Origin of the sequence: Pseudomonas sp. UMAB-08, assembly GCF_900095225.1 — a bacterium.
Taxonomy (GTDB): domain Bacteria; phylum Pseudomonadota; class Gammaproteobacteria; order Pseudomonadales; family Pseudomonadaceae; genus Aquipseudomonas.
In genome coordinates this window covers 45,540-101,605 of record NZ_LT607417.1, presented here as the reverse complement: position 1 = coordinate 101,605, position 56,066 = coordinate 45,540, and the positions used below count along the sequence as shown (strand labels likewise).

Below are 56,066 nucleotides of genomic sequence, written 5' to 3'. Positions count from 1 at the left end.
GTCAACATGGCGCTTCGAGGGAACGCGTTCGCGTTGATCGAGCGCAATGATGCCGGGGAATTCATCGGCTTCATTCCGCTGAGTGCCGATGCGGTGGAAGTAAACACTGACGACGAGCTTATTTACTGGGTGACCTTGAAAGGGCAGCGATTCCCTGTATCCCCAGAGTTCATGCTGCACTTCAAGATATTCAGCGCTGACGGTATCAACGGATTATCCCCGGTCGAGTTTCAAAAAGAGGCAATGGGGCTGGCCAAGGCTGCGCAGAGCTGGTCATCGCGCTTCATGCGCAAAGGCGGCTTTACCGGCGGCTACGTTATCTACGATCTAGGTCGTAGCGCAGCAGCTCTTGAATGTAGCTGTAGAGCTGGGGCACATCGTCCAGCGCTTCATCGGTCACCGGCATCCATACGGCGATCTTCTTGATCGTGTCGGTCACCTGTTCAAAGGTCACGTTGCTGGTTGGCTTGGCCCCGCCTTCTGGCACCATCCCAGCACCCAGGGTGTGCAGCAGTTCGCGGAAATAAGTGAACGCCTGGCCGGTCACCGGAGTGGTGGGGATCAAGTCGCGAATCAGCAGGTTCTGGCGCGGCGCGCCTTGGATCACCGGATCATACTGCGGCGCGACCAAGCCAGAACTGGTGACCTTGGTTTCGGCCATGCTGGCCATGTCGGACTTACTAACCTCGATCTCAGCCGAAGACTGATTTTTTTGGGTCAGCGCCTGGTACTTCTCGTTGCCCTTAACGAAGTCGATGAAACTTTTCTTCTCACCGCCAGCAGTTCGCAACTTGACACCTTTCTCTTCGAGCTTTTGCACCTGCTCGATGACGCGCTCGATCTCGCCCTTTTGGTTTTCGATCTGCGCCTTCATGGAAGCTGTGACGGTGTTGCCCTTCTGTAGCTCGTCAGCAACGGCGTCATACTTCAGTTGCAGCCCGCCGAAACCTTCCTTCAGCTTGGCTTCAAGGGAATCTTTTACTTCTTTAACTGGATCGGTCATGGCGACACTCCAAAAATTTGGTCAAAGGTGATTGATAGTTTTTTCAGCTCTTCCACGGTCGCCGTGGCCGCGTCACCACCATCACGGTGGAACGCTGGATAGCCGAGCGAGGCGACTGCGGCCGCCTCCTTCTGTGAAAGCCCCATGCGTTCACGCAGGGCATTCTCAAAAATTCTGATGTCCGACTTCACGTCGGTGACTTGCGCTTCGGGATTCATGCCGAACGGCACCAGCGAGGCTTCCCAGAGCTCAGCCTGCTTGATGATCCGCACGCTCCGGCCGGCCCGCTCTTCATAGGTGGCCACCAGCGTGTTGAAGCCAATGGACATGCTGTCGAGTGTGCCGTCCTTCATCAGCTCGTACGCATCGCGCGCATAGCTCACCGCGAGGTTGACCTTGCCCTTGATGAACAGGCCGTGATCGTCCTGGGAGAACTCAGCCGAACCGACCAGCCGGGTCAGATCGTGGAACAGTGCCAACTTCAAGCGGCCCGCCCGAGTGGTTTTCACCTTGGTGAACGCGCCCGGAAGGATCACGTCGTCACCCAGGTCGATGTTGTTGAACACTGCGGCATAGCCTTCAAAGTTACCGGCGTCATCGACGGCCTTAACTTCGAAGGGGACTTCAAGTTTGCTTAGCATTGGTCTGCATCTCCCACCGGGTGACCCGGTCGTATTCTTCGCCAGACAGCGGAGGAAGGTTTTCTTTGCGGCGAACCTCGTTGATGGTCATCCACCCAGAGCCGCCTGACCCGCCAAGGGCGCTGCCGTAGTAAGTGGCGCGGCCTGCGCTGTCGGCGCGCAAAATGCCCTCCACCACGAACTCGACGAACTGAGTCGTGCCGCCAAATAGCTTGTCGTTGATCTCGTCCTCAATCGCCTTGATGTACGGGCTGAGGCCGAAGGTTATGAACCCGCTGGTTTGCTGCTCCAGGTTCGAGCCCATGATCGAGGTCTTGCCAGCGCGGTTGGCCAGGTAGAGCGGTACGCCCCAGATACCCGCCAGCGCCTCCTCTTGGAACTGCTGTGATTCGATGAACTGGCTGTCTTTCTGCGTCATGCCAGCCGGGACAATCTTCGGCCCGCCCTGCAGCAGCCCCATCTTCCCGATGTCCTCAACGTCGCCGTCGCGGATCTTGGGGAATTTGTCCAGCACTTGAGCTTGTTGGGCCTCGGTGAGGAACTGAGCTGAAGCGCGAAGGTCAGCTGTTGAAGGGTGACGGCACCGGTAACAACCTGAACGGCATCATGACTCAGGCCACCGTGTTCGATGCGAACCTGACCAAGGCGAGCGACACGGCAATCGACACGATCCGTCGAGCGATCTACCAGGCGCGCAAGCAGTCCAAGCTGCCTGCTGATGCCATCGTCATGTCCGACCTCGACTGGATGAACATCGAGCTGCAGAAGGATGGCGAGAACCGCTACCTGTTCGCCAACCTGCAGGGTTTGGTCACTCCGGTTCTCTGGGGTCGTCCTGTCGTTGCATCCGACAGCATGGACGAAGGCGACGGTTCGACCACTGGCGGCGAATTCCTGACTGGTTCGTTCCAGCAGGGTGCGCGGATCTATGATCGCATGGGCTTCACCATCAAGGTCGGCATGATCAACGACGACTTCATCAAGAACCAACGCGCGATCCTGGTGGAAGAGCGTTTGGGTCTGGCGGTTCGTAAGAAGTACGCCTTCGTTAAAGGCCGCTTCGCGCTGGCCGAGTGATCCACTCGACCCGCTGAATGATCCATCCCTTGGGGCCTCATGGCCCCATTTTCATTTGGAGAGAACCATGGAACTGAAAGTGCTCTGGGGCTTTGAAGGCGATCCTGCAAAGCTCAAAACCGAAAGTGGCCGCATCCAGGCTGGCGCTATTCTCGATGTCGAGGATGAAGAGCTGGCACATGCCTTGATCGGCAAGGGGCTGGTAGAGGCAGTCAAGCCTGCGTCCAACAAGCAAGCCAAAGCGACCGAGACCAAATAAATGCTCGATCTTGACCGCGTAAAACTGCACCTACGGGTTGATGGTAGTGAAGAGGACGTGGTCATTTCGGGTTACGTCGAGGCCGCCAAGGCTCATGTGGCCATGCATTGCGACCGTACTCTCGTCGATACAGCACCGGTTGGACCTGAGGAGATGGGTCTGACTCCTGATGTTGAGCAGGCTGTCTTGCTGCTGGTGGGCCACTGGTACGCGAACCGAGAGGAGGTCGTGACCGGGGTATCCGCCAGTCAATTACCGATGGGGGTCGCCGCACTCCTCTGGACAAGGAAGCGTTTCTGATGAGAGCCGGACCACTGCGACACCGCTGCTCCGTCCAGCAGCAAGCGCGCATTCCAGACGGAATGGGCGGCTACAAGCAAGGCTGGGCTGAGCTGCGCAAGGTCTGGGCAGAAATCACCGTGCCCACCGGTAGAACGTCAGTCGTCGCGCAGCAGATCACCGCCTTGGTCACTGCCGAGATTCGGGTCCGGCCTGCTACGGATTTAGTAGCGGGGCTACGCATTGTCGATGGAACAACGCGCTACTTTATCGAAGCTGCGCTGCCCGATAACGCGCATTCCATGCTTCGGCTGCTGTGCTCTCTCGTTAAAGCTCAGGAGGCTTGATCATGGCGCGACGCTCCAGCATGCAAGGCAACTTCAAGTTACGCGGTCTGCTGCGCCGGATCGGCAATCAAATGGAAAGCGATTTGCGGCCAGCCATGGTCGAGGCTGCCAACCTGGTGCTGGCGACACAGAAGGAACTGATGCCGCGCGATACTGGTGACGCCGAGGAATCGCTTGAGGCCTTTGTCTCGAAAAGCGGACTCGATGCGCAGATCGGTATTCGCGGCAAGAAGGACAACCGGCATCTCTTCTACACCCGGTTTGTCGAATACGGCACCAAGCAGTATGTCCGGGGCGATAGCACGGTTGCTGCTCGCCCTGCGCACCCCTGGCTTCGTCCGTCAATCGACCTACACCGGGACGATATCCGACTGATCATCAGCAGGGCGATTGCCAGTACGCTGAAAAAGGCGGCGGAGGCTACATGAGCGACCCAAGCTTGGCATTACAGGCGGCGCTGTTTCAAAAACTCTCGGCCAGCCTGACGGTGCCGGTGTTTGATGCGGTGCCGATGGGTACGGCATATCCGTATGTCACTCTCGACTATGAGGTTTCGGATAACGCATCGCCGATCTCCGGCAAGAAACGCGAAAACCGTCTGTTTTACCTGTCGGTCTGGTCCGATTACCAAGGGCAAGCCGAAGTGAAGCGGATCAACAGTGAGATAGCGTCCGCCCTGGACGAGATCGCGCTGCCGTTGAGCGCCGGCCGAGCCGTCTCGGTTCGCGTCCTGCGCACCAGCACCAACCGCGAACCGGACGGCGTCACCTACATGGGCAGCGTCACGCTCCAGATCATCACTCAACACTAATTCCAACTGAGCCACCGCCGCGTTGCGGCTTTATCACCTGTCCTAAGGAGGACTACCCATGGGTATTAATACCGGCGCCAACACGCGAATCTCAATCGGCGTGCGCCTCGCCGCCAAGCTTCCCGCGACCTCTGCGGCGGCCATCACTCTGCTGTCTGCCCTGACCTATATCGAGATCGGGGAAATGGAAAGCATCGGAGATTACGGCGACACGATCAACGACGTGACCTTCTCCGCGCTGGCTTCGGGTCGTGCCACTCACTTGAAAGGCCTGGCCGATGCTGGCTCGGTCGAGCTGTCGATCGGCTTCGATGCGGGTGATGCTGGCCAGCTTGCACTGGTGGCGGCGTTTCAGGATCGCTCGCAATACGACTACCCGATCAAAGTCGAGTACGTCGACGGCCTGGTGGATTACTTCGCGGCCAAGGTCATGAGCAACAAGAAGACCGGCATCAGTGTCGAGGGCGTAGTCAAGCGCACCGTGACCCTTGGCATCAACTCCGAAATCTACGAAGTGCCCGTCGCTCCGTAACTTGCCCCAGTTCCACCGATACCGTAATTCTACGGTGTCGGCATAACCCCTATTTGATCAAGAGAGATACCCATGTCCAAGACTAATCACGGCGCCACCGACGTAACCGTAGGTGCTGAAATCTACTCCCTGGCTTTCACCCTCAAGGCCGTAAAACGCATCGAGCAGCGCTTCGGTGGTATCGCCCCCGCATTGCAAGAAGTGCAGAAGCTGCAACTGGGTGCAGCGGCTGCCGTCATTGCCGCTGGGGCCGGTCTGATGCTGAAACCCAAAGAGGTTGAGGCGCTGGAAGAGGAAATCTACGAAGCTGGTATTGGTGAAGTCACGCCGCCGCTGATTCAGTTCCTGATCGCGCTGCTGAACCCTGCCGCAAAAACTGCCGAAGACCTTGAAGCGGCTGCGGAAGAGACTGCGAAAAAGGGAAAAAAGTAACGCGACCCGGCAACGGCAGCTATGTCGACGAAGTGTTTGGCATAGCAACCGGTTGGCTAGGCTGGCCGCCTCGCGAAGCATGGGAGACCCCCGTGCCTGAAATTCTGATGGCTTGGGATGCCAAGGTGCATTTTCTCCAAATGACCAATCCGAACGGCTCACCCACTCCAACACCCTCGAAAGAGGCCGCCGCTAAAGAGGCACGAATGGGGTTCAGGGTGGCGGCGATGAGCAGGAAAATGGATTGAACGTCCTTTGAACGATATCCAAAGTAGGTCATGGGATGGAAATCCGGTCCTGCGTTGGGTTTTCCATTTAGGTCAATGAGCGAGCCCAGGCCTCTCTGCGCAATGAAGACATACATCATTGCGCACAATCTTTCCGCCGATCTCATGAAGGACGACAGAGATATCCTCGATTTCAAGATGAGTGCCTGGCGTACCTCGATAGTCGTCCGAGTCAAGGTCAAGGTGCACACCGATCTTCAAGTGCGGCAGCGGGCCGTCCGACTCAATGCTGGCGACCTGATGGTCTTCTCCAAGGATAAAAAGGTAGGTGTGCTTCATTCTGCTTCCATAGATAGTTTGCTTTGAGAGTCAAGCTACTATCACGGCCGGCCAGATGCCACTGTGCATTCGTACAGGCTCGGCTTTGTGGCACGAACACCACTAAATAGCTGACAAAATATTCGATAACGGCCGCCTTGAGCGGTTTTTTTACGCCTGGAGAAAAGCATATGGCAGGTCAAGACGTCCAGGGGATGCTGATCCGTATTGAGGCAACAACGGCACAGCTTCGCCAAGAAATGGACAAGGCCGATGCATCAGTCACCAAAGCTACCGGGCGAATTGATGACCAGTTGGGCAAGGTAGATTCTGCGTTTGACCGTGTCGGCAAGAGCGCTGAATCCGCTGCCAATATTTTAAAAGGCGCCTTGGCTACAGCAAGAAAGGCAGCTTCACCATGATGACCACGCTCGGCAGCTTTAACCGGATATATCGCACCCTGGCTGCGCTCAGGGCTACGCCATGCGTGTATATCGGGACCGAAGAGGCTGGCTATGAGCCGCTCCTGATTTATGGATTTTTTAGCAGCTTCCATATCGAAATCCCATACCTCACCTATCACCTTTGCTCGCTAGAAATCGAGGGCCTTATCTAATGTCAGTCACTCCATTGCCTGTGCTTGACCGCACGGCAGCTACGTTTAAAACCGACACCGATATGTTCTTCGGAACGCAGTTGCCGACGTTCTCGGTTGAGATGAACGCCGTTATCTCGTCGGTAGCTTCCAGCGCTGCGGCGGCAGATTCATCGAAGGTAGCCGCTGCTGCAAGCGAAGCCACTGCGACCACAAAAGCCGCAACAGCGACTACACAGGCCGGTACGGCGACGACCAAGGCGGCTGAGGCGGCGACCAGCGCGTCTACCGCAGCTACGCAAGCCACAAACGCCACGACTAAAGCAACCGCAGCAGCATCCAGTGCAACGACAGCCTCTACCCAGGCCACAAACGCCACGACCAAAGCGGCTGAAGCTGCGTCCAGTGCTGCTGCGGCAGCAGCTTCGGCCGCCTCTATCTCAAGTGGACCCGTGACCAGCGTTAACTCAAAGACCGGCGTCGTCGTTCTGAGCAAGGGCGATATCGGGCTGAGTAATGCGGACAACACCAGTGACGCAAACAAGCCAGTATCAATTGCACAAGCAACGGCGATGGCTGCTATCGGGCAGTCTGTCGGCGATACATTGGTAACGGTCAGAACGCCTGACGCCACGTATATTCCTGCGGATGGTTCAGCCTATTTACAGTCAGCGTGGCCTGAGTTGTTCGCAGTAATTGGTGTAGTTAAAACAGAACCTGTTACCAAGCTGGCATCTCCCGCAATCCAGCCGACAGGAGCTTGCCGGGGGACAGCTTTCAGTGCCGACGGCGTATACCTGGCGGTCGCGCAGACCGCATCACCGTTTATTCTCATCTATAAGCGCTCCGGCGATGTATTGACTAAGTTGGCTGACCCCTCAACTCTACCGACCGGAGCGGGCCGGGGAGTTGCTTTCAGCGCCGACGGCGTATACATGACTGTTGCGCACGACATTACCCCTTTCGTTACGATCTATAAGCGCTCAGGAGACGTGTTTACAAAACTTACTAACCCAACAACTCTACCGACAGGTATAGGAACTGGGGTTGCTTTTAGTACTGATGGTGTATACATGACTGTTGCGCACGACATTACCCCCTTCGTTACGATCTATAAGCGCTCAGGAGACGTGTTTACAAAGCTTACTAACCCAACAACTCTACCGACAGGTATAGGAGCTGGGGTTGCTTTTAGTACTGATGGAATTTATATGTCCGTTGTGCATATTGCTTCCCCATTCGTTACGATCTACAAACGGGCGGGCGATGTGTTTACAAAGCTTGCTAACCCTGCAAATCTACCAGGTGCAAGCAGCAGAGCATACGGTGTTGCTTTTAGTGCCGATGGCGCTTATATGACTGTTGTGTATGATAATACGCCATTTGTTACGACCTATAAGCGCTCAGGAGATGTGTTTACAAAGTTGACTGACCCTGTAACCTTGCCAAGCGGGGCAGGCTATAGCGTTGCTTTCAGTGCCGATGGAGTTTATATGGTAGTTGGGACGCTGACCGCTCCCGGCATTAATACCTATAAGCGTTCTGGCGACGTATTTTTAAAAATGTCAGACCCACTAACTCTGCCTGGCTCAGGTTTTGGGGTGGCTTTCTACCAAAGCGGGGTATCCTACATGGGGAATTTTATTGCACTCGTTTCTGATACCACCCCATTTGTAAATATTTACCGAGATGGATATCCGTTTGACCCCGTTACGCAATTTCAAGTCCCATTACCTGCGGCTGTTAACGGGAGTACACCGCAGGCTAATATCACCACGGCATACCCAATGGTACAACTTAAACCATATATCAAAGCGAAGGCGATCCTGTGAATATTTACCAGCTTGATGTGAATGGGTATTGGACGGGCGCAGTAGTTCCAATCGATGAAAATCAAGGCGCCCCAATCGGCTGGGTGCTTTCAGATCCCCCCGTTCTCGGCCTGGGTGAATTTGCACTGTGGACGGGGCGGTGGTCGGTGGTGCCAAAACCCGCGCCACACGCCCGAACTGCTGATGAAATCTCTAAGACCTACGAACTAGCCGTGCAGGCCAAGCTCGACGCCGCCGCAGTCGCAGCCCGTTACGACAGCATTGCCACAGCGGTGAGCTATGCCAACGAGCCAGCGGTGCCGAAGTTCCAGAAAGACGGCATTGCCTTCCGCGCGTGGCGTTCGCTGGTCTGGGCCTATGCCTATGAGCAGCTGGCCCTGGTACTGGCCGGTGGGCGTGAGCAGCCGACGGTAGAAGCGTTACTGAGTGAGCTTCCGGTATTAGAATTGCCAGTTTGATCTATAAGCAAAAACTTACTTAAGCTTGATTTATATACTCGGCCATCGCGATTTTATCAGCTTTGCGCCTACCCGCTTCTAGAAAGGAATAAAATTCAGGGCTGCGCCATAACTGATCAAGTTTCAACTGCATCTCATTCAGCGCCAGTCGAGGGATGTCGGTGCAGTCATGCTCTATCTGATAGGCGTGGTACATAACGGTAAGCATTTTTTCATGAAGTTTGTCCATGCCTTGGCCGCTGGACACGCGCCTGTAAGTAGAAAGAAAGAAAGTCTCACCACGACCACTTCCTGCGCTTGTGACATAAGCTACAGCGCACAACCCGATACCGCTTCTCTTTCGCCAGTGTATAGCTGCTCTGCTGCTCAGTGTCAGCACTTCGTCGCTAAGCTGGGCGTATCCGCTGTGTATAAGATGGATTATGGCCGCATCCAGTGCCCGTTGAGTGCCTTCAAATCGGTTATCTGTAAACCTGGCGTACACCACCAACCGCTTATCCTTTATGACACGGCTAATCCATGCGCGGCTTCTCGAGTCGCGAGCGATCCCGCGTGGAACCTTGTAGGTGACATCATCGACGGCCTTGTCGTAACACCTTAGAGCCGAAATATCAGCTACTGAAGGGGTATTCATTTTTATGATCGATTGGGATAGATGAGAGAATTAAGTTTATACCAAAATATTGGTGCCGATATGACCAGCAATACTAAAAAGCTTCTAAAACGGAAGCTCTGTGAGAAAACTGTAATAATTGGAACCGCAGTTTCCTTTTTGATTTTCTCGACAACTACAGAGTCGTTTATCTACGATCCGCCGCTTTGAGCGGTTTTTTTCGTATGGAGACTGAAAGGACGAAGCCCCGGCGGACTGTGATCGCCAGGGCTTCTGTTTTCTCTGATAGGGATTAGCTGAGAGAACGTGGCGCGAAGCCTAACAGGGGGAAGCTCAAAAGCAAAACCCCGACGGTTCGCAATCGTCAGGGCTTCTATTTTCCCCTGCATCCCTTAACGCATGGAGAACGTAGCCGAATCCTATCAGCGGAACCTCTGTCCGCCAACCTGACTTCTATCGACTACAAATTTCAGCTACCCCGGCCGCTTCGATCGGATTTTTTCGTCTGAAATTACACCAAAATCCCGATAAGTTCGGGGGTTCCTTCGTCTGAAAAAGGCAAGTGGAGCGGCTGGTTCCTGACTCAATATTGCTTCCGACGAACTGGGATATCCCCTTTCTGGTACTGCAGGTAGCCCGTGTATGGGAGGACGATGGTATCGGCAATGCCGGAGATAATAAGGTCCAGGCCGATTGTCGGTGCAGACCAGTGGGCCCCGGATCGCTGGGGGCTGTTCAAATTACAGAACTGGTAGGCCGCGCCGCTGTAAGCGTGGGGTATTGAATTACAGTTCGATTGCCAGCGCGCCAGATCATCGGCAGCGCCTCTCTCGTCATTCAAAGTTTTAACCGTGCCGCAACCCGAAAGTACTGCGATGGCACAGCCTGCAATCCATAGCTTCATACGTGTTTTCCTATAGTTGATCCCCGAATCATAACTCGCAATTCGAATAGCCCGCCAAGCGCGGGCTTTTTTTCGTCTGGAGAAAAGCATGACCGCACGCGGACTTCGCAACAACAACCCAGGAAACATAGATTACAACCCACGCAATGACTGGCAGGGCCAATTACCGTCAGATCCAGCCATAGAGAAGCGCTTCGCTCGTTTCGATTCGCCTGAGAACGGCATTCGCGCTCTGGCCAAGTTACTTATCAACTATCGCGGCAAGGACGGTATGCCCGGTATCGGCCTTAAGGGCATCGACACCGTGCGCGAGACGATCAATCGCTGGGCGCCCTCCGTGGAGAACGAGACCGAGGCGTACATCAAGGCCGTTTCCGTCGCGGCCGGTGTACTGTCAAACGAGCAGATCGATATTCGGGACAGGCGCATTTTGCTGGGTGTCGTGACGGCGATTATCAAGCATGAGAACGGCAGCATGCCTTACGCGCCGGCTGTTGTTGCTGAAGGCGTGCGGAGGGCACTGGCATGAAGCTAATCCTGATCGCCTGCCTGCTCACTCTATCCGGTTGCACCGTCGTGTCCGCCACCAGTTCAGCCGTGGATGCTTACTGCGCGATCCCTAACCCTGCGCGATATGCCAATCGCATTCTGGTCAATGCCACCATTGCGCCGAACTCGGTCGCCATTACCTGCGCCGACGAGGTGGTCGCTCATGACTAAAGGTCAATTCCTCGACCCGCTGATCTTACGCGCCTACGCCAAAGGGGAATGGGTACTGATGACCGACTTCCGGTATCAGTCCATCGACGGCACCATTTACACCGCACCCAAGTGGTTTGTGACTGATCTGGCATCGACTCCATGGATTGTCACGCCGCTGCTGATGGGCATCGAAGATCGGGCCTGCGGCGTCATTCACGACCTCCTGTATTGCCAGAATGAAGTACCCCGTGAAGTCTGCGATGCCTTGTTCTTCGAAATGCTGCTGGCCATGGATGCCGATAAGCGCCGCGCCGGCCTGATGTATGCCGGTCTGCGGGTTGGTGGTGGCAGTCGGTACAAGGCCTGCTCTGGAGGCATGAAGGTTGAGGATCTGGCCTTTGAGCTGATGCCAGATAACGACAGGGCCTATTGGACGGGGCGGCTTTCTGTGACGCATGAGGCGGTGGCGGTATAAAGGTGAGGGGGTTGTGTTCGGCCGGCAGGACGCCGGGGATTGGATTCTCTGCTGGAAAGTCTTCCCCAAAACGCAACCGTAAGTAATTGATTTTATTGAGCGAGAAAGACATCAAAAATGCCGGATTATAATCGGTCATTTCGTATCTAATTAACTGATTTATATGAAGAAACCATAGATTTCTTCCGTGTCCTCCATAAGGACATGTGCTACCACTGCCTCAGCGAGCTCAAGGCAGACCGGGAGTTTTTGATCGAGCAAGAGAACATATTCATTATTCGTGAGCCGGGTCGTTCCATCCTTTCGCATTTCGCTATTTTTCCCGAGATGCCCCTCAGTGCCATTGGGCATAAAGCCCTTTATGAAGTGTTCTGTGAGGTGACCAGACTCACCGGAAAAATCCCCTACGTTATCAATGCCGATGACTTGGCCCGCAACCCCGAGGCGACAGTGCGCCGGTTATGCGAGCACCTGAAGATCGAGTATTTGCCTCAGGCCCTTAACTGGAATAAGGCCTGCCCGCCGCAATGGCTACCGTGGAGGCGCTGGCATGAAGACGCGGAAAACAGCACGGGGATAACCGCAACCCTGGCCTCGGCCTTTGATGCTGACGCGCTAAAACGTATCCCTCGATTAATGGCTTATTACGACTATCACCGGCCCTTTTATGAACGCATGAATCAGTTCACCCACTGAGGTAATCCTGATGAAAAAGGTAGTGATCACCGGTGCCGCCAACGGCATTGGCAAAGCGACGGTCAAGGCATGCATTACCGAAGGGTTCTATGTGATTGCCGCAGACAAGGACCGCGTCGGGCTTGAATGCCTGGCCGCGGAAGTCGGGTGTGAACAGTTGGAGATTCAGTTCGCGGATTTTTCCGATTTTTCCACAATCAAGTCGTTCATTCCTGGGCTGTATGAGAAACACGACTCGCTGTACGCACTGGTCAATAACGCCGGTGTTTATCACGGCAAAAGTGTTTATCGCTATACCGATAAAGAAATCGACGAAATCTGGACCGTTAACCTTAAAGCCCTGGTGTACCTGTCCAAAGACTTTGCAGAAGGGGAAATGGAATCCAAAGCATTTCGCAGCATCGTCAATATCACCTCGGTGGCGGGAGAGGTCGGCAGTTGTGATGCGTTGTACGGCGCCACCAAAGCAGGGGTGATTGGCTTGACCAAAGCCAACGCCTGGAACTTCGCCCCTTACATCCGGGTGAATGCCGTCTCGCCGGCCCTGGTTCGCGAGACCGCAATTCACGCCATGATTCCCGATTACCGACGAGAAGAGTACGAGCGCCAAGAGGTGATTAAAGACCCGATCACTCCCGCTGGCGTGGCCGATGTGATCGTTTTTTTGCTATCGGAAAAGAGCAGGCACCTGACCGGGAAAATCGTTGCAGTGGATAACGGCGCCTACCCCCGATAGCGAATAGAAAAACAACAGGAGACGGCCATGCACAGGAAAAAATTACTCATCGTCGGGGGTGGCAATCTATGTCTGCAGATCCTGCAGATACTGGCCCCGCGTGACACGTTTCACTTTTACGTTGCTAGCCGAAACCTAGAGAAAACCACGGGGTTGTGCAACCTGATACGTCTCGGGGCATTGCAACTCGGCGTGGTCAGTTCGATTACCCCCATCGAGATGGAACTGAGCGATATCCCCAGAACGGCCGCATCCATCGCTCGGATCAGGCCCGATATCATCGTCAACTGCGCGACCTTGCAGTCCTGGCGAATCATCACCGAGCTGCCCACGCCTTTTTTTGTTGCTCTGGATCAAGCGCAGTTTGGCCCCTGGCTACCGATGCACCTCGTGCCCGCTTACGACCTGATGCGCGCAGTGAAGCAATCCGGTGTCAGGTCAGTGACCATCAATGCTGCGTTTCCCGATACCGTCAACGTCGTGCTGGACAAGGTCGGCATGGCACCTGATGTCGGTATCGGCAATGTAGCCAATCTTGTCCCGGCGATACGTTCAGCGATCGCCAAACTCGACGAGTGCACCCCGGATCAGGTCCAGGTCAAACTTATCGCACAACATTACTTCAGCCATTTCGTCCCCCGCGGCGGGTTACCGAGTGAGGCTAACTACAGGTTGTCCTACAGCATCAAGGGGGCCGATCAGACGGGAAAATTTCAGGATGCCGAAATTTTTCGGTGTGTCCGTACGGATTTTCGGCGCTTGGGAGGGGTGGCGGGACAGTTCCTGACCGCCGCGTCGGCAGTCACAGTGATTAGCAATATTCTCTCCCCGGAAGAAGTGGAAGCCCACGCCCCCGGCCCGCACGGTCTGCCGGGTGGGTATCCGGTAAAAATTGGCCAGGGTCGGGTGCTGCTTTCATTGCCCCGTGGCGTGTCGCGGGCTGATGCCATTGCCATCAACCAATGCTGTCAACGCCAGGACGGTATCCACTCGATAGACGCCGACGCCAGTGTGACGTTCGAGTCGGAGCAGATGGCCGTTATGGAGACGCTGTTGGGTTTTTCCATGCCCAAAATGAAACTTCACGATGCACGCCAGTGGTCCGTCGAACTGGCACACAAATACAAAGCCTACGCGGATAGCGCCTGGTAACCCCCCTCTTGAAAGGAATCAAGCCATGTCCACGTTTACCGTGACAGATGATGCTGCCGGCACTAACGCTGCCGAAGCCAAAGCAGGTTCCGGCGCCTATCCCGACGCCGATTATGCTCATCAATACGACGATGACTTTGTCAGTCGTTGGGACGAGTTGATCGATTGGCAAAAGCGATCCGAAGGCGAGGGCACTTTTTTCATCGATCTGCTGCGCAAGGCGGGCGCTTTCAAGGTGTTGGATGTCTCCACCGGCAGCGGTTTTCACGCAGTGCAGTTGCGCAAGGCGGGGTTTCATGTGGTGGCCTGTGACGGCAGCCCGACGATGGTCAAGCGCGCTGAAGTCAATTTTCGTCGGCATGGTTTGAGTATTCCCATCCGCCAATCCGATTGGCTGGAGCTGGACAGTCAGGCCCTGGGTAAATTCGATGCGGTGGTCTGTCTGGGGAGCTCGCTGTGTCACGTGTTCGATGAAAAGGCGCGACATCAGGTGCTCCAGCGTTTCAGAAGTCTATTGAATCCGGGTGGTTTGCTGATCATTGATCAGCGCAACTTTCAGGCGATACGGGCCGGTAAATTCAAGGCGTCCGGTCGGTATTACTACTGCGGTAAAACCGCTCATGTGAGCATCGGTGAGGTGAGCGACCATGTCTGCGAGTTTGTGTACACCTTCAGTGATAGCGCCACTTTCCGATTACGGGTGTACCCCATTCTTCCCCAACAACTAAGCGATGAAATAGAGCAGGCCACGTTCAGTCGTCCCCGATCCTACGGCGATTTCAAACCGATTTACGATGCCATGAACAGTGACTTCATTGTTCATACGGCCATCGCGCTGTAACAGGTATTCAATCGTCGGCAGAACATCAACGTCGAAAGGAAAGTTCAATGACAACTTACGCGATAGGTGCGCGGGCTCCGGGCGTTAATGGGGTTGTTCTGGCAATCGTGCTGACAGGTTTTGTCGCCAGCACCTATGGTTTTGGCGTGTACCTGTTCGCCAGCCTGGTGGTTGATATGCGCCGTGATCTGGGTTTCGGCTATACCGCCGTGGGCCTGATAACCGGGGGCGCGCAGTTAGGGTTTTTGAGCTTTTCGGTTCTGACCAGCTACCTCGGGAGATTTTTTCAGGGGTGGAAAATAAGCCTCTATTCGACCCTTGTCACAGCCCTGTCGCTATTGGGTTTGGCCGTTAGCAACAACATCTGGTTGTCGGGTGCATTGTTGATACTGCTCGGCGGCTGTTCAGCATCGGCCTATATCCCGCTGGCAGAGATCGTGACCAAAAGCTTCGCGGCGAACAAGCGCGCACGCGTCATGGGGTTGATTTCCAGTGGTACCAGTTACGGGGTGTTCATCAATGGTTTGTTGGTCAGCTCACTCACCTTGCTGGGTGGTTGGCGAAATATCTGGCTGACTGCCGGTCTGGTGTCCTTGGCATTATGCGTCCTGGCTTACTTTTTACTGCGCAACACGCCGTCACCGGCCATCCCGACGAGCGAGCAATCGGTTGTCGAGCAGGGCGATCAGAAATGGCTGAGCGGCCCCCTCTATATGATGTGGCTGGTGGCTTTTCTCAATGGCCTGACTCTGCTGCCCTTTCAAACCTACCTGGCCCCGTTCATGCGCGAGGAGCTCGGCCTCTCCGCCTCCACCGCAGGGCTGGTCTGGTCGACCATTGGAGCGGTGGGTATGGCGGCCGGCTTTCTGGTGGGCTGGATCGCTGATCGAGTCGGCGCTCGTCTGGCGTTGATCCTGTGTTTCACCAGCGCCTGTGTGGCGAGCCTGTGCGTCTATCACTTTGACAGTGAGGGCTATTTTTATGTTGCCGGCTTTCTTTTTGCCCTGGCGTTCTATCCGGTTTTCGGCCTGGTGCCGACGTATATCGGCCAGATCGTGGGTGTCGGTCGTCTGACCCAAGCGTTCGGTATCGCCAATGTGCTGATTGGACTAGGCGGGGTGTGCGGCAACTTTCTGGGGGGAGTTTGCAAAGATGTACTGGGCTCGTTCGCCCCCCTTTACATGTTCATTTCGATATTACTGCTGGTGCAACTGGTGGTGGTCGCCATGCTGCCTGACGTGCGCCAAAACGACTGATCCATTACGAATGATTGACCTCTAAACCAGGGACGGTGCGTCATGAAAACTCAGTGCGTGGGCTCAACTTCGACCTTTAACTTTTTTTCCTCCACCGTTAGCGAGCCGGACATTACCGACTTCAAACAGGCCTCCGTTGTCGTGTGGTTAACCGGCTTGTCGGCTTCAGGGAAATCGACTATTGCGGGTGCGTTGTACAGCGTGCTCCAGTCTGCCGGTTGTCCCTCTTGCGTTCTCGACGGTGACTCGCTCAGGACCGGTCTGTGCAAAGATTTGGGATTTACCCTGGATGACCGCTTTGAGAATATTCGTCGTGTTGCCGAAGTTGCGGCACTCATGGTCAATGCGGGATTACTGGTTATTGTGGCGCTGATCTCACCGACCTCGGCCTCACGTCATCACGCTCGCTCGATCATTGGCAATGATCGATTCGTCGAAGTGTTTGTCGATGCGCCCTTGAGCGTGGTCGAGGCGCGAGACCCCAAAGGGCTGTATCGCAAAGCCAGGAGCGGACAGCTTCGTGACTTCACAGGGATTGACTCGCCTTATGAGGCGCCGGTATGCCCTGAACTGTATATACCGTCTGATTGTGTGACCGTCGAGGAGGCAGTGGATATCATCGTGTCATGGATGTGCACGCGTCTGCGGGGCTGATCGAGCCGTTCGGCATAACATTAGAACGCTCCGTCTAAAATAATGGGCAAGCCGTTATTCTCTGTCATTATTGTTTTTTTAATAGTGACAGGAGTTCGCCATGCCTCTTCGTCTCATGAGGATACAGTCGCTTCGCTTGGTGGGGGGTATGGCGGTGCTGGATTTTTTAAACACTTGCAATGGTCGCCGACCAGCAACGTCATTGAGCGAAGTTGCCGAAAGCTTGTTGACCCTGGAAGACATCATCTATTGGTTTCAACATGCGAACTTGATCAGTACGGCCGAACGCGACCATTTTCTGACATTGATGCCGGCTTCGTCTTATGAGCAGAACGGTGCTTATCAGCAGCTGATCGCGTTTCGCGAACAGCTGTATAAATTATTCTTCCCTATTGCCGAGGGGCAACGGATAACTCCCGCAGCCCTTGCTTCCCTCAATAAAGCCTTGGTGGATGCAGCGCCTTACCATCAATTGGAGTCAGTGGAGGGCGCTACGCTATGGGGGTGGTGTCGTAGCAATACGCTGGAAGAAATGATGGCAAGCCTGATCGGTCGCTTGGCGGTGCAGGCGGCTTCATTATTGACATCTCCGGAGTTGGCCCGGCTCAAACTCTGTTCAACCCACGCCTGCGACTGGCTGTTTCTCGACACCTCGAAAAATGGTCGTCGACGCTGGTGCCAGATGAGTATCTGCGGCAGTCGAGAGAAGGCGAAGAGGGCTTCGACCGCGCTTGACCCTGTTGAATAGGGCCACATGGCGTGCACGGTTTGGCTGTGAGGGGCACACCGGGTCTAGTTCACTGGTTGTATTTAGCCTGGAGCTGTTTCGCCATTTTCAGGTGCTCCTGCAACATGAGTAATGTCTCTTTGGCGAAGGCAGAGAGTGCAGGCGTCTGCGACGTCCTTATTTCATCTTCAAACAACTGGATAATGACCTCATGCGCCTTCACTTGGTTGTTGGCGTAGGCGTTGTCGAACGATGCGCCGCGGTATTGAAGAATCATGTTCTTGGCCCGATCCATCAGCTCGGTTTCGCGCGCCAGCGGTACCTTCAACGCTTTAGCGACGGTGGCCAGTCTCTGGTTGGCGTCGGTATGGTCCTTAATCATCTGTTGAGCAAAGTTTTTCACGTCCTCGGATTGGCTCTTTTCCAGCGCCAGTTGGCTGGTCTGGATTTCCGCCATGCTTTTGGCCGAGGCGTGGTCAACGAAGACCGCCGGGGAAGCTGCATAGGCAGGCACGCAGGCCATGCCGAGTAACAGCGCAAAACCGGTCGCTCGAAAGACAGAAGAAGAGAGCTTCATGCTTGAATACCTCAGACGGATAAACAACAAGGCTCAGAAAGGCTAAACGATCACGCTCTATGGATGCGTGCTGTGGCGAGGTCCTGGCGCCTCGCTAAGGATTGGAAGTCATGCGCTCGAAAAGGTTTAACGAATAAGATAAGCAACCGATGAGCGGGGCAGGTTAGCGGTGCTGAATCGCTCTTTTTTCAGCGCGCCACATCCTGATGAGCAAACATCCGCACGGCATCCACGGCGTGGCTTGTACCGTCGCTGATTTGCACAATGACCGCTCCAGCCTGATCGGCCAGTTCAACACCTTTGGCGGCGGTGGCCCGGGTATTGTTCATGCTGTCGATGGCCAGCTGTGTCTCACTCTGGATCACCTGAATCATGTCTGATATTTCTGCGGTGGAGCGACTGGTACGTCCTGCCAGTTGCCGGACTTCGTCGGCAACCACTGCGAAACCTCGCCCCTGATCCCCGGCCCGCGCGGCTTCAATGGCTGCGTTGAGGGCCAGTAAATTGGTTTGGTCGGCGATGCTGCGGATGGTATTAACGATGGCGCTGATCTGGTCCGAGCGTTCGCCCAGCTGGGTGATGATCCGGGAGGAGTCCTCGATGTTCAGGGATATCTGACGCATCTCAATGGCGGCCTGCTGAATCACTTGTGAGCCTTGCTCGGTAACTTTCTGTGTCTCGACCGAGATGTGAAACGCCTGCGCGGCGCTACGGGCATCCTGTTCATGTTGTTCGATGCGTGCGGTGATATCGGAGGCAAATTTGACCACCTTCCACAATTTGCCGCTGGCGTCATACACCGGGTTGTAACTGGCCTCCATCCAGAGGGTCTGGCCGCGCCTGCCAACCCGCTTGAATTGGCCACTGAAAAATTCACCGGTGTTCAAGCGTCGCCAGAAATCCGCGTACTCATCACTGTTGATCATTTCGGGCGGGCACAGCATTCGGTGATGCTTGCCTAGCAGTTCAGTCAGGGTGTAGCCCACCAGTTTCAGGAAGTTTCCATTGGCGGCGAGAACGCGTCCATCCAGATCGAACTCGATCACTGCCATGGCGCGATCGATGGCCTGAAGCTTGTTGCGTGCTTCAGCTTCCAATTGGACTTTCTGAGTGACGTCCAGGGCATATTTGACGACTTTCACCACCTTGCCCGTGGCGTCCTTGACCGGGTTATAACTGGCTTCGAGCCAGACCGGTTGCCCATCGCCTGCGACGCGGCGAAAGGTCGAGGACACAAAATCCCCCGCCCGCAGACGTGACCACAGCTGCGTGTATTCGTCGCTTTGACCGTATTCGTAAGTGCAGAACAATCGGTGTTCTTTACCGATCACACCCTCTCGTCGATAACGCAGGGTGCTGAGAAAATTGTCGTTGGCGCTGAGCACGATGCCGTTCAAGTCGAACTCGATGATCGCCATGGAGCGGTCGATGGCCTGCAGCAGACTGGCTTGCTGGGCAATGATTTGCTGCAAATCCTGTATAGCTTTTTTACGTGACGAAAATAGCATGCTGCACCTGGCTCAGGAAAAAAGGCATGAGTAAAAGCGCCTGGTCCGTAGCCAATGTGGCGAACAGAAGCCCTCTTACATGGGGTTATGCTAGAAGGCCATCATACGTATTTTGGTCTAAAAAGCTGTAACTAGTTGTACATAATTTTATTTTTGTACAACTTATATTCGTTTGAATTGCATGCTGTTGTTTTGGATAGGTTGCGAATAACGGGTGCCCTGGACCTGTCGGCCGTTGCTCGACCCTAATCCTCAAACCCTACCTGTTCATGTATCTGATCGACTTTCAGCTCCAGCCGATAAGCCACGGCGATGAATAACGCCTGGCACAAGCACAGCGTTGCGCTCAGGGAGCGAAAGGCGAAGGAGCTGCCTTCGTTGACCAGCAATATTGCGTTGGCGCGTTTGGCCAAGGGGGAGAGGTTGCTGTCGGTAATGATCAGGGTCTTGGCTTGATTGTGCTGGGCGATACGCAGGCAGTGTTGGGTTTCTTTGCCATAGGGCGTGAAGCTGATGGCGATGACCAGGTCGTTGGCGCGCACGCTGCGCATTTGTTCGCGATAGCTGCCGCCCAGGCCTGAGATCAGGTGGATACGCTTGTCGGTGTGCTGCAGGTTGTACACCAGGTAGTCGGCGACCGCGAAGGACCGGCGTACACCGACCACATAGATATTGTCGGCGTTGACCACCAGATCAACCGCTTTGTCGAAGGCTTCGTCATCCAGTTCTGCGCCCAGGCGCTCCAGCCCGGACAGCGTGGCATTCACACAGTCACGTGCCAGATCGCCGCCGCTGGCTTTCTGCGACTTGTTGGCGATCATGCTGCGAATGCGCTGCTGGTAGTTCTGAACCGGGGTGGTCTTGTGGGTATAGGCCTCGCGAAACAGCGCCTGCATTTCGCTGAAGCCACTGAAACCGAACCGCTGGGAAAAACGCACGATGGCCGATGGATGCACTTCGCATTCGCGGGCGATATCGCTGATGCGGTCGACCATGATCCGGTCGCTTTGCTGGCTCATGTAGGTCGCGATGCGCTTGAGCTGGCGCGGCAGGTTTTCGTATTCAGCGGTGATCAGCTTGAGCAGACCTTCGGCGTTCGCTGGAGGCGTGTCGGCGCTGTTTTCGGGCAACGGGTGCTGATCAGTGCTGGGCATACGATTCAATCCTTCTGGCTTGCTCTTATAAGGCATTGCGCGCCGAAAGAACCGGCTCTGTGCCCCTGACAATAGACTGCGCAGTTTACAGGGGGTTACGAGTTATATCCTCGCCTGTTTAGCACGAAGTGCCATTACACCAAAGCATATTGGAAAAAATATTCCACATAAATATTTTATAGAATAAATATTGATCGGCGCCGGTAGACGTTCTAGTCTGCACCCACCAAGAGCGTTTCGCGCAACCTCGGCGCGCAACGCAGGCTGATAAAAATAACAGGAGCCAGCATGGGCCAGACTCGTTTTGCCAGTGGGCGTCAATTGGATCTGATTTGCCTCGGACGCCTCGGCGTCGATCTTTATGCGCAGCAGGTCGGTGCGCGGCTGGAGGATGTCAGCAGTTTTGCCAAATACCTCGGTGGCTCGTCGGCGAACATCGCCTTTGGCACGGCTCGTTTGGGGCTTAAATCCGCCATGCTCAGCCGGGTCGGCGACGACCATATGGGCCGCTTCCTGCTCGAATCCCTGGTCCGGGAAGGATGTGACGTCAGCGGGGTCAAGGTCGATCCGGAGCGCTTGACTGCCCTGGTTCTGCTGGGCCTCAAGGACCGCGAAACCTTCCCTTTGGTGTTCTACCGCGAAAACTGCGCGGACATGGCGCTGCGCAGCGAAGACGTCAGTGAAGCGCTGATCGCCTCCAGCAAAGCCCTGTTGATCACCGGTACCCATTTCTCCACTGATCAGGTGTTCAAGGCCAGTAGCCAGGCACTGGATTACGCCGAAAAACACAACGTCAAACGCATCCTCGATATTGACTACCGCCCGGTGCTGTGGGGTTTGGCAGGCAAGTCCGACGGCGAAACCCGGTTCGTCGCCGATCAAAAGGTCAGCCAGCATGTGCAGCGCATTCTGCCGCGCTTCGACCTGATCGTCGGTACAGAAGAAGAGTTTTTGATGGCGGGCGGTTCCAGCGATCTGGTCAGTGCCCTGCGCACTGTGCGGGGTCTGACGGCCGCGACACTGGTGGTCAAGCTCGGCCCGCAAGGCTGCACGGTGATTCACGGGGTGATTCCGGCCCGTCTGGAAGACGGCGCGATCTACCCCGGCGTGCGGGTTGAAGTACTGAACGTTCTCGGTGCCGGCGATGCCTTCATGTCGGGCTACCTGAAAGGTTGGCTGAACGATGCCAGCGACGAGCGTTGCTGCCAGTTGGCCAATGCCTGCGGGGGACTGGTGGTGTCCCGGCATGCCTGCGCACCCGCCATGCCGACCGTGGCGGAACTCGATTATCTGTTCAACAGCCCAGTGCCGATTACTCGCCCGGATCAGGACCCGGTGTTGCAGCGCCTGCATCAGGTCAGCGTGCCGCGTAAGCAATGGAAGCAGCTGTTTATTTTCGCCTTCGATCATCGTGGGCAACTGGTGGAGCTGGCGCAGAAAGCCGGTCGTGACCTGAGCAGCATTGGTCAGCTCAAGCAGCTATTTATTCAGGCGGTAGAGCGGGTCGACATCGATTTGAAACAGCGGGGCATTGAAGCCGATGTCGGGCTGTTGGCTGATCAGCGTTTTGGTCAGGACTCACTGAACGCCGCGACCGGCCGTGGCTGGTGGGTCGCCCGCCCAGTGGAGGTGCAGGGCTCACGGCCGCTGATGTTCGAACATGGTCGTTCGATAGGCAGCAATCTGCTGAACTGGCCTCAGGAACACATCATCAAATGCCTGGTGCAGTTTCATCCTGATGACGAACCGCTGCTGCGTCTGGAGCAGGAGGCGCAGCTCATGGGGCTGTACCAGGCCGCACAGGCCAGCGGGCACGAACTGCTATTAGAAATAATCCCACCCAAAGATCATCCGTCCAGCTATCCCGACGTGCTCTATCGCGCGCTGAAGCGCCTGTACAACCTGGGGATTTTCCCGGCCTGGTGGAAGATCGAAGCGCAGACCGCTGAGGTCTGGCAGCAACTCGATGAGTTGATCCGCGAGCGTGATCCTTATTGTCGAGGGGTGGTGCTGCTGGGCCTGAACGCGCCTGTTGAAGCGTTGGCCAATGGCTTCAAACAAGCTCGCCACAGCAGCAGCTGCCGGGGTTTTGCCGTGGGGCGGACGATCTTTCAGGAGCCAAGTCGAGCCTGGATGGCCGGCGAAATCGACGACGCGACCTTGATCAGCCGCGTGCAAGGCACCTTTGTGCTCTTGATCGAGTCCTGGCGTGAGGCACGAGCCTGACGCCGTCGCTGTGATCTGAAATCTGTCAGTTGAAAACAAAAAAAGGTGCAGCCATGCCCGCTTCCACGCGCTCTCCCTCTGGCCCTTCGGCGATCCGGATTGGCATTAATCCCATCTCCTGGAGCAACGACGACCTGCCTGCCCTCGGCGGCGAAACACCCTTGAGCACAGCCCTGAGCGAAGGCAAGGAGATCGGCTACGAAGGTTTCGAACTCAACGGCAAGTTCCCCAAGGACGCCAAGGGTGTCGGCGACGTGTTGCGCCCTTACAATCTGGCGCTGGTGTCTGGCTGGTACTCCAGCCGCCTGGCCCAGCGTTCCGTTGCGGAGGAAATCGAGTCCATCGCCGGTCACGTTCAGTTGCTCGCCGAAAACGGCGCCAAGGTTTTAGTGTACGGCGAGGTGGCTGACTCGATTCAAGGCCAGCGCATCCCTCTGGTTGAACGGCCGCGATTTCACAGCGATCAGGCCTGGCAGGAATACGCCGACAAACTCACCGAGCTGGCCCGTTTCACCTTGTCCCAAGGTGTACGTCTGGCCTATCACCACCACATGGGTGCTTACGTCGAATCGCCGCAAGATATCGATAAGTTGATGGTCCTGACCGGCAATGAAGTTGGGCTGTTGTTCGATTCGGGCCATTGCTACATGGGCGGCGGCGAGCCGTTGCAGGTGCTGAAAAAGCACATACAGCGCATTTGCCACGTGCACTTCAAGGACGTGCGCAAGCCGGTGGTGCAACTGGCGCGCAACAACCTGTGGAGTTTCCCCGACTGCATCATCAACGGCACCTTTACCGTGCCCGGTGATGGCGATATCGACTTCGCCGCGTTGCTCGATGTGCTGTTGGCTGCGGACTACAGCGGTTGGCTGGTGGTCGAGGCCGAGCAGGATCCGGCTGTCGCCCCGAGTTACATCTACGCCAAAAAAGGCTACGAGACGTTGCGCGGTCTGCTGACCAGCGCTCAGAAAAGGAGCGCCGGACAATGAACCTGTTGGTCAAAAGCAAGCGTGAAGGCCGCACCATGGTTGAACTCGGGGCCGGCGTTTTGGAGTACGTGGGCTTCGCCGCCTATCGTCTGACGGTCGGCGAAAGCCTGCCGGTGAGTGCCGGGGACAAGGAGCTGTGTCTGGTCCTGCTCAGTGGGCGGGTCAGCATCAAGGGGGAGGCGCCGGGGCAGGGTGGTTTCCAGTGGGAGAATATCGGAGATCGCAAGTCGGTCTTCGAAGACAAATCGCCGTTTGCGGTGTACCTGCCGCCTCATAGCCAAGCGCAGATCACCGCGCTCAGCGCCGCACAAGTCGCGGTCTGCGCGGCCCCTGGCGATGTGACGAAAAACCTGTCTGCGCGCTTGATCACCCCAGACAGCATGAAACGCAGCACGCGTGGCAAGGCGGCCAACACCCGTTATGTCTGCGACATCCTTCCCGATACCGAGCCGGCGCATTCGTTGCTGGTAGTGGAGGTGCGCACGCCATCCGGGCATTCGTCGAGTTATCCACCGCATAAACACGATCAGGACGACCTGCCGCACGAAAGCTTTCTGGAAGAAACCTATTACCACCAGATCAACCCACCTCAGGGTTTCGTGTTCCAGCGCGTGTACACCGACGATCGCAGCATCGATCAGGCGATGGCCGTGGAAAACAACGATCTGGTGACCGTACCCAAGGGTTATCACCCGGTCAGTGTGCCGTATGGCTACGCGTCCTATTACCTGAACGTCATGGCTGGGCCGAAGCGCGTTTGGCAATTTCATAACGATCCTCAGCACAGCTGGCTGCTGGATCTTTGATCCTGTTTTTTATTGATTGAATTGAGTGCGAGGAGCAGCGGCATGAGCGAGTCCCCGGTTATCGGCCATTACATCAATGGCAAGGTCCAAGACGGCGCCAGCGAGCGATACAGTAACGTGTTTAACCCAGCGACCGGCAGCGTGCAGGCACGGGTTGCATTGGCAACCTTGAAAACCGTGGACGAGGCCGTCGCTGCTGCGCTGGCGGCGTTCCCGGCCTGGGCCGACCAGTCGTCCCTGCGCCGTGCGCGGGTGATGTTCAAGTTCAAGGAGCTGCTTGATCAGCACCACGACGAACTGGCGGAAATCATCAGCCGCGAACACGGCAAGGTGTTCTCCGACGCCAAGGGCGAAGTGACGCGCGGGATCGAAATCGTCGAGTTCGCCTGTGGTGCACCGAGCCTGTTGAAAACCGATTTCAGCGACAACATCGGTGGCGGCATCGATAACTGGAACCTGCGTCAGCCACTTGGCGTTTGTGCGGGGGTCACACCGTTCAACTTTCCGGTGATGGTGCCGCTGTGGATGATTCCCATGGCGCTGGTTACCGGCAACGCTTTCATTCTAAAACCTTCCGAACGCGATCCGTCGGCCAGCCTGTTGATGGCGCGTTTGCTCACCGAAGCGGGTCTGCCCGATGGTGTGTTCAACGTGGTGCAGGGTGACAAGGTAGCGGTTGACGGCTTGCTGCAACACCCGGACATCGAGGCGATTTCTTTCGTCGGCTCGACGCCGATTGCCGAGTACATCTACCAACAAGGGACTTCCCGGGGCAAGCGTGTACAAGCTTTGGGCGGGGCCAAAAACCACATGATCGTCATGCCTGACGCCGACCTGGATCAAGCGGCCGACGCACTGATCGGCGCGGCTTACGGTTCGGCGGGCGAGCGCTGCATGGCGATTTCCATCGCGGTGGCCGTGGGTGATGTGGGGGACCGTCTGATTGAAAAGCTGCTGCCACGGATTGATCAGCTCAAGGTCGGCAACGGCATGCAGAGCGACATCGACATGGGCCCGCTGGTGACCGACGTGCACAAGGCCAAGGTCGAAGGCTTCATCGATCAGGGTGTGGCGCAGGGCGCGCAACTGCTCGTCGATGGACGCCACTTCACGGTGCCGGGCGCTGAGCAGGGCTTTTTTGTCGGCGCCACACTGTTCGATAACGTCACGCCGGAAATGAGCATCTATAAAGAAGAAATTTTCGGTCCGGTGCTGGGCATCGTCCGCGTAGCAGATTTCGCCAGCGCGGTGGCGCTGATCAATGCCCATGAATTTGGCAACGGCGTGTCGTGCTTCACCCGTGACGGCGGCATTGCTCGCGCTTTTGCCCGCACGATCAAGGTCGGCATGGTCGGGATCAACGTGCCCATTCCGGTACCGATGGCCTGGCATTCGTTTGGTGGCTGGAAGCGCTCGCTGTTTGGCGATCACCACGCCTATGGCGAAGAAGGACTGCGTTTCTACAGTCGTTACAAAAGCGTGATGCAGCGCTGGCCCGACAGCATCGCCAACGGCCCCGAATTCAGTATGCCGACCGCTCAATAAATCGTGTGCGCGCGATGGCGTCGGCACACTCGGCACCTCTCTTCGCCCCATAAGTCGCCATCGCGGGCAAGCGCGCTCCTACACGTCAACATCACCTAAGTAACAAGGTGTGAACATGAAAACCACACGTTTAACCATGGCCCAGGCACTGGTGAAGTTTCTCGATAACCAGTACGTCGAAGTCGACGGGGTTCAGAGTAAATTCGTCGCCGGGATTTTCACCATCTTTGGGCACGGCAATGTGCTGGGCATCGGCCAGGCGCTGGAGCAGGACAGCGGCCAGTTGATCGTCCATCAGGGCCGCAATGAACAGGGCATGTGCCACGCCGCCATCGGTTTCGCCAAGCAGAACCTGCGGCGCAAGATCTACGCCTGTTCGTCATCGGTCGGGCCGGGTGCCGCGAACATGCTGACAGCGGCTGCCACGGCCACCGCCAATCGCATCCCGCTGCTGCTATTGCCGGGCGATGTCTATGCCGGCCGTCAGCCGGACCCGGTGCTGCAACAGATCGAGCAGTTTCACGACCTGAGCATCAGCACCAATGATGCGTTCAAGGCAGTGAGCAAGTATTGGGACCGGATCAACCGTCCCGAACAGTTGATGAGCGCGGCGCTCAACGCCATGCGCGTGCTGACTGATCCTGCTGAAACCGGCACCGTCACCCTGGCGCTGCCTCAGGATGTACAGGCAGAAGCCTATGACTATCCCGACAGCTTCCTGCAAAAACGTGTGCACCGCATCGACCGTCGCCCGGCCAGTGACGCCATGCTCGGCGATGCATTGGCATTGCTCAAAGGCAAACGCAAACCGTTGCTGGTGTGTGGCGGCGGGGTGCGTTACTCCGGTGCGGCCGATGCGTTGCAGGCGTTTGCCGAGTGCTTCGATATTCCGTTCGCCGAAACCCAGGCCGGTAAAAGCGCCATCGTCTCGGCGCATCCGCTGAACCTCGGTGGCTTGGGTGAAACAGGCTCGTTGGCCGCTAACCTGTTGGCCAAGGAAGCAGATGTGATCATCGGCGTCGGCACTCGTTACAGCGATTTCACCACCGCCTCCAAATGGCTGTTCCAGAATCCTGACGTGCAGTTTCTCAACCTCAACGTCAGTGCGTTTGATGCGCAGAAACTTGACGGGGTGCAAGTGCTGGCCGACGCCAAAGTGGCATTGGAGGCGTTGACCGAAGCGCTGGAAGAAAGTGGCTATCACTCGGCCTGGGGTGATCAGCCACAACAGGCTCGGGCGCAGTTGGAGGCTGAAGTGGACCGTCTCTACGCGGTCGAATACCAGACTCAGGATTTTGTCCCGGAAATCAACGACCACCTCGATCCCGCGGTGTTACGCGAATTCATCGAGTTGACCGGCTCCTGCCTGACCCAAAGCCGGGTGCTGGGTGTGCTCAACCAGAGCCTGCCCAGCGACGCGGTGATCGTTGCCGCAGCGGGCAGTTTGCCGGGGGATTTGCAGCGCGCCTGGCGCAGCACCGGGGTTAACACCTACCACGTCGAATACGGCTATTCGTGTATGGGTTACGAGGTCAATGCCGCGTTGGGGGTCAAGCTGGCCGAGCCGCAGCGAGAGGTCTATGCACTGGTCGGCGACGGCTCTTACATGATGCTGCACTCGGAGCTGGCGACGTCGATTCAGGAGCGGCGCAAGGTCAACGTCATCCTGCTCGACAACATGACCTTCGGCTGCATCAACAACCTGCAAATGGAACACGGGATGGACAGCTTCGGCACCGAATTCCGCTTCCGTAACCCGGAAACCGGCAAGCTGGATGGCGACTTCGTGCCGGTGGATTTCGCCATGAGCGCGGCGGCCTACGGCTGCAAGACCTACAAGGTGACTACCCTTCCTGAGTTGGAAGCGGCACTGATCGATGCGCAGAAACAAAGCGTGTCGACGCTGATCGACATCAAGGTTCTGCCCAAGACCATGATCCACAAATACCTGTCCTGGTGGCGGGTGGGGGTGGCCGAAGTCTCGACCAAAGGCACGACGGCTCAGGTCTTCGAAAAGCTGAATAAAGAATTGGCGAAAGCCCGCAAATACTGAGAACCCCTTCAGCGACCTGAAACACATCCAAGGGAGTACTGACATGGCATTGAAATTAGGCGTAATCGGCACCGGGGCAATCGGCCAGGACCACATCCGACGTTGCAGCCAGACCCTGTTGGGCAGTCAGGTCGTGGCCCTGACCGATATCAATCTGGAGCAGGCCGCCAAGGTCGCCCGCGACCTGAACCTGACGGCCGAGGTGTATGCCGACGGGCACGCACTGATCCAGTCGCCGGAAGTCGAGGCGGTGCTGGTTACCTCCTGGGGGCCGAGCCATGAAGCGTTCGTGCTTGCCGCAATTGCTGCTGGCAAGCCGGTATTCTGCGAGAAGCCTTTGGCAGTAACCGCTGAAGGCTGTCGGCGGATCGTCGAGGCCGAAATCGCCCATGGCAAACGACTGGTTCAGGTCGGTTTCATGCGCCCTTACGATGAAGGCTATCGCGCCCTGAAATCGGTCATCGACAGTGGTCAGATCGGCGAACCCTTGATGCTGCACTGCGCCCATCGCAACCCGACCGTCGGCGAAAACTACAAGACTGACATGGCGATCACCGATACCTTGATCCACGAGATCGATGTGCTGCGCTGGTTGCTCGATGATGACTATGTGTCGGTGCAGGTAGTGTTCCCGCGCAAGTCCGGTAAGGCTTTTGCTCACCTCAAGGACCCGCAGATCGTTCTGCTGGAAACCGCCAAAGGCACGCGCATCGATGTCGAAGTGTTCGTTAATTGCCAATACGGTTATGACATTCAGTGCGAAGTGGTCGGTGAGACCGGCATCGCTCGACTGCCGGAGCCTTCGCAAGTGCAACTGCGCAGCGGAGCGAAGCTGTCCACGGCGATCCTGATGGACTGGAAGGACCGCTTCATCGCTGCCTATGACGTCGAATTGCAGGCGTTTATCGATGGCGTACGGGCAGGCCAGGTCGGCGGACCTTCGGCCTGGGACGGCTATGCGGCGGCGGTCACCGCAGATGCCTGCATCGAAGCACAGAACAGCGGTGCTATCGTCCCGGTGAGCTTGGCGGATCGTCCAGCTTTTTATGTCTGATAGATCGCCTTCGCGAAAGCGGTGCCTCAAACACCGCAGTATTTGAAATAGAAGCCGCCATCAACAGGAGAACCCGATGCGCATTGGATTAGTGGGATATGGCAAGGGTGGGCGCTATTTTCACGCGCCTTTGATCGCCAGTTTGCCCGGTGCGACGTTCGTCGGCGTGGTGACCCGTTCGCCGGAGCGGCGTCGGGAGCTGGCGCAGGACCACCCCAAAGTGGCGTCGTTCGATACGCTCGCCGAGCTGGTTGCCAGCGGCATCGATGCCGTGGTGATTTCCACGCCATTGGCATCGCGCAGGGCGTTGATCCTCGAGGCGATCGGGCTGGGCGTGGCGGTGGTCAGCGACAAACCCTTTGCCAGCGATGCGGCGCAGGCCCGTGAGTTGGTCCAGGCCGCAGAGCAGAAGAGCGTGTTGCTGAGCGTCTATCAGAACCGGCGCTGGGATTCCGACTTCCTGACGGTGCGCAAACTGATCGACAACGGCGTGTTGGGCGACATTAGCCGATTCGAATCCAGGGTCGAACGCTACTCGCCTAAATCGGTGGGCAAGGTGAGCGGCGGCGGGATGCTGCGTGATTTGGGTAGCCATCTGGTGGATCAGGCGCTGTTGTTGTTTGGGCCGGTATCACGGGTCTATGCCGAGCTGGATTTCGCCACCCAGGACACACTGCTCGATCACGCCTTTTTTGTTTCTCTAACCCATGCCAGTGGTGTGGTTTCGCACCTGTGGGGCAGCTGTTTGCAGAACTGCCCTGGGCCGCGCTTTCGGGTCAGCGGATCAGCGGGCTGTTACAGCGTCGAAGGTCTGGACGGGCAGGAAGCGGCCTCGCTGGCCGGTTTGTCACCCAAAAGCGAAGGCGGCAGCTGGGGCGTCGAGGAGCATCGACGCTGGGGCTGGTTCGAGCAAGGCGCGCAGCGTGAACGCATCCCCTCCGAGCGCGGTTGCTGGGACGCGTTTTATCGCCAATTACAGGACGCGGTTGAGGGCAGGGGGGCAAACCCGGTCGATCCGCGTGATGCGGTGGCGTCGGCAGTGGTACTGGATGCAGCCCGTTTAAGTGCTGAACAGGGGCGGGTGGTGGATCTATCGGTTTGATGGCCCGGTTGTTTCTGCAGTTAAAATGAAAATATAAAAATATTCTAAAATTTATTGATATAGAAATTATTTTCCAATAGAGTCGTTTCCAGGTTATCCATACAACAAAACCAACATTTGGAGACAGACCGATCATGAAAACCAGGATTCGCTTCACCTCTCTTGCCTTGGCCCTGATGCTCAGTAGCGGGGCCGCTCTGGCCGATTTGAAAATTGGCGTGAGCATGTCGCAGTTCGACGATACCTGGCTCACCTACTTGCGCGAATTCATGGATAAAAAAGCCAAGTCGATGCCGGACGGCGTCAGTCTGCAATTCGAAGACGCCCGCAGCGACGTGGTCAAACAGTTGAGTCAGGTCGAGAACTTCATCAGCCAGAAAGTCGACGCCATTGTGGTCAACCCGGTGGACACCGCCGCCACCCAAAAAATTACCGCCGCTGCGGTCAAGGCCGGTATCCCGCTGGTTTATGTCAACCGAAGACCCGATGATCTGAACCTGCCCAAGGGCGTGGTCACGGTCGCCTCCAATGACCTGGAGGCCGGTCAGATGCAGATGCAGTACCTGGCCGACAAAATGGGGGGCAAAGGCAATATTGTGATCCTGCTGGGGGATTTGGCGAACAACTCCACCCAGAACCGCACCAAAGGCGTTAAAGAGGTGCTCGCCAATTATCCGGACATCAAGATTACCCAAGAGCAGACCGGCACGTGGCTGCGTCAGAAGGGCATGGACCTGAGCAACGACTGGATTACCCAGGGCAAAAAGTTCGACGCGGTTGTCGCCAACAATGACGAAATGGCGATTGGCGCTTCCATGGCACTCAAACAGGCGGGCGTTGAACAGGGCTCGGTCTTGATCGCGGGTATCGACGGCGCGCCTGATGGCTTGCACGCGGTGAAGAAAGGCACGCTGACCATGTCGGTGTTCCAGGATGCCAAGGGCCAGGCCGATGGCTCGATCGACACTGCAGTGAAAATGGCCAGGCACGAGCCAGTGGAACAAGCCGTCTGGGTGCCTTATCGCTTGATCACCCCGGAAAATGCCGATTCGTTCAAATAGCAGCTCTTTTGCCTCTTCCCAAAAATAAGAATGTCGCTTGAGGAGCCTGTCACATGTTTGCTTCAGCTACTGCTTCGAGTACCGCCAGGGCCGATCGATCGGCTGGCGCTGCTGCGACCGATACTGCCGATGTGCCCTATCTGTTGGAAATCATCAACGTCAGCAAAAGCTTCCCCGGCGTGTTGGCCCTGTCCAATGTGCAACTGCGCGTGCGCCCCGGTTCGGTGCTGGCGTTGATGGGCGAAAACGGCGCTGGTAAATCCACCTTGATGAAGATCATCGCCGGGATCTACCAGCCCGACGACGGCGAGCTGCGCCTGCGTGGCAAACCCGTCAGCTTCGACACACCGCTGGCCGCGTTGCAGGCCGGGATCGCGATGATCCATCAGGAACTCAACCTGATGCCGCACATGAGCATCGCCGAAAACATCTGGATCGGCCGTGAGCAACTCAATGGCCTGCACATGATTGATCACCGGGAAATGTTCCGCTGCACCGCCGCTTTGCTCGAGCGTTTGCGCATCAATCTCGATCCGGAGGAGTTGGTGGGCAACCTGAGCATCGCCGAGCGGCAGATGGTGGAGATCGCCAAGGCGGTGTCTTACGACTCCGACATTCTGATCATGGATGAACCGACGTCGGCCATTACCGACAAGGAAGTCGCCCACCTGTTCTCGATCATTGCCGACCTCAAGGCGCAGGGTAAGGGCATCATCTATATCACCCATAAAATGAACGAGGTCTTCAGCATCGCCGATGAAGTGGCGGTGTTTCGCGATGGCGCTTATATCGGCCTGCAGCGTGCTGACAGCATGGATGGTGACAGCCTGATTTCAATGATGGTCGGTCGTGAGCTGACCCAGTTGTTCCCGGTACGTGAAAAGCCGATTGGCGACCTGCTGATGTCAGTGCGCAATCTACGTCTGGATGGGGTGTTCCAGGGCGTTTCGTTTGATCTGCACGCGGGCGAAATTCTGGGGATCGCCGGGCTGATGGGTTCCGGGCGGACCAATATCGCGGAAACCATTTTTGGTATCACCCCCAGTGACGGCGGTGATATTCAGCTCGACGGCGTCAGCGTGCGTATTAGTGACCCGCACCTGGCCATCGAAAAAGGCTTCGGCCTGCTGACTGAGGATCGCAAGCTCAGCGGCCTGTTTCCCTGCCTGTCAGTGCTGGAAAACATGGAAATGGCGGTGTTGCCGCACTACGCCGGTGGCGGGTTTATCCAGCAAAAAGCCCTGCGCACGTTGTGCGAGGACATGTGCAAGAAACTGCGGGTGAAAACCCCGTCGCTGGAACAGTGCATTGACACCTTGTCCGGTGGCAACCAGCAAAAAGCTCTGCTTGCACGCTGGCTGATGACCAATCCACGGGTGCTGATCCTTGATGAGCCAACCCGTGGCATCGATGTCGGCGCCAAAGTGGAGATCTATCGATTGATTTCCTATCTGGCCAGCGAAGGCATGGCGGTCATCATGATTTCCTCGGAGTTGCCCGAAGTTCTGGGCATGAGTGACCGGGTCATGGTCATGCATGAGGGCGAGATGATGGGCATGCTCGACCGTAGCGAAGCGACCCAGGAGCGAGTGATGCACCTCGCCTCTGGTCATTCTGTTCACTAGCGGGTCAGCACGCAGCAGACCATGAGGATTAACCGCAATGAACGCGATTCTGGAAAATAAACCCACCGTAGCGGCGGTCAAATCGAAGCGACGCTTGCCCACTGAATTGAGCATTTTTCTGGTGCTGATCGGTATCGGTCTGGTCTTCGAAGTATTTGGCTGGATCGTTCGCGATCAGAGCTTTCTCTTTAACTCCCAGCGTCTGGTGTTGATGGTCCTGCAAGTGTCGATCATTGGTTTGCTGGCCATCGGCGTGACCCAGGTCATCATTACCACCGGTATCGATTTATCCTCGGGTTCGGTGCTGGCGCTGTCGGCAATGATCGCTGCCAGTCTGGCGCAAACCTCGGACTTTACCCGGGCTGTGTTCCCATCGCTCACCGATCTGCCAGTGTGGATTCCGATAGTCGCGGGGCTGGGGGTGGGGCTGCTGGCAGGGGCGATCAACGGCAGCATCATTGCCATCACCGGGATTCCGCCGTTCATTGCGACCCTGGGCATGATGGTGTCGGCGCGCGGGGTGGCGCGTTTCTACACGTCAGGCCAGCCGGTGAGCATGCTGTCGGATTCGTACACCGCCATCGGTCAGGGGGCGATGCCGGTCATCATCTTCCTGGTAGTCGCGGTGATTTTTCACATCGCCTTGCGTTATACCAAATACGGTAAATATACCTACGCCATCGGTGGCAACATGCAGGCGGCGCGAACGTCGGGGATCAACGTCAAACGGCACTTGATCATCGTCTACAGCATCGCGGGCTTGTTGGCCGGGCTGGCGGGGGTGGTGGCTTCGGCGCGGGCGGCAACGGGGCAGGCCGGTATGGGCATGTCTTACGAGCTGGACGCAATCGCTGCTGCGGTGATCGGCGGCACTAGCCTGGCCGGAGGCGTGGGGCGCATCACCGGAACCGTGATCGGTGCGTTGATCCTGGGGGTCATGGCCAGCGGATTCACGTTCGTCGGCGTCGACGCTTATATCCAGGACATCATCAAGGGATTGATCATTGTGGTCGCGGTGGTGATCGACCAATACCGCAACAAACGCAAAATAAAACGCTGAGTCAGTGCCGACGAATGGGGCGCTGCGGCGTGTCAGGGACAGTGCTTTCGCCGACGAACGGGCCCTTCTGGGCCCTTTTCTGTTTCCTTACGCGACTAGTTGAGCAAATTCGCGTCAATTATGTTGCTGAGTCAACACGCCGGCCTTAGACTGCCGCCCCTCATAAATTGAGTGTCAGGTGGCCCTTGGAGACGATGGCGCTTTTTCGGCAACGCTGAACCGCTCCTTAATTCGCCTTAATGCACGTATTTTTTATAGAGAAATCAATGACAAAGGACAAGTTGCTGGCGATGCCGGCCGATGACTACATGAATGCCGAGCAGCACGCTTTCTTCGTCGAGCTGCTGCAAGGCATGAAAGTCGAGATCCATGCGCGAATCGAGCAGAGTCGTATCGCTATCGAAAGCCTGGACACGCCTTCCGACCCTGCTGATGCGGCGTCGGTCGAAGAAGAGCGCCACTGGTTGGTCAACGTGATCGATCGTGATCAGCGCATGCTTCCTCAGCTGGAAATGGCCCTTGAACGAATTGGCAACGACAGCTTTGGCTGGTGCGAAGACAGCGGCGAGGCGATTGGCCTCAAGCGCCTGCTGATCAGCCCGACCACTAAGTACTGCATCGAAGCTCAAGAACGTCACGAGCAAATCGACAAGCACCAGCGTCAGGCCTGATCGGCTCTGGCGTTTGCTTTATAGGGGCATTCAAATGCCCCGGTAGAGTTGCGCCTGGTGTTCTATCCGTCTGAGCACGTCTTCACCCGTTAAATATTACCTGTCGATCTAGCACTAACGACTCATGGCTAATGGTTGTTGTCTGGCGTTTAATGCAGACAAATAACGATAAGTACAGGTGGGTGATAAACATGGCTGGAGACGGACTTCTCGTAGGGACGCTTGCGTCGCAGGCTCAGTCCCCTGAACTGCCCCCCCTCAAAAAATCACCCTGGCTCGCACCGTTATTGCAGAGTCTGGCGCTGTGCCTGTTGTTGCTGGCGATGGCCTTTAGCGGTTTGTCGGTCTACGTGTGCTTGCCAGTGGCGGTGTTGCTGATCTGGCTGCCGCGCTTGCTGACCCGTCAGCCTTCTTCGGTCGTGGCCCAGAGCAGCGGCACCGATATCGCCCAACTGACCCGCGACTTGTCCCGCACCACCAGCCATAACGCGCTCTCTGCGGCAGGCGTGGCCTTTTCCGTACGCCAGCTGGCGGCCAGGATTCAGTCGCAGCTCGATGCCGCTGAGCAGATTGTCAGCAGCGCCGACGTGATGATCACTACCGAGCAGGCGACCTCCCAGCTCAGCCAGCAAGCGCTCACGGCGGCCAGCGAGGCCAGGCAGAGCAGTGATGCCGGACGCACCGTACTGGCTGAATCCATCACCCGTATGCACCAACTGAGCAAGCGTGCCATTGGCAGCCGTGAGCTGATCGAAGCCCTCAGCCAGCGCAGCGAAGAAATTCAACGTGTCACCCTGGTTATTCAGTCGATTGCCAGTCAGACCAATCTGCTCGCGCTCAATGCCGCCATCGAAGCTGCCCGTGCGGGCGAGCACGGGCGTGGCTTTGCCGTGGTCGCTGATGAGGTGCGCGGTCTGGCCGGTCGTACCGCCAGTGCCACTGAGGAAGTCGGGCAGATGGTGGCTGACATTCAGCAGCGCACCGGACAAGTGGTCGAGCAGATCCGACAGCTGTCCACTGATCTGGACAGCGGCGTGGAGCAGGTCGAACACACCGGCAAGCATTTGGAAAACATTGCTCGCCTGGCGGCCGGTGTAGAGGCACAAGTCAACGGGATTGCTGCGGGTGCACAGAACAATCAGGAGCAACTGAGCGGATTGTTTACCGCTGTCGAGCAAATGCGCAGTGATTTGGCGATCAGTGACGAGCAGACGCGGCAACTGGCCAGCGCCGCGGTGCAGATGGAGGGACAGGCAGAGAGCATCAGTGAGCGCCTGGCTCAGGTCGGGCTGGACGATTATCACCAGCGTATCTATGACCTCGCCCGCGAAGGTGCCCGCCAGATAGCCGCGCAATTCGAAGCCGATATCGAGCAGAACCGCATCAGCGTCGAGGACCTGTTCGATCGCAGTTATCAATTGATTCCCAAGACGTCGCCGAGCAAGTTCCAGACGCGATTTGATCGTTATACCGATCAGGTGCTACCGTCGATCCAGGAGCCGATTTTGCCGAGCCACGAGGGTCTGGTCTTTGCCATTGCCTGTACGCAGCAAGGCTACGTACCGACGCATAACAAGGTGTTCAGCCAGCCGTTGACCGGTGACATCAAGCTCGACACGGTGCAGAACCGCACCAAGCGCAAGTTCGATGACCGCACGGGCATTCGTTGTGGCAGCCATCAACAGCCGGTACTGCTGCAAACCTACACCCGCGATACCGGCGAACTGATGCACGACCTGTCGGTGCCGATCATGGTCAAGGGGCGTCATTGGGGTGGCCTGCGCCTGGGCTACAAACCCGAAGGTCTGCCGCAACCCAAGCGCGGGTAGGGCCTTTCCGAATATTCAGGCGATTCCACCTCCCAAGGGCCGGGAATCGCCCTCGAAATATGTCTGCCGCCGATGATGGGTTTTTGATGGCTTCATTCAAATGAATGCAGTCGTTACGTCGTTTAATCGGCTTTATTCGTCTGCCTTGCAAGACTTATTAGTTAATTGACTCTCTAACTTCTTTGTTGTGTGTGGGACGATTCTGAAATCGCCTTGAGTGCCTTGACGCCTGTGTATGGCTGAGCAAGCTGTTTTAAATCAGAAGTGTTTATTGATTTAATCCGGCTGATTTTCAGCTGTGTCATACAGGGCGAAAATACCATGAGCGTGATAGAAGCAACCCAGCAGGCTGCGGGCAGCAGTGCCCCGGAAATGCGCCGTGTTACGCTGCGCATCGGTCTGTTTTTCGACGGGACAGGCAACAATCGGATCAATAGCCACATCGCAGCTCGTTGCCGTGCACAGGTCGTGATAAATAACGCACACATCAGTGAGTGCGCGGGGCGCCATACCCAGCCTGCCAGTAGCTACAGTAATGATCTAAGCAATGTGGCCCGGTTGTATGAGCTCTATTGTCGGCAGTCCAAAGTAAGGGCGACGAAGAATGGAGCGCGCGCGTGCTGGCCGATTTATATAAGCGGCATCGGCACAACGTCCGGGAAGTGCGATTCAGTGTGGGCTGGCCAAAGTTTCGGACGTGGCAGCACGGGTGTCATCGCGAAGGTTGCCAGGGGCGTTAAAAAGCTGGGTGCCGTGCTCGACGCTTTCAAGTCCGAGAACCCAGGGTGCGTTATCGAGGGGCTGGAGCTCGATCTTTTCGGCTTCAGTCGCGGTGCCGCAGCCGCCCGGCACTTTGCCAATGAAGTGTTGAAGCAGGCAAAAGGTGCCCTTGGCCCCTTACTCGACCAGAAACAAATCCCATGGAGTCCGGATTTCGCCTGGCATAACGCAAGCGTGAGATTGAAAGTGATCGGCTTGTTCGACACCGTCGCGGCCATGGGTAGTCTCAAAGATTGGGGTAATGTTCGGGACGCCGCGAACCGGGGGATCAATCTCTACCTGCCTCCAGGGTCGGCACAACAGGTGTTGCACCTGGTCGCTGGCGATGAGTTGCGGCGTAACTTCGCCTTGAACAGCATCGCCCCGGACTGGCCGAGGGAGGTCGTGGTGCCAGGGGCGCACTCGGACGTTGGCGGTGGCTATCATCCGCAGGTGTGGGAAAAGCTATTTCTGACCCGACCGCGCCGAAGCATCGTAAGCCTCGATACGAACTGCCACGCCAGCGCTGCCTGGCTGGAAAGTGAGTTGGATCTGCAGGCGATTGATGCCAGTCAATGGCTCGATCCTCTGGATGTGTGGGGGTCGTTGTGCGTCGAATGTTGTGAGAACTATCCCGGCGCAGGCAGTAACAAGGTCGGCGTTAAGGCGGTCTTGGCCGCGGTGAGTCTGGAGCGTCGCGTATTCGGTCATCTTTCCAGGGTCTATTTACGCGTGATGCACGCGCTGGCCTGTGCCGAGGGGGTGCCTCTGGGGCCGATACCGGACACCCCCGAGTTGAGGCTTGTACCCGAGTTGCACGTGGTTGCGCAAAAGCTGATTGCCTACGCAAAGGGCGGTCCCGACACGCTTGATGAAAGTGAACGGCGCATGTTGCGCCAGCGCTATATCCATCGTTCTGCTCACTGGAACGCCGCAGTCGGTAGTGGTGGCAGTCTGAGTGACGCCGTTTTCGTCCATGCGCCTCAGCCTGGCGGACGTGTTCATCACCCCCACGTCAGCCAGCCCGGTTATCCCCGATAAGGTATCCCCGATGAAGTATCAGCAAAGGGTTTGGCGAAGAGCCAGTCCTGGGGTTTTGTTACAGGTTATGTAACGAAGCTATGCGGGCGATAGCTTTTTCCCGACTGGGCAAGTCTCTATGATGGCGTCATCGTTAGGTTGCTTGTGAAGTCCGGGGAGAATGCTCATGCACAGCAAAGTCGATGTCGCCGTGATGATAGGTACAGGGGTTCCCCCTTCAATGCGTGCTCAGGGGCGTCGCGTTTGTTGGGTGGTCTTGCTCAACGGGGAGCGCCGAGGAACCGCTTTTTCCACCCGCAGCGAAGCCGAAGAGTGCCGCGCTGCATGGGCCGCTCAATTGTCGAAAGCGGCCTGATCGAGGTGTCGATGAGGCGTTGGTGCTACCTGGCCTGATGCAGCCGCTCATTGAGTTCATCCACAACGAGCGCCCATTCGGCGTCTTCGCGCAATTCTTCTTTCAGGAATCGCGCCTGTTGCGGTGTCCAGAAGTCGGCCTCGGAGAGCTTGATGTTTTCTGGCAGAAAGTGGCTGGAGACAAATGCATCGATACTGGCCGGGTCTGACTCAAGGCCCAGTTGTTCGAAGAGGGTGGCCAGCGTAGGCGTAGTCAATTCCATGTGATCTCCTCGACGGGAAAACCCCGTGCGGTGGTGGGCGCCGTTAATGCCGTTAATAAAACGGTGGCAACGTATCAGAGGCCAGCGCCCGGCAAGAGTTCGACGGGATAAGCGGGCAGTGACAGATTCTTCTCGTACTTGATCCTGAGCGCCGATGACCAGTAACGGTAACCGGCGAGTACTGGCCCCTCCCGACGGCAGTGAACTAGAGGCTCAAAGCACCTGCATCGACCGCTTCTTTCAAGGCTTTGGCAGCCTCTTCTGCGGCAGTCGCAGCGACATCCGCTGTTTTGAACCACCGGTCTTTTTCGACTTGGTGGTAGCTGATTGCGTTTTTTGCTTCTTTGGCGCGCATCACGATTACAGCCTGGAACTCACCGTCGACTTCCTTGGCTTCGCCCCAGATGAAGAACTCGCCAATATCAAATTCAATCACTATTACCTTCCCATGGATGACGAGTTACTACTCTACGGCACGCAGGCGTATCGTCTGTCTTTTTTTGATGTTGGCGAGTATGGCAGTTGTTGAGGTAGCCAGGCGGGGTTTAGTACTTATGATGACGAATGACAGGTTATCGGGGCCGGGCCCTAACGAGTGGATTTCTGTTTTTTGCGTCATCGCCGGACGAAAGGTATATACCCTGTAGGGGGGGCTAGCCGGTAGAATCGTGTTTTTATTCCTGACTTCGTTGCCTGCTATCCTCTGGCAACCGAAAACGTGATTTCCTGCAAGGCTGGACGCCCGGGTGGCGAGACGCCGAGTCGGTTATCCATTAATATTCTGTGCGGGGTTGTTGGCAGGCATCCGGGCTATAAGTTGACGATCCTCTTCGAAACGTCAGGGATGCTGGATCAAGGTCAGTCAATAATTTTTGTGCGACGAACAGGGACGGTAAATAGCTGTATCCACCCCGTTTTGTGTGGTGCTCGAACGTTGTCGGGCAAGATCATTTTCAAGTTAGAGGACTCTTCATTGGCAGTAAGTAATCTGGATATGCACGCATTATTCGTGCTTGGCGATCTTCGTGCCAAGCTGGTCAAGCAATTCCAATCCCGTTTTGTCTATGTCACCGAGCAAACCGCCGAAGGCATTTACATCGCTGAAATTGATACCGAAACCGCGTTGGTGGTAGACGATAAACCGCGTCTGGAACTCAAAGTAGGCGATCATTTTCGTGCAGCCGTATTGCCCAGCCGTGAAGGTGGCAAGTTCGAACTGAAGTTTCGCGATATCAAGTTGACCGTCTATGGTCTGGGTGATTACGCCTACGTTAATACACCCGACGGCCACGGTATTGTGTTCAAGGAAGGTCATGCCGTGGTCACGGTCTTTGCCGCCAACGAGCAGTTGCAAGGTACGTTGAGCAAGACCTTGAAAGCCGTTACCGGCAAAGCCGCGAAATGGCGCAAGGGTGAGCTGACATTCAAGGCCAGTGAATAACACGAGAACAAGACGCTACGGTTTGCCCGAGCGTGAACGCGCGTACACCTTATAAGGCAACCACTCGAAGCCGGGTTCCGACGAAAAGGAACCTCTACTCCGATCTGCTGACAGAGTATTTTGAAGCCTTGGCTTCTCGTGCTCAGGCGAAGCTGTTTCCGGAAAAGATTGATTCGAGCTGCACAAGCATGAGAGGGATTCGTGCGCTATTGGTCAGCCTCGGCGATATCGTCAAGGGCGCGACTGAAGGCTGGTGGGTACCCGCAGACATTACGACCAAGGTCAGCGCCAGCTTGAAATGAGGCGGTGCAGCTGACATACCGCGAATCAGCTGCCGTCCGGATCACCTTCGCTGCGATCGCCACTGACCTCTGGCGGTACGTCATCCCCCGCCATGCGTTTGCGGAACAGTCCGGTGCGGGCCAGCAGCAGGGTAGTGACCGGCACGGTGATAGACAGCAGTACCGGGATCAACCAGGCATGAATCACCGGTTCGGATTTAAGCGCCGAAAAATAGATGATCGACGCCAGCGCTACGCACCATGCGCCCAAGGTGGACGCCAGTGCGGGTGGGTGCATGCGCTGAAAGAAGTCTTTCATGCGCAGCAGACCGAGGGCGCCGGTCAGGGCGAACAGGCTGCTGGCGACTAATAGCGCCGCAGTGATGATCTCGACCCAGAACGGCAGCACGCTGAGCGAATTCATTCGATCACCTCGCCGCGCAGCAGGAACTTCGCCAGCGCGAAGGAGGCGACGAAGCCGAACAGGGCAATCAATAGCGCGGCTTCGAAGTACATGTCGCTGGCGTAGCGGATGCCCAGCACCAGCATCATCAACATGGCGATGATGTACAGGTAGTCCAGAGCGAGGACCCGATCCTGTGCGGACGGGCCCTTGAACAGCCGAATAGAGGTCAGCACCATCGCCAGCACGAAGATGAACAGGCTGAGCAAAATGGCGTTGGAGAGCAGGGCACTCATTGGAAAATCTCCATCAGCGGGCGTTCGTAACAGTGCTTGAAGTGCTCGATGAACTGCGCCTCATCGTTCAGATCGAACACATGCATCAGCAACACGCTACGGTCCAGCGCCAGTTCTGACCACACTGTGCCCGGAATGACCGTAGTGATCATCGACAAGGCCGCCAGGCCATTGGCATCACGCAGGTCAAGCGGCACTTTGACGAACGCTGAGCGGGGTGGTCGCCGTTTAGCGTTCCATACCGTCCAGCTCACGGCAATGTTCGATGACACCACGTCGCATCCCACCCGCAGGAACAATTTCAGCATCACGCCTGGCCTGCGAACCCGTACCGGCAGAGGGCGCAACGGCTTCATCAGTAGGGGGGCGAAAACCCCAAGCAATGCGCCGAGCAACAGATTACCGGGGCTGAGAGACAGATTCAGCACCAGCCACAGCGACCAGAGCGCCAGCGATAGCCACGGGGCCGGGAACAGACGCTTCATGGCTGCACCTTCTGGGCGGCGGTGGTTGGACCGGGCAGTGGGCGGGTGGCCATGACTGACAGCACGTATTGCTGCGGGTCATGCAGGGCCGCCGCAGTGTCCTGGGTGTAGCGCAGCAGCGGCTCGGCTTTGAACGTGAGCGCAATGCACAAGCCCAACAGGATCAGGATGGGCAGGCACTCATTGCGCCGCAGCGTGGGCGAAGGTCTCTCTCTCGGAGCCCAGAAACGCTGAATGCCGACGCGAGAAAAAGCGATCAGCGAGGCCAGCCCGGAGAAGATCAACAGGCTGATCAGCGCCCAACTGGGACCTGAAACCGATTCGTCCTTGGCCACATCCAGCCCGAGTGGATTGAGCAAGGCACTGAGCAACGTCAGCTTGCCAATAAAACCGGACAGAGGCGGCATGCCAATGATCAATAAGGCGCAAGCAATGAAGCTCAGCCCAAGGAACGCCATGGTTCTAGGAATCACCTGACCGACCACGGCTTTCTGTTCCTCATCGAGGTTTATACCCGGCAGTGGTTGCACCGATTGCACTGGGCGAGGCCGCTCCGCGTCTTCGAAGAGGGGAATTTCCTTGTCTGAGCGCGAGCGTTCTATCAGTTCGGCCAGCAGAAACAGGGCGCTCAGGGTCAGGGTCGAACTGACCAGATAGAACAGGGCGCCAGCGGTCAGGCTGGGTTGGGCAAAACCGATGGCCGACAGCAGGATACCTGCCGACACCAGAATGCTCAGACTGCCCAGGCGTTCCAGGCGTTGTGCGGCCAGAATCGCTACAGCGGCCGTGAAAATTGTCGCCATGCCACCATAGATCAGCCAGTCACCGCCAAAAAACGCTGAGGCGCCTGCTTGCCCGGAAAATAGCAGGGTCCAGAGCCGCAGCACGGTGTAGACACCGACTTTGGTCATGATCGCGAACATCGCTGCCACGGGCGCGCTGGCTGCCGAGTAGGCCGGCACCAGCCAGAAGTTCAGCGGCCACATGCCAGCTTTGGCCAGGAACGCCGTGGCAAGAATAGCGGCGCCGGCATGCAAAAGGCCGCGATCGGATTCGGGCACTAACGGGATCTTTATCGCCAGATCGGCCATGTTCAGGGTGCCGGTAACGCCATAAATCAGCGCCGCTCCAATCAGGAACAACGACGAGGCCACCAGGTTGATGGTGATGTAATGCAGCCCGGTCGAGACGCGTGCGCGTCCCGAACCGTGGAGCATCAGGCCATAAGACGCGGCCAGCAGCACCTCGAAGAACACGAACAGGTTGAACAGGTCGGCGGTCAGGAAGGCTCCGTAAAGGCCCAGCAGCTGGATCTGGAACAAGGCATGAAAGCTGGCGCCGGCCCGGTCCCAGCGCGCCAGGGCGAAGAGCAGGGCACAGACACCGATGATCCCGGTCAGCACCAGCATCAGCGCGGAAAGATGATCGACCACCAGCACGATGCCGAAGGGCGCTTCCCAGTTACCCGGCAGGTATACGCCGATGGAGCCCGTGGTACCTGCCTGCTGGACCCCTATCAATAAACTGATCGAGATCGCCAGCCCAAGTAAGGTGGAGAGCAGGTTGATTCGGGCTTTCAACGGACGATGCTTTTCGCCGAGCATCAACATCAGGGCGGCGGTCAGCAGGGGGAGCAGAATGGGGGCGACGATCAGTTGATTCATCAACGTCATTCTTTAGGCTCCCGACCATCCACGTGGTCGGTGCCGGTCAGGCCTCGCGAGGCCAGTAGCAGTACCAAAAACAGAGCGGTCATGGCGAAGCTGATGACAATCGCCGTCAAGACCAGGGCTTGCGGCAGGGGGTCGGTGTAATTGAGCAAGTCTTGCGGCACTCCGTCCTTGATGATCGGTTCCTTGCCGATAAACAGGCTGCCCATGCTGAAGATGAACAGGTTGACCCCGTAGGACAGCAAGCACAGGCCCATCACCACTTGAAAGGTTCGAGGTCGCAGGATCAGCCAGACGCCTGAGGCCACCAGTACACCGATGGCGATTGCGATGACTTCTTCCATCAGGCGGCTCCTTGCGTTGCTATGGGTTTGGGCAGCGAGGTCGGTCGATGGCTTCGCACCGATTGGTGAGCCAAGGCCGTGAGGATCAGCAGCGTCGATCCGACTACCACGGCGTACACGCCGATGTCGAAGAACAGCGCGCTGGCGAAGTGGATATCGCCCAGCAGTGGTAACTGCAAGTGCGCGGTATGGGTGGTCATGAACGGGTAGCCGAGTGCCATCGAACCCAGTCCGGTGAATATCGCAAAAAGCATCCCCGTGCCCATCCAGCGCAGTGGACGCAGACTCATTTGCGCCTCGACCCACTGCGTTCCTGCCACCATGTATTGAAGAATGAAGGCTACGGACATCACCAGCCCTGCGACGAATCCGCCGCCCGGCAAGTTGTGCCCGCGCATGAACAGGTACATCGACACCACGAAGGCAATCGGCAACAACAAGCGCACCAGCACGGCCGGCACCATCATGAAGCCCAATGCGGTGTCACTGGCGCTACGCGGATTAACCAGGTCGGTGACCACGTCACGCGCCAGCAAGCGCTGCTGAGCGGGCAGCGGGATGCTTTCCTTGGGGGGGCGGAAACGTCTTAACAACGCGAATATCGTCAGGGCGACGGCCGCCAATACAGTGATTTCGCCCAAGGTATCGAAGCCGCGGAAGTCCACCAGCATCACGTTCACCACGTTGCTGCCGCCGCCTTGAGGCAGCGCGCGGCTGAGATAGAACGAGGAAATCGTATTGGGCGTTGGCCGAGTCAGCATCGCATAAGACAGCAGCGCCATGCCGCCTCCGACCAGCACTGCCAGCAGCAAGTCACGCAGACGGCGTGCCCGAGCCTGGCTGAGAGTGCTCGGCAGTGGCGCGACGTTTTCGTTGCGTCGTGGCAGCCAGCGCAGGCCCAGCAGAATCAGCACGGTGGTGACCACCTCCACCACCAACTGGGTCAGGGCCAGGTCCGGGGCAGAGAACCAGACGAAGGTGATGCAGATCATCAATCCGCAGACGCTGACCATGGTCAGTGCCGCGAGACGGTGATATTTGGCCTGCCACGCAGCGCCGAGTGCGCAGGCAATCGCAATCAGCCACAGCGTCACGAACACCGCCGAGCCTGGAATTTTTGGTCGATCACCCCAGGTCAGGCCACTGTGGTAGAGCGGAATCAGTCCGCCAACGAAAGCGACCAGGACCAGCAGAAATAGCTGGGCCTGCAGGCGGCGGGTGCTGATCTTTCGCTCGAAACGCCGTGCGCAACGCACCATCAATACCAGGCTGCGCTCGAACAGATGCTTGCCATTGAGGCGGGAGACCAGGGGCGCACCGGTAAATCGCTCCTGTTTGAAGGCCGGGCGCAACAGCAGATACAGCACGATGCCGCCGACCATGGCCAGCAGGCTCATGATCATCGGCGTATTCCAGCCATGCCAGATCGCCAGGTTGTATTCGGGCAGCGTGCCCCCTACGACCGGCCGCGCGGCAGTGGCCAGCAGCGGGCCCACGGACTGCGCGGGGAAGATGCCGACGATCAGGCAAGCCAGCACCAGTAGTTCAACGGGTGCGCGCATCCAGCGTGGCGGTTCGTGAGGTGTATGGGGCAGGTCGGTGGCTTTCGGGCCGAAAAATACATCCACGGTAAAGCGCAGCGCATAGACAACGCTGAAGCTCCCGGCAATGGTCGCGATGACAGGCAGTGCCATCTCGACCCACGCGGTAGAGGAGATGAACACGGTCTCGGCGAAGAACATTTCCTTGGAAAGAAAGCCGTTCAGCAGCGGAATCCCGGCCATTGACGCACTGGCGACCATGGCCAGGGTGGCGGTATACGGCATCATCTTGATCAGGCCGCTGAGCCGCCGAATATCTCGGGTACCGCTTTCATGGTCGATGATCCCGGCGGCCATGAACAGCGAGGCCTTGAAGGTGGCGTGATTGAGAATATGGAACACTGCCGCCACGGCGGCCAACGGACTGTTCAGGCCAAGTAGCAGGGTGATCAGGCCCAGATGGCTGATCGTCGAGTAGGCCAGCAGGCCTTTGAGGTCGGTCTGGAAAATCGCTGTGTAGGCACCCAACAGCAACGTGCAGGCGCCGGCCCCGCCGACGATCCAGAACCATTCTTCAGTGCCCGACAATACCGGCCAGAATCGCGCCAGCAAAAATACCCCGGCCTTGACCATGGTCGCTGAGTGCAGGTAGGCCGAAACCGGGGTTGGTGCTGCCATGGCGTGGGGCAGCCAGAAGTGAAAAGGGAACTGCGCGCTCTTGCTCAAGGCGCCAATCAGTATCAACGGCAGCAACACCGGGTACAGGGCGTGGGCACGAATTTCGTCACCCGCCGCCAGCACTTTGTCCAGATCATAGCTGCCGACCACATGGCCGAGCAGCATGACCCCCACCAATAAGGCGAGGCCGCCAGCCCCGGTGACCACCAGCGCCATGTAGGCGCCTCGGCGGGCGTCGGCGCGATGGTGCCAGTAGCCGATCAGCAAGAAAGAGAAAAGACTGGTCAGCTCCCAGAAAAATACGATCTGGATCAGGTTGCCGGAGATCACCAGGCCCAGCATGGCGCCCATGAACGCGAGGAAAAAGGCGAAAAAGCGCGGCACCGGGTCATCAGGCGACATGTAATAACGCGCATACAAGGACACCAGCGCTCCGATGCCCAACACCAGCATGGAAAACAGCCAGGCAAAACCATCCATTCGCAGAACGAAGTTCAGACCCAGGCTGGGTAACCAGAAGAATTCCTGGCGAATCACGCCGCCGTCAGCGATCTGCGGGTACCACAGGGCGACCTGGACCGCGCCTATCAGACTCACGAGGCCTGCCAGGATGGATTCAGCGTTACGCGCATTGTGCGGCAAAAGGGCCGCGAGACAGCTGCCGATAAAAGGCAAAAGCAGTAGAACTATCAGGGACATAGGCTTCTAATCTGCTGGGAATTATCTGGAATCATACGTGGCAGGTCGCAGATCACCAACCCGCAAGCTGTGGCAGAATCCTACAAAGGCTGCAGGCAAGGGTAGTTGGGGACCCGGTTTTGCGAGGGATTTGTTGTGACGGGCCGGTCGTTTTCGTGCCCTGAGGCTGTCCGTTAGCTCGGTGTTATTGGACTCAATCCGCCTCGCTCAATGCCTCACCTCGACCTTTTTCTTCTTCCACTGCCGCCTTGGCCCGCACTTTAAGCTCGCTGACAATCACCCCTGCAACGATTAACGCCGCACCGAGCAAGGCGATGGCGGGTAAGCGTTCACCGGCCAGACGTCCGGCAATTCCGGCCCACACGGGCTCACCGGCATAGATCACGGTGGCACGGGTGGGCGAAACGGTTTTCTGCGCCCAGTTCATTGCGACTTGAATCGCCGCGCTCGCAGCCCCGAGGCCCACCGCGCTGATCACCAACAACCAGGAGAACGGCGGGAGCGGCTCTCCGGTCGGGACGACCATCAGAAACGACAACACCGAGGCGGTTGCCAGTTGCACCACAGTCACTCGCCGAACATCGACTTTGCCGGCGTAGGCGCCGATCAGAATAATTTCGCCGGCAATCGCCACCGCACTGACCACGGTGGCTATTTCACCGGGGCTGAAATTCAGCGAGGCGCCATTAGGCCCGGACAACAGCATCAACCCGGCAAAGGCCAGGCCAATGCCCAGACTTGGCATCAAACCCGGACGACGTCCCAGCACCAGCCATTGCAACAACGGTACGAAAGGCACATACAACGCGGTGATAAAGGCAGACTGGCTACTGGGAATAGTTTGCAGGCCGATGGTTTGCAGGCCATAGCCGAGCATGATCGACACACCGATGAAGACCCCGGCCTTGAACTCGAGCAGCGTCAGGTCGCGTAGAATTCGCAGGGAAAAAAGGGCCACGATGCTCGCGGCGGCGGCGAACCGCAGTCCGACGAAAAACAGCGGTCCACTGGAAGTCAGTGCATGCTGCACCAGCAGAAACGTCCCGCCCCAGATCACGGTGATCAGGATCAATACAGCTTCTGCTTTACTGATTCGTGGCGTCAGGCGGGTAGACTTCATGGTGTTCACCGGGCTATTGGGGCTTGCGTGTGACAAGGGTGAGACGCAGAATGCGTCGAAAGTGGGCAGTATACTGCGCAAATCGAATCAGGCGAGCAATATAGTGCACAAAGACATCGCTCAGAGAGCCCCGGTGCTACAACACGTCAGTCAGAATGTGCGCCGTTTACGCAATGCCGCAGACCTTAGTCAGAGTGCCTTGGCAGAGAAATCCGGGGTGAGCCGCAGAATGCTGGTGGCGATAGAGGCGGGCGAGAAAAACGTCAGCCTGGCAACCCTTGATCGGGTCGCCGATGCGCTGGACGTGGCGTTCAGTGATTTGATCCAGGCCCCGGATGTGCGCGATCCCAGCCGCATCAACGAGGTCGCGTGGGCGGGGCTGATCCCTGGCAGCAAAGCAGTGCTTTTGGCAAAGGCCGTGGCCAAGCGCGAAGTCGAATTGTGGGAGTTTTGCCTGGAGCCGGGTGAAGTCTATGCGTCGGAAGCCGACCCCGAAGGCTGGAGTGAGCAGGTCTATGTGTTCGAAGGTTGCTTGAGCATCGGTTTGACCGATACCGTCCACCGCGTAGAACGCGGCGAGTTCTACATGTTCGCCAGCAGTCAGGCCCATACCTACCGAAACGATGGACCGGTGGCTGTGCGGTTTGTGCGCAACGTGGTGCTGTGAGCCGTCCACGGAGGAGGGGTGATGGCTTGCGAACTGTTCGCCCATCAACAGCGTTTGAACACTGTGTAGGTTTGCTGGACTTTTTCACCGCCTGATTGCAGCCAAGGCCAAGAAAAGCGGTCATTTTTAATCAGGCATGCCCTGTGCAAGGTATGTGGCAGACATCACTTTTTGCTGCGCTTTTTGAAGGATAGGGGAATGACCGAGTCGCATTCAGGGCAGGCGATTTCTGCCGTCCGTACAGCCGATATTTTAATTGTAGGTGGCGGCCTGAGCGGCAGCATGTTGGCCGCGCAATTATTGAGACTGCCAGGTAAACGACGGATTTTGATTGTCGAGTCGCGCAGTGAACTGGGACGTGGCGAGGCCTACAGCGCGACTGAATTGGGCCACACCCTCAATGGCAACGCTGCACGCATGGGTGTCGATCCCGACAACCCTGATGACCTGACCCAATGGCTGGGCGACTACATTGCGGCTGGCGGCTGGCCGGAGTCTGCCGAGCAACACGTACCCGTGGCAGAGCTGTTCCCGCCACGGGGTATTTTTGGTCTGTATGTGCAGCAACGATTGGCGGACGCGCGGGTGCTCGGCGCGCCATACGGATCTAGCCTGGAACATGTGCACAGCGAAGCAACTGATCTGGAAAGCAGTGACGCGGGTGTGCGTATCACCCTGAGCGATGGCAGCCAATTGCAGGGCACGTTCGCGGTGCTGGCCACAGGCATGTTCCCTGCTGCGCGCACCCCGCAACGTGAGTCCAGCGGGCTTAATGCCGCGTCTGTCGATCCTTGGGATGTCGACGCCATGCGCCAGCTCGATCCTCTGGCAAACGTACTGATCATCGGCTCGGGCTTGACCATGGTCGATGCATTGGTGTCCTTGCAACAAGCCGGGCATCGCGGGCCGATCGACGTATTTTCCCGTCACGGCCTGTTGCCCCACGTCCGCCGCCAGCCGCCGGTGTGGGTGGATTTTCTGGCCGAAGATCACAGTATTCGCAGCACGCGGCAGTTACTGCGCAAGGTTCGCGAGCAATGCGAACAAGCCATTGCTGACGGGATTGATTGGCAGGCGCCGCTGGACACGGTTCGCGCGCACATTGGCCGTCTTTGGTCCCAGGCCAGCGATGTGCAGCGTCGACAATTCGTTCGCCATGTGCGGCCATGGTGGGAAAGTCATCACCATCGTTCACCGCCGCCAAGTGCAGCATTGCTGGCGCGACGTGTGGAGGAGGGACGGCTGACCATCCACGCCGCATCATTGCAGGGGGTGGAAGTGCTGCCGACAGGGCAGGTACAGATTCGCATCCGTCGTCGCGGAGAATCTGAGTCGTCGCACGTCATTGGCGATGCCTTGATTAACTCCACGGGCATCGAATACGACTGGCGTCGGGTGGACCGTGCATTGCCCAGGCAGCTTTTGGCGCGGGGCCTTGTCCGCCCAGGTCCGCTGGCGCTTGGGATTGCCGCGCAGCCCGGTGGTGCGTTGCTCGATGCGCAAGGGAACGTCTCATCGCGACTGTTCGCCATGGGCCCGCCGCTGCGCGGAATGTGGTGGGAAAGTACGGCAGTGACCGACGTTGCCAGTCAGGCCAAAGCCTTGGCGGAGCGATTGGCTTCGCTGGATAAACACTGACTCATAAAAAACGCCGCTCAGCGGATACGTGCTGAGCGGCGTTCGTTCACGTCACTGGGGTTCAATCCAGAGCGAGCGAGCAGTCCTTAGCGGATGCTGTTGATGCTGCCTTTGTTACCAGTAACCTTGACGTTGACCTTCTTGAACAGGAAGTAGTCTTCAACGTTGACTTCGTAGCGAGGTGCGACGATCAGGTCGGAACCGGAGCTTTTCACAGCTTTGAACGCGGCGGCAGCTTTCACTGCGGAGATCGGGTCAGGCAGGCCGATTGCGGAACCGCCCGCACCACCGTAAGTAACGCCATCAGCGAACTGGGTATCGCCACCCACGCTCAGCCAGCCGAACAGGATCGTGGTAGACGATTCGCCGCTGATTTGTTCCCCGACTTTCACATCGGCTTTCAGGTCAGCGGTGACCGAGCCAGCGATCGGCGCGGTTGGCTGGCTCATGTTATAGCTCACGCAGCCGCTGGTTGTTGCGATCAGGGTGGCGACAGCGGCAGCAAGGTATAACTTCTTCATGTTTGGTGACTCCTGGTGGTTAGTGCTCGGGCATAAATAAGCCGGCGCAACCATAACGGGAGTCGATCCCTGAATCTGTCAGACGCTTCCTGCATAGAAGAAGGGTTTGTGACTAGGTTTAGTAGGGGATTTCGTACGGTAGTAAATAGTTAGTATTTTTCCCCGGAAATGCTGGGTTTGAGCGGTTGAAGAGACTTTTTTCTGATCCAAACGCTACGGTCCTACACCTTTTTAATCCCGTTCCGTGCCAGACACCCGATTGGCGTTCAGATGGACAGCTGGAGCACACGATCCCCTGTCGTCTGTTCAGTGGGACGCCGTTTGTTCACTGCCAGCTCGCCAATCTTGATCAACCGGGTCCGCGTGACGTTGCGGCTCAACCCGAGCAGGTTGGCGGTGTGCACCTGGTTGTAATGGCTGAAGCGATAGGCCGCGCGCAAGAGGGCGTCTTCGACTTTTTCGTGCAGGGCGCCCGCTTGCTCTTCGAACAGGGTCTGGAACGCTCGCGTCAGCAGCGCCTCGGCGGAGTCGTCAACAGGCGCCGTATCATCCAGGCGCTCGATGCGCATGTTCGACAGGCGCAGATCGTCGTGCTGGATCAACCCGTTGCGGCAGATGAGCAGGGTGTGGTGGATGACGTTTTCCAGTTCGCGGATATTGCCTGGCCAGCTGTAGCTCCTGAGTTTGTGTTCGGCTTCTGCGCTGATGCTGATCGGGCCGTAACCCAGGCGCTTGCTATAGACCTCGATGAAGTGCCGGGTCAATGGCAGGATATCGCCGGGACGCTCGCGCAGCGGACTCAACTCCAGGCTGACCACGTCCAGCCGGTAATACAGATCCTCGCGAAAATGCCCTGCATTGATGGCTTTCTCCAGCTGCACGTTGGTGGCCGCCAGGACCCGCACATCAATGGGGATGCTTTTGCGTGAGCCCAGGCGCACCACTTCACGCTCCTGCAACACCCGGAGCAGTTTTACCTGGATAGGCATTGGTAGATCGCCGATCTCATCAAGGAACAGCGTGCCGCCATTGGCCTCTTCAAACCAGCCGGCTTTAGCGCTGAGGGCGCCGGTGAAGGCACCTTTTTCGTGACCGAACAACTCAGCCTCGACCAGCGATTCGGAAAAGGCTCCGCAGTTGACCGCCACGAAGGGGCGATTGCGCCGGGCACTGAGGTTATGGATATGGCGCGCGACCAGCTCCTTGCCGGTGCCGGTTTCGCCGATGATCAACACACTGGCTTCACTGGGCGCGACCTGCTGCACATGCGCCAACAGGGCCTGGGATTTTGGATCTTCGAAGACCTGGGCGGTGGCCCGGATCGACGTCGCCAAGGCTGGAGATGGGGGTAAGGTCAGAAGCTGCATGGGCATCTCTATCACTATGAGTAGAAGGTCGGGACAGGCAGAGATCGGTTCAATGCCCAGTCACCCAGTTCGTGGAGTTTGTAATCCACAGGATCGTGCAAGGTCTGAGTGCGCAGATTGCGCCAATGCCGGTCGAGTCGCAGGGACGCGTGGGTCGAGCGCGCCCCCGTTACCTCGAACAGCTTGCTACACAGCTCAAGGCCTTGGCGGGTGGCGGCGACTTTTGCGGTGGCGATCGCTGTTGCCAGATTGCCGCGCTCCTCGCTGCTCAGATCCGGGCCTTTGGCCCAAGCGACATCGAGCAATTCGGCGGCCCGTTCTACCAGCAACCGCACACCTTCCAGCGCTACCCAGAATTCCCCGTAGTGTGCCAACACATAAGGGTCCTGGCGGATGTCCTCGGCAGTGGATTTGAACCAGGTGCGGGTTTCGGTGAGGGTGTATTGCCGCGCTTCATTGAAGGCTCCCTCGGCGATACCGAGAAACATATGGGTGAACGTCAGTTGCGCGATCAGTGGACGCAAGCAGGCGAAGGGCGTGCTCAAAGGGCCGGGATCAAGGAGCAATTCCGACTCGTCGACCCGCACCCGCTCAAAGCTGGCACTGCCACTGTCGGTCTGACGCTGGCCCATGTTGTTCCAGTCTTTATGCAGGGTGATACCGCTGCGTCCGCTGGGGATGGCGGCGATCAGCAACTTGCCGCCCGCTGTTTCGTCCACGGCCGAAGCGATCAGCATTTGTGAATCACTGGCCCCGGAGCAGAAGCTTTTTTTGCCGGAGAATTCCCGCCAGCCGTTGAATGTTTTGACGACAGTGCGCGTGTCCAGCGGGTTGAGGGCATTGCCCCAGAACCAGTTTTTGCGCGCGGTTTGCTCGAACCAGGGCTGCCATTGTTCCGGCTTGGCGAACAGGCGCACGGTGGCCAACATCAAATGATGGAAACCGAAGACGTGAGCGATGGAGCTGTCGACCTTGGCGAACTCGCGAACGACGTTCAAGGTTTCACTCCAGCGCCCACCTAGCCCGCCATATTGACGAGGAATGCTTAACGCCAGCAGGCCGCTTTCGCGCAGCGCGTCGCGCTCGACTTTAGGGGTACCACCCCGTTCATCGCGCTCGGCAGCGGTTTCGGCAAATTGTGCAGCCAGTTTTTGGGCTGTCTGCAAGGGCGTGGACGGGGCGCTTGGCGGCTTGGCAGTCACACGGGTTTCCTCAATGATGAATGCAGGGTCGGACGGGCGGGTCATGCACCCCCCCGATCCTGTTCAGGCTGTGTGAGCAGGCTTACCTGCGAAAACGGTATGTCAGGCGCAACCGATCACTTGGCCTGAGGCGGCAAGTCATTGGCGATCATTTCGCCAAACGGACCGGTCAGGTTGGTGATCCCGCGACCGGCCAGGCTCGCGTAGGGCTCGGGCAGCAGCGGGAATACCAACTCGGCAAAACGATAGGCTTCTTCCAAGTGTGGATAACCGGAGAAGATGAAACTCTCGATCCCCAGGTCCGCATACTCTTTGATCCGTGCCGCGACCTCTTGTGGATTGCCCACCAGCGCGGTGCCAGCCCCGCCACGAACCAGGCCGACACCGGCCCACAGGTTCGGTGCGATTTCCAGATTATCCCGGCGCCCGTCGTGCAGCGCCGCCATGCGCCGTTGGCCCTCGGAGTCGAAGCGTGAAAACGACTTCTGCGCGGCCGCGATGGTTTCGTCACTGATGTGTTCGATCAGGGTATCGGCGGCTTTCCAGGCCTCTTCGCTGGTTTCACGCACAATCACATGCAGACGAATACCGAAACGCACGGTGCGTCCCTTGCGTGCGGCCCGTTCGCGAACGTCAGCGATCTTCTCGGCGACGGCGGCGGGTGGCTCGCCCCATGTCAGGTAGACATCCACCTGGTCGGCGGCCAGTTCGTGAGCGGCCTCGGAAGATCCACCGAAGTACAGCGGCGGGTAAGGTTTCTGAATCGGTGGGTACAGCGCTTTGGCGTTCTGCACGCGCAAGTGCTTGCCTTCAAAATCCACGGCTTCGCCTTGCAGAACGCGACGCCAGATGTGCAGAAACTCGTCGGTGACTTCGTAGCGCTCGCTGTGATCGAGATAGATACCGTCGCCACGGTTTTCATCCGGGTCGCCGCCAGTCACCACGTTAATCAACAGTCGGCCACCGGACAGTCGATCCAGGGTTGCTGCCATCCGCGCGGACACGGTCGGCGAGATGATGCCGGGACGGATGGCCACTAGATACTTCAGGCGCTCGGTCAATGGCACCAGCGCCGAGGCGATGACCCAGGAGTCTTCGCAAGAGCGACCGGTGGGGATCAGTACCCCGTGATAACCCAGGTCATCCGCTGCCTGGGCCACTTGTTTGAGGTAATTCAGGGTGACGGGGCGGGCGCCTTTGGTGGTGCCCAGGTAATGGCCGTCGCCGTGAGTAGGGAGGAACCAGAAAACATCCATGACAAATCCTTCAAACAATGTGCAGCCAATTTTTTATGGACGCCGAACAGCGGTACGGCGCGTTATGCAGTAGGGCAAAAAAAGCGGTGTCTCAATCGGTAATGAAGTTCACGGGCTCTGAGCAAGAGCTGTACCAAAGAACACCCCCTCGTATTCACACCTTGGGCAGCGCTGGCTAACGTCAGTCATCTGTTCACTGGCAACGCTTTTGTTGAATGACTGTTGTCGGGTAAACAGTTGCTGGGCCAACACTGCGTCGAGTCAGTGCTAGTTATAAAGCCTCTGAGTTATTCCGCAAAAGAACCTAATTCCATATTTTTATAACTTTTTTATATATGTGAGTCCTGTGCTCAGGGCCCTGCAAGGCTTGCAGTGCTACGCGGGGCTTCGGATATCGGCTGCGAGGCCCGACACGCTTAAGGCACCGTCATAGGCGCGCACGTAGACGCATCAATGCAACTGATGGCATGGGACATGGTTTGTGTTTGATCATCGAAAAAGGTACTTCAGTACCGAGAGTCGTCAAACGGCGGTTATGGAGAAACTCAGCCCTGTGATAATTTTCGCCGTCCAATAAAAACCCCCAAAGGACGATCGAATGCACTCAAATGGAAGACTGTGCGCACCGTTTCTCTTTCTTGCCTGCGCGGCTTTGTTCGGCACCTCCGCAGCTGCGGATACGGAAAAGCCAGATATCGACAACCTCGTGCAAGACGCCGCCCAGTCGGTCATGCAGCAGTACAAGATTCCCGGCCTGGCTATTGCAGTTACCGCTAATGGTAAGCAAAGCTTCTACAACTACGGGGTGGCCTCCAGGGAAACCGGGCAAAAGGTCACCCGCGATACGCTGTTCGAGATCGGAACGATCAGCAAAACGTTCACGGCGACCCTGGCCACTTACGCTCAGGTCAACGGTCGGCTTGCACTCAGCGACAACCCCGGCAAGTATCTGCCGCAGCTCCGGGGCAGCCAGTTGGACAAGGTGACGCTGATCAACTTGGGGACTCATACGGCGGGAGGTTTTCCCCTTCAGGTCCCTGATGACGTCCAGAACAACGAGCAGTTGATGGACTACTTCAGGTCTTGGCAGCCCTCATTCGCCCCTGGCACCCACAGGACTTACGCCAACCCCAGTATCGGCTTGCTTGGGATGATTGCGGCCAAGAGCATGAACATTCCCTTCGATGAGGCTCTTGAGACCCAACTCTTTCCG

General features: G+C 57.3%; 58 protein-coding genes and 6 pseudogenes (1 of these 64 only partly in view). 42 read left to right on the top strand and 22 right to left on the bottom strand.

Annotated features, from left to right (window positions below; genetic code table 11):
• Positions 1–327, top strand: a pseudogene (locus tag K0F75_RS08455) (phage portal protein); its annotated part reaches 324 nt to the left of the window's first position; the annotation flags it as partial.
• Between the two features lies 1 nt (position 328).
• Here the strand turns inward: K0F75_RS08455 and K0F75_RS08450 are convergent.
• From K0F75_RS08450 to K0F75_RS08440, 3 genes and pseudogenes are all read right to left on the bottom strand, one after another.
• Positions 329–1,003: pseudogene (locus K0F75_RS08450) on the bottom strand (phage major capsid protein); the annotation flags it as partial.
• On the bottom strand, positions 1,000–1,644 hold the full coding sequence (locus K0F75_RS08445; RefSeq protein WP_219061425.1) for an HK97 family phage prohead protease: 645 nt from the start codon (positions 1,642–1,644) through the stop codon (positions 1,000–1,002). The pseudogene K0F75_RS08450 and the gene K0F75_RS08445, both read right to left, overlap by 4 nt.
• Positions 1,628–2,188, bottom strand: a pseudogene (locus K0F75_RS08440) (phage portal protein); the annotation flags it as partial. The gene K0F75_RS08445 and the pseudogene K0F75_RS08440, both read right to left, overlap by 17 nt.
• On the opposite strand from K0F75_RS08440, the pseudogene K0F75_RS08435 reads away from it, so the two are divergent.
• The 13 genes and pseudogenes from K0F75_RS08435 to K0F75_RS08375 all read left to right on the top strand — a co-directional run.
• Positions 2,188–2,721: pseudogene (locus K0F75_RS08435) on the top strand (phage major capsid protein); the annotation flags it as partial. The pseudogenes K0F75_RS08440 and K0F75_RS08435 sit on opposite strands and share 1 nt — an antisense overlap.
• A gap of 67 nt (positions 2,722–2,788) precedes the next feature.
• Positions 2,789–2,980, top strand: coding sequence for a hypothetical protein (locus K0F75_RS08430; protein ID WP_219061424.1), 192 nt, complete (start codon positions 2,789–2,791; stop codon positions 2,978–2,980).
• Positions 2,981–3,280 carry a head-tail connector protein gene (locus K0F75_RS08425; RefSeq protein ID WP_219061423.1) on the top strand — a complete coding sequence of 100 codons (300 nt, stop codon included), beginning with the start codon at positions 2,981–2,983 and terminating at the stop codon, positions 3,278–3,280. It abuts the gene before it with no gap.
• Positions 3,280–3,606, top strand: coding sequence for a head-tail adaptor protein (locus tag K0F75_RS08420; protein ID WP_219061422.1), 327 nt, complete (start codon positions 3,280–3,282; stop codon positions 3,604–3,606). Before K0F75_RS08425 ends, K0F75_RS08420 begins: the two co-directional genes overlap by 1 nt.
• A gap of 2 nt (positions 3,607–3,608) precedes the next feature.
• Positions 3,609–4,034 carry an HK97 gp10 family phage protein gene (locus K0F75_RS08415; protein WP_219061421.1) on the top strand — a complete coding sequence of 142 codons (426 nt, stop codon included), beginning with the start codon at positions 3,609–3,611 and terminating at the stop codon, positions 4,032–4,034.
• On the top strand, positions 4,031–4,417 hold the full coding sequence (locus tag K0F75_RS08410; RefSeq protein ID WP_219061420.1) for a DUF3168 domain-containing protein: 387 nt from the start codon (positions 4,031–4,033) through the stop codon (positions 4,415–4,417). Before K0F75_RS08415 ends, K0F75_RS08410 begins: the two co-directional genes overlap by 4 nt.
• 58 nt (positions 4,418–4,475) lie before the next feature.
• Positions 4,476–4,949 carry a phage tail tube protein gene (locus K0F75_RS08405; RefSeq protein ID WP_219061419.1) on the top strand — a complete coding sequence of 158 codons (474 nt, stop codon included), beginning with the start codon at positions 4,476–4,478 and terminating at the stop codon, positions 4,947–4,949.
• A 72-nt stretch (positions 4,950–5,021) separates the two neighbouring features.
• Positions 5,022–5,381: a hypothetical protein gene (locus K0F75_RS08400; RefSeq protein WP_219061418.1), complete on the top strand. Its 360-nt coding sequence runs from the start codon at positions 5,022–5,024 to the stop codon at positions 5,379–5,381.
• 92 nt (positions 5,382–5,473) lie between these two features.
• The gene (locus K0F75_RS08395; RefSeq protein ID WP_219061417.1) at positions 5,474–5,629 is read left to right on the top strand and encodes a hypothetical protein; all 156 of its coding nucleotides are present in this window, start codon (positions 5,474–5,476) and stop codon (positions 5,627–5,629) included.
• A gap of 102 nt (positions 5,630–5,731) precedes the next feature.
• Positions 5,732–5,974 (top strand): hypothetical protein, encoded by a 243-nt coding sequence (locus K0F75_RS08390; RefSeq protein ID WP_219061416.1) that lies wholly within the window; start codon positions 5,732–5,734, stop codon positions 5,972–5,974.
• A 143-nt stretch (positions 5,975–6,117) separates the two neighbouring features.
• The gene (locus K0F75_RS08385; RefSeq protein WP_219061415.1) at positions 6,118–6,348 is read left to right on the top strand and encodes a hypothetical protein; all 231 of its coding nucleotides are present in this window, start codon (positions 6,118–6,120) and stop codon (positions 6,346–6,348) included.
• Between the two features lie 193 nt (positions 6,349–6,541).
• Complete coding sequence (locus K0F75_RS08380) at positions 6,542–8,353, top strand: WD40 repeat domain-containing protein (RefSeq protein WP_219061414.1); 1,812 nt, start codon at positions 6,542–6,544, stop codon at positions 8,351–8,353.
• Positions 8,350–8,811: a hypothetical protein gene (locus tag K0F75_RS08375; protein ID WP_219061413.1), complete on the top strand. Its 462-nt coding sequence runs from the start codon at positions 8,350–8,352 to the stop codon at positions 8,809–8,811. The genes K0F75_RS08380 and K0F75_RS08375 overlap by 4 nt, the downstream gene beginning before the upstream one ends.
• A 19-nt stretch (positions 8,812–8,830) precedes the next feature.
• Here K0F75_RS08375 and K0F75_RS08370 read toward each other — a convergent pair whose 3' ends face one another.
• Entirely contained in the window at positions 8,831–9,445 is a 615-nt protein-coding gene (locus tag K0F75_RS08370) for a hypothetical protein (protein WP_219061412.1), read from the bottom strand.
• Positions 9,446–10,007: 562 nt separating this feature from the next.
• On the bottom strand, positions 10,008–10,328 hold the full coding sequence (locus tag K0F75_RS08365) for a YceK/YidQ family lipoprotein (protein WP_219061411.1): 321 nt from the start codon (positions 10,326–10,328) through the stop codon (positions 10,008–10,010).
• Between the two features lie 88 nt (positions 10,329–10,416).
• On the opposite strand from K0F75_RS08365, the gene K0F75_RS08360 reads away from it, so the two are divergent.
• The 10 genes from K0F75_RS08360 to K0F75_RS08315 all read left to right on the top strand — a co-directional run bounded on the left by K0F75_RS08360 (position 10,417) and on the right by K0F75_RS08315 (position 17,588).
• Positions 10,417–10,857: a structural protein P5 gene (locus K0F75_RS08360; protein WP_219061410.1), complete on the top strand. Its 441-nt coding sequence runs from the start codon at positions 10,417–10,419 to the stop codon at positions 10,855–10,857.
• Entirely contained in the window at positions 10,854–11,048 is a 195-nt protein-coding gene (locus K0F75_RS08355) for a hypothetical protein (protein ID WP_219061409.1), read from the top strand. The genes K0F75_RS08360 and K0F75_RS08355 overlap by 4 nt, the downstream gene beginning before the upstream one ends.
• A complete protein-coding gene (locus tag K0F75_RS08350) occupies positions 11,041–11,505 on the top strand; it encodes a DUF1353 domain-containing protein (protein WP_219061408.1) in 465 nt (154 codons plus the stop codon). The genes K0F75_RS08355 and K0F75_RS08350 overlap by 8 nt, the downstream gene beginning before the upstream one ends.
• A 249-nt stretch (positions 11,506–11,754) precedes the next feature.
• Positions 11,755–12,201 (top strand): sulfotransferase, encoded by a 447-nt coding sequence (locus K0F75_RS08345; protein ID WP_219061407.1) that lies wholly within the window; start codon positions 11,755–11,757, stop codon positions 12,199–12,201.
• A gap of 10 nt (positions 12,202–12,211) precedes the next feature.
• Positions 12,212–12,937 (top strand): SDR family NAD(P)-dependent oxidoreductase, encoded by a 726-nt coding sequence (locus tag K0F75_RS08340; RefSeq protein WP_219061406.1) that lies wholly within the window; start codon positions 12,212–12,214, stop codon positions 12,935–12,937.
• A gap of 27 nt (positions 12,938–12,964) precedes the next feature.
• Positions 12,965–14,089: a hypothetical protein gene (locus K0F75_RS08335; protein WP_219061405.1), complete on the top strand. Its 1,125-nt coding sequence runs from the start codon at positions 12,965–12,967 to the stop codon at positions 14,087–14,089.
• A 25-nt stretch (positions 14,090–14,114) separates the two neighbouring features.
• Positions 14,115–14,930, top strand: coding sequence for a bifunctional 2-polyprenyl-6-hydroxyphenol methylase/3-demethylubiquinol 3-O-methyltransferase UbiG (locus tag K0F75_RS08330; protein ID WP_219061404.1), 816 nt, complete (start codon positions 14,115–14,117; stop codon positions 14,928–14,930).
• A 47-nt stretch (positions 14,931–14,977) separates the two neighbouring features.
• Positions 14,978–16,186: a nitrate/nitrite transporter gene (locus K0F75_RS08325; protein WP_219061403.1), complete on the top strand. Its 1,209-nt coding sequence runs from the start codon at positions 14,978–14,980 to the stop codon at positions 16,184–16,186.
• A gap of 42 nt (positions 16,187–16,228) precedes the next feature.
• Positions 16,229–16,840 (top strand): adenylyl-sulfate kinase, encoded by a 612-nt coding sequence (gene cysC, locus K0F75_RS08320; protein ID WP_219061402.1) that lies wholly within the window; start codon positions 16,229–16,231, stop codon positions 16,838–16,840.
• Between the two features lie 148 nt (positions 16,841–16,988).
• The gene (locus K0F75_RS08315; RefSeq protein WP_219061401.1) at positions 16,989–17,588 is read left to right on the top strand and encodes a CGNR zinc finger domain-containing protein; all 600 of its coding nucleotides are present in this window, start codon (positions 16,989–16,991) and stop codon (positions 17,586–17,588) included.
• Between the two features lie 49 nt (positions 17,589–17,637).
• On the opposite strand, the gene K0F75_RS08310 is transcribed toward K0F75_RS08315, so the two are convergent.
• From K0F75_RS08310 to K0F75_RS08300, 4 genes and pseudogenes are all read right to left on the bottom strand, one after another.
• The gene (locus K0F75_RS08310) at positions 17,638–18,144 is read right to left on the bottom strand and encodes a DUF4142 domain-containing protein (RefSeq protein WP_219061400.1); all 507 of its coding nucleotides are present in this window, start codon (positions 18,142–18,144) and stop codon (positions 17,638–17,640) included.
• Positions 18,145–18,332: 188 nt separating this feature from the next.
• A pseudogene (locus tag K0F75_RS26195) lies at positions 18,333–18,770 on the bottom strand (methyl-accepting chemotaxis protein); the annotation flags it as partial.
• A gap of 108 nt (positions 18,771–18,878) precedes the next feature.
• A pseudogene (locus tag K0F75_RS26190) lies at positions 18,879–19,652 on the bottom strand (PAS domain-containing protein); the annotation flags it as partial.
• 245 nt (positions 19,653–19,897) lie between these two features.
• Positions 19,898–20,806, bottom strand: a complete 909-nt coding sequence (locus tag K0F75_RS08300; RefSeq protein ID WP_219061398.1) for a MurR/RpiR family transcriptional regulator — start codon at positions 20,804–20,806, stop codon at positions 19,898–19,900.
• 288 nt (positions 20,807–21,094) lie between these two features.
• Here K0F75_RS08300 and iolC point away from each other — a divergent pair, with 288 nt between their 5' ends.
• The 14 genes from iolC to K0F75_RS25645 all read left to right on the top strand — a co-directional run bounded on the left by iolC (position 21,095) and on the right by K0F75_RS25645 (position 38,982).
• Positions 21,095–23,032, top strand: a complete 1,938-nt coding sequence (gene iolC / locus K0F75_RS08295) for a 5-dehydro-2-deoxygluconokinase (RefSeq protein ID WP_219061397.1) — start codon at positions 21,095–21,097, stop codon at positions 23,030–23,032.
• A 53-nt stretch (positions 23,033–23,085) separates the two neighbouring features.
• On the top strand, positions 23,086–24,021 hold the full coding sequence (iolE, locus tag K0F75_RS08290; RefSeq protein WP_219061396.1) for a myo-inosose-2 dehydratase: 936 nt from the start codon (positions 23,086–23,088) through the stop codon (positions 24,019–24,021).
• Entirely contained in the window at positions 24,018–24,827 is an 810-nt protein-coding gene (gene iolB / locus K0F75_RS08285; RefSeq protein ID WP_219061395.1) for a 5-deoxy-glucuronate isomerase, read from the top strand. The genes iolE and iolB overlap by 4 nt, the downstream gene beginning before the upstream one ends.
• Positions 24,828–24,869: 42 nt before the next feature.
• Positions 24,870–26,372, top strand: coding sequence for a CoA-acylating methylmalonate-semialdehyde dehydrogenase (locus tag K0F75_RS08280; protein ID WP_219061394.1), 1,503 nt, complete (start codon positions 24,870–24,872; stop codon positions 26,370–26,372).
• A 115-nt stretch (positions 26,373–26,487) separates the two neighbouring features.
• A complete protein-coding gene (iolD, locus tag K0F75_RS08275; RefSeq protein WP_219061393.1) occupies positions 26,488–28,425 on the top strand; it encodes a 3D-(3,5/4)-trihydroxycyclohexane-1,2-dione acylhydrolase (decyclizing) in 1,938 nt (645 codons plus the stop codon).
• A 43-nt stretch (positions 28,426–28,468) separates the two neighbouring features.
• On the top strand, positions 28,469–29,479 hold the full coding sequence (locus tag K0F75_RS08270; protein WP_219061392.1) for a Gfo/Idh/MocA family protein: 1,011 nt from the start codon (positions 28,469–28,471) through the stop codon (positions 29,477–29,479).
• A gap of 76 nt (positions 29,480–29,555) precedes the next feature.
• A complete protein-coding gene (locus tag K0F75_RS08265) occupies positions 29,556–30,581 on the top strand; it encodes a Gfo/Idh/MocA family protein (RefSeq protein WP_219061391.1) in 1,026 nt (341 codons plus the stop codon).
• A gap of 134 nt (positions 30,582–30,715) precedes the next feature.
• Positions 30,716–31,642, top strand: a complete 927-nt coding sequence (locus K0F75_RS08260; protein WP_219061390.1) for a sugar ABC transporter substrate-binding protein — start codon at positions 30,716–30,718, stop codon at positions 31,640–31,642.
• A gap of 53 nt (positions 31,643–31,695) precedes the next feature.
• A complete protein-coding gene (locus K0F75_RS08255) occupies positions 31,696–33,267 on the top strand; it encodes a sugar ABC transporter ATP-binding protein (RefSeq protein ID WP_219061389.1) in 1,572 nt (523 codons plus the stop codon).
• Between the two features lie 37 nt (positions 33,268–33,304).
• Positions 33,305–34,327: an ABC transporter permease gene (locus K0F75_RS08250; RefSeq protein WP_219061388.1), complete on the top strand. Its 1,023-nt coding sequence runs from the start codon at positions 33,305–33,307 to the stop codon at positions 34,325–34,327.
• Positions 34,328–34,593: 266 nt separating this feature from the next.
• Positions 34,594–34,998 (top strand): TraR/DksA C4-type zinc finger protein, encoded by a 405-nt coding sequence (locus tag K0F75_RS08245; RefSeq protein WP_219061387.1) that lies wholly within the window; start codon positions 34,594–34,596, stop codon positions 34,996–34,998.
• A gap of 131 nt (positions 34,999–35,129) precedes the next feature.
• Complete coding sequence (locus tag K0F75_RS08240; RefSeq protein WP_374028617.1) at positions 35,130–36,827, top strand: methyl-accepting chemotaxis protein; 1,698 nt, start codon at positions 35,130–35,132, stop codon at positions 36,825–36,827.
• A gap of 321 nt (positions 36,828–37,148) precedes the next feature.
• Entirely contained in the window at positions 37,149–38,627 is a 1,479-nt protein-coding gene (locus tag K0F75_RS08235; protein ID WP_219061385.1) for a DUF2235 domain-containing protein, read from the top strand.
• Between the two features lie 166 nt (positions 38,628–38,793).
• Positions 38,794–38,982 carry a hypothetical protein gene (locus K0F75_RS25645; protein WP_257604284.1) on the top strand — a complete coding sequence of 63 codons (189 nt, stop codon included), beginning with the start codon at positions 38,794–38,796 and terminating at the stop codon, positions 38,980–38,982.
• Between the two features lie 25 nt (positions 38,983–39,007).
• On the opposite strand, the gene K0F75_RS08230 is transcribed toward K0F75_RS25645, so the two are convergent.
• Positions 39,008–39,244 (bottom strand): DUF2789 domain-containing protein, encoded by a 237-nt coding sequence (locus tag K0F75_RS08230; RefSeq protein WP_219061384.1) that lies wholly within the window; start codon positions 39,242–39,244, stop codon positions 39,008–39,010.
• A 205-nt stretch (positions 39,245–39,449) separates the two neighbouring features.
• Positions 39,450–39,680 (bottom strand): hypothetical protein, encoded by a 231-nt coding sequence (locus K0F75_RS08225; RefSeq protein WP_219061383.1) that lies wholly within the window; start codon positions 39,678–39,680, stop codon positions 39,450–39,452.
• A gap of 537 nt (positions 39,681–40,217) precedes the next feature.
• Here K0F75_RS08225 and K0F75_RS08220 point away from each other — a divergent pair.
• Positions 40,218–40,685, top strand: coding sequence for a hypothetical protein (locus K0F75_RS08220; protein WP_219061382.1), 468 nt, complete (start codon positions 40,218–40,220; stop codon positions 40,683–40,685).
• 327 nt (positions 40,686–41,012) lie between these two features.
• Here the strand turns inward: K0F75_RS08220 and K0F75_RS08215 are convergent, their stop codons facing one another.
• The 7 genes from K0F75_RS08215 to K0F75_RS08185 all read right to left on the bottom strand — a co-directional run bounded on the left by K0F75_RS08215 (position 41,013) and on the right by K0F75_RS08185 (position 48,202).
• Positions 41,013–41,390: a Na+/H+ antiporter subunit G gene (locus tag K0F75_RS08215; protein ID WP_219061381.1), complete on the bottom strand. Its 378-nt coding sequence runs from the start codon at positions 41,388–41,390 to the stop codon at positions 41,013–41,015.
• On the bottom strand, positions 41,387–41,665 hold the full coding sequence (locus tag K0F75_RS08210) for a K+/H+ antiporter subunit F (RefSeq protein WP_219061380.1): 279 nt from the start codon (positions 41,663–41,665) through the stop codon (positions 41,387–41,389). Before K0F75_RS08210 ends, K0F75_RS08215 begins: the two co-directional genes overlap by 4 nt.
• Positions 41,662–42,150 (bottom strand): Na+/H+ antiporter subunit E, encoded by a 489-nt coding sequence (locus K0F75_RS08205; RefSeq protein WP_219061379.1) that lies wholly within the window; start codon positions 42,148–42,150, stop codon positions 41,662–41,664. Before K0F75_RS08205 ends, K0F75_RS08210 begins: the two co-directional genes overlap by 4 nt.
• Positions 42,147–43,823: a monovalent cation/H+ antiporter subunit D gene (locus K0F75_RS08200; RefSeq protein WP_219061378.1), complete on the bottom strand. Its 1,677-nt coding sequence runs from the start codon at positions 43,821–43,823 to the stop codon at positions 42,147–42,149. The genes K0F75_RS08205 and K0F75_RS08200 overlap by 4 nt, the downstream gene beginning before the upstream one ends.
• A complete protein-coding gene (locus K0F75_RS08195; RefSeq protein ID WP_219061377.1) occupies positions 43,820–44,164 on the bottom strand; it encodes a Na+/H+ antiporter subunit C in 345 nt (114 codons plus the stop codon). Before K0F75_RS08195 ends, K0F75_RS08200 begins: the two co-directional genes overlap by 4 nt.
• Entirely contained in the window at positions 44,164–47,082 is a 2,919-nt protein-coding gene (locus tag K0F75_RS08190; protein ID WP_219061376.1) for a monovalent cation/H+ antiporter subunit A, read from the bottom strand. The genes K0F75_RS08195 and K0F75_RS08190 overlap by 1 nt, the downstream gene beginning before the upstream one ends.
• Positions 47,083–47,275: 193 nt before the next feature.
• Complete coding sequence (locus K0F75_RS08185) at positions 47,276–48,202, bottom strand: DMT family transporter (RefSeq protein ID WP_219061375.1); 927 nt, start codon at positions 48,200–48,202, stop codon at positions 47,276–47,278.
• Between the two features lie 103 nt (positions 48,203–48,305).
• Between K0F75_RS08185 and K0F75_RS08180 the strand changes: the two genes are divergently transcribed.
• Together K0F75_RS08180 and K0F75_RS08175 are read left to right on the top strand one after the other, a co-directional pair.
• The gene (locus K0F75_RS08180; protein ID WP_219061374.1) at positions 48,306–48,869 is read left to right on the top strand and encodes a helix-turn-helix domain-containing protein; all 564 of its coding nucleotides are present in this window, start codon (positions 48,306–48,308) and stop codon (positions 48,867–48,869) included.
• Positions 48,870–49,067: 198 nt separating this feature from the next.
• Positions 49,068–50,507, top strand: coding sequence for an FAD/NAD(P)-binding protein (locus tag K0F75_RS08175; RefSeq protein WP_219061373.1), 1,440 nt, complete (start codon positions 49,068–49,070; stop codon positions 50,505–50,507).
• Between the two features lie 86 nt (positions 50,508–50,593).
• On the opposite strand, the gene K0F75_RS08170 is transcribed toward K0F75_RS08175, so the two are convergent.
• From K0F75_RS08170 to ssuD, 4 genes are all read right to left on the bottom strand, one after another.
• On the bottom strand, positions 50,594–51,028 hold the full coding sequence (locus K0F75_RS08170) for a hypothetical protein (protein ID WP_219061372.1): 435 nt from the start codon (positions 51,026–51,028) through the stop codon (positions 50,594–50,596).
• Positions 51,029–51,294: 266 nt separating this feature from the next.
• Positions 51,295–52,401, bottom strand: a complete 1,107-nt coding sequence (locus K0F75_RS08165) for a sigma-54 interaction domain-containing protein (RefSeq protein ID WP_374028616.1) — start codon at positions 52,399–52,401, stop codon at positions 51,295–51,297.
• Positions 52,402–52,409: 8 nt separating this feature from the next.
• A complete protein-coding gene (locus tag K0F75_RS08160) occupies positions 52,410–53,642 on the bottom strand; it encodes an acyl-CoA dehydrogenase family protein (RefSeq protein WP_219061370.1) in 1,233 nt (410 codons plus the stop codon).
• A gap of 71 nt (positions 53,643–53,713) precedes the next feature.
• On the bottom strand, positions 53,714–54,853 hold the full coding sequence (gene ssuD, locus K0F75_RS08155) for an FMNH2-dependent alkanesulfonate monooxygenase (RefSeq protein WP_219061369.1): 1,140 nt from the start codon (positions 54,851–54,853) through the stop codon (positions 53,714–53,716).
• A gap of 598 nt (positions 54,854–55,451) precedes the next feature.
• Between ssuD and K0F75_RS25640 the strand changes: the two genes are divergently transcribed.
• The coding region (locus K0F75_RS25640; protein WP_257604283.1) for a serine hydrolase at positions 55,452–56,066 on the top strand (615 nt) is incomplete at its 3' end.

Coding starts and splice junctions, on each gene's coding strand:
- ssuD (WP_219061369.1), bottom strand. CDS start 54,853: ATGGATGTTTTCTGGTTCCTCCCTACTCACGGCGACGGCCATTACCTG.
- K0F75_RS08425 (WP_219061423.1), top strand. CDS start 2,981: ATGCTCGATCTTGACCGCGTAAAACTGCACCTACGGGTTGATGGTAGT.
- K0F75_RS08210 (WP_219061380.1), bottom strand. CDS start 41,665: ATGAGTGCCCTGCTCTCCAACGCCATTTTGCTCAGCCTGTTCATCTTC.
- K0F75_RS08325 (WP_219061403.1), top strand. CDS start 14,978: ATGACAACTTACGCGATAGGTGCGCGGGCTCCGGGCGTTAATGGGGTT.
- K0F75_RS08215 (WP_219061381.1), bottom strand. CDS start 41,390: ATGAATTCGCTCAGCGTGCTGCCGTTCTGGGTCGAGATCATCACTGCG.
- K0F75_RS08430 (WP_219061424.1), top strand. CDS start 2,789: ATGGAACTGAAAGTGCTCTGGGGCTTTGAAGGCGATCCTGCAAAGCTC.
- K0F75_RS08165 (WP_374028616.1), bottom strand. CDS start 52,401: ATGCCCATGCAGCTTCTGACCTTACCCCCATCTCCAGCCTTGGCGACG.
- K0F75_RS08405 (WP_219061419.1), top strand. CDS start 4,476: ATGGGTATTAATACCGGCGCCAACACGCGAATCTCAATCGGCGTGCGC.
- K0F75_RS08300 (WP_219061398.1), bottom strand. CDS start 20,806: ATGCCCAGCACTGATCAGCACCCGTTGCCCGAAAACAGCGCCGACACG.
- K0F75_RS08265 (WP_219061391.1), top strand. CDS start 29,556: ATGCGCATTGGATTAGTGGGATATGGCAAGGGTGGGCGCTATTTTCAC.
- K0F75_RS08400 (WP_219061418.1), top strand. CDS start 5,022: ATGTCCAAGACTAATCACGGCGCCACCGACGTAACCGTAGGTGCTGAA.
- cysC (WP_219061402.1), top strand. CDS start 16,229: ATGAAAACTCAGTGCGTGGGCTCAACTTCGACCTTTAACTTTTTTTCC.
- K0F75_RS08380 (WP_219061414.1), top strand. CDS start 6,542: ATGTCAGTCACTCCATTGCCTGTGCTTGACCGCACGGCAGCTACGTTT.
- K0F75_RS08330 (WP_219061404.1), top strand. CDS start 14,115: ATGTCCACGTTTACCGTGACAGATGATGCTGCCGGCACTAACGCTGCC.
- K0F75_RS08235 (WP_219061385.1), top strand. CDS start 37,149: ATGAGCGTGATAGAAGCAACCCAGCAGGCTGCGGGCAGCAGTGCCCCG.
- iolC (WP_219061397.1), top strand. CDS start 21,095: ATGGGCCAGACTCGTTTTGCCAGTGGGCGTCAATTGGATCTGATTTGC.
- K0F75_RS08245 (WP_219061387.1), top strand. CDS start 34,594: ATGACAAAGGACAAGTTGCTGGCGATGCCGGCCGATGACTACATGAAT.
- K0F75_RS08195 (WP_219061377.1), bottom strand. CDS start 44,164: ATGGAAGAAGTCATCGCAATCGCCATCGGTGTACTGGTGGCCTCAGGC.
- K0F75_RS08170 (WP_219061372.1), bottom strand. CDS start 51,028: ATGAAGAAGTTATACCTTGCTGCCGCTGTCGCCACCCTGATCGCAACA.
- K0F75_RS08410 (WP_219061420.1), top strand. CDS start 4,031: ATGAGCGACCCAAGCTTGGCATTACAGGCGGCGCTGTTTCAAAAACTC.
- K0F75_RS08205 (WP_219061379.1), bottom strand. CDS start 42,150: ATGAAGCGTCTGTTCCCGGCCCCGTGGCTATCGCTGGCGCTCTGGTCG.
- K0F75_RS08360 (WP_219061410.1), top strand. CDS start 10,417: ATGACCGCACGCGGACTTCGCAACAACAACCCAGGAAACATAGATTAC.
- K0F75_RS08160 (WP_219061370.1), bottom strand. CDS start 53,642: ATGACCCGCCCGTCCGACCCTGCATTCATCATTGAGGAAACCCGTGTG.
- K0F75_RS08335 (WP_219061405.1), top strand. CDS start 12,965: ATGCACAGGAAAAAATTACTCATCGTCGGGGGTGGCAATCTATGTCTG.
- iolE (WP_219061396.1), top strand. CDS start 23,086: ATGCCCGCTTCCACGCGCTCTCCCTCTGGCCCTTCGGCGATCCGGATT.
- K0F75_RS08200 (WP_219061378.1), bottom strand. CDS start 43,823: ATGACGTTGATGAATCAACTGATCGTCGCCCCCATTCTGCTCCCCCTG.
- iolB (WP_219061395.1), top strand. CDS start 24,018: ATGAACCTGTTGGTCAAAAGCAAGCGTGAAGGCCGCACCATGGTTGAA.
- K0F75_RS08390 (WP_219061416.1), top strand. CDS start 5,732: ATGAAGACATACATCATTGCGCACAATCTTTCCGCCGATCTCATGAAG.
- K0F75_RS08255 (WP_219061389.1), top strand. CDS start 31,696: ATGTTTGCTTCAGCTACTGCTTCGAGTACCGCCAGGGCCGATCGATCG.
- K0F75_RS08355 (WP_219061409.1), top strand. CDS start 10,854: ATGAAGCTAATCCTGATCGCCTGCCTGCTCACTCTATCCGGTTGCACC.
- K0F75_RS08365 (WP_219061411.1), bottom strand. CDS start 10,328: ATGAAGCTATGGATTGCAGGCTGTGCCATCGCAGTACTTTCGGGTTGC.
- K0F75_RS08280 (WP_219061394.1), top strand. CDS start 24,870: ATGAGCGAGTCCCCGGTTATCGGCCATTACATCAATGGCAAGGTCCAA.
- iolD (WP_219061393.1), top strand. CDS start 26,488: ATGAAAACCACACGTTTAACCATGGCCCAGGCACTGGTGAAGTTTCTC.
- K0F75_RS08250 (WP_219061388.1), top strand. CDS start 33,305: ATGAACGCGATTCTGGAAAATAAACCCACCGTAGCGGCGGTCAAATCG.
- K0F75_RS08190 (WP_219061376.1), bottom strand. CDS start 47,082: ATGTCCCTGATAGTTCTACTGCTTTTGCCTTTTATCGGCAGCTGTCTC.
- K0F75_RS08260 (WP_219061390.1), top strand. CDS start 30,716: ATGAAAACCAGGATTCGCTTCACCTCTCTTGCCTTGGCCCTGATGCTC.
- K0F75_RS08230 (WP_219061384.1), bottom strand. CDS start 39,244: ATGGAATTGACTACGCCTACGCTGGCCACCCTCTTCGAACAACTGGGC.
- K0F75_RS08185 (WP_219061375.1), bottom strand. CDS start 48,202: ATGAAGTCTACCCGCCTGACGCCACGAATCAGTAAAGCAGAAGCTGTA.
- K0F75_RS08350 (WP_219061408.1), top strand. CDS start 11,041: ATGACTAAAGGTCAATTCCTCGACCCGCTGATCTTACGCGCCTACGCC.
- K0F75_RS08445 (WP_219061425.1), bottom strand. CDS start 1,644: ATGCTAAGCAAACTTGAAGTCCCCTTCGAAGTTAAGGCCGTCGATGAC.
- K0F75_RS08270 (WP_219061392.1), top strand. CDS start 28,469: ATGGCATTGAAATTAGGCGTAATCGGCACCGGGGCAATCGGCCAGGAC.
- K0F75_RS08340 (WP_219061406.1), top strand. CDS start 12,212: ATGAAAAAGGTAGTGATCACCGGTGCCGCCAACGGCATTGGCAAAGCG.
- K0F75_RS08175 (WP_219061373.1), top strand. CDS start 49,068: ATGACCGAGTCGCATTCAGGGCAGGCGATTTCTGCCGTCCGTACAGCC.
- K0F75_RS25645 (WP_257604284.1), top strand. CDS start 38,794: ATGCACAGCAAAGTCGATGTCGCCGTGATGATAGGTACAGGGGTTCCC.
- K0F75_RS08420 (WP_219061422.1), top strand. CDS start 3,280: ATGAGAGCCGGACCACTGCGACACCGCTGCTCCGTCCAGCAGCAAGCG.
- K0F75_RS08315 (WP_219061401.1), top strand. CDS start 16,989: ATGGCGGTGCTGGATTTTTTAAACACTTGCAATGGTCGCCGACCAGCA.
- K0F75_RS08370 (WP_219061412.1), bottom strand. CDS start 9,445: ATGAATACCCCTTCAGTAGCTGATATTTCGGCTCTAAGGTGTTACGAC.
- K0F75_RS08310 (WP_219061400.1), bottom strand. CDS start 18,144: ATGAAGCTCTCTTCTTCTGTCTTTCGAGCGACCGGTTTTGCGCTGTTA.
- K0F75_RS08240 (WP_374028617.1), top strand. CDS start 35,130: ATGGTTGTTGTCTGGCGTTTAATGCAGACAAATAACGATAAGTACAGG.
- K0F75_RS08385 (WP_219061415.1), top strand. CDS start 6,118: ATGGCAGGTCAAGACGTCCAGGGGATGCTGATCCGTATTGAGGCAACA.
- K0F75_RS08415 (WP_219061421.1), top strand. CDS start 3,609: ATGGCGCGACGCTCCAGCATGCAAGGCAACTTCAAGTTACGCGGTCTG.